Origin of the sequence: Nisaea acidiphila (genome assembly GCF_024662015.1) — a bacterium.
GTDB lineage: Bacteria > Pseudomonadota > Alphaproteobacteria > Thalassobaculales > Thalassobaculaceae > Nisaea > Nisaea acidiphila.
Window position 1 is genome coordinate 3,272,179 of sequence record NZ_CP102480.1, and the last position, 54,059, is coordinate 3,326,237.

Annotated in this window: 60 protein-coding genes (2 of these 60 only partly in view); 40 read left to right on the top strand and 20 right to left on the bottom strand. The window is 63.3% G+C overall.

The window, feature by feature from the left end:
* From NUH88_RS15220 to NUH88_RS15230, 3 genes are all read right to left on the bottom strand, one after another.
* Positions 1 to 265: the 5' portion of an AzlD family protein gene (locus tag NUH88_RS15220; RefSeq protein WP_257767254.1), read on the bottom strand. 65 nt of this gene lie to the left of the window's left edge; the window shows 265 of its 330 coding nt (coding positions 1–265); it begins with the start codon at positions 263 to 265; the stop codon falls past the left edge of the window.
* Positions 255 to 941 carry an AzlC family ABC transporter permease gene (locus tag NUH88_RS15225; protein ID WP_257767255.1) on the bottom strand — a complete coding sequence of 229 codons (687 nt, stop codon included), beginning with the start codon at positions 939 to 941 and terminating at the stop codon, positions 255 to 257. The genes NUH88_RS15220 and NUH88_RS15225 overlap by 11 nt, the downstream gene beginning before the upstream one ends.
* 102 nt (positions 942 to 1,043) lie before the next feature.
* Complete coding sequence (locus tag NUH88_RS15230; protein WP_257767256.1) at positions 1,044 to 2,045, bottom strand: GlxA family transcriptional regulator; 1,002 nt, start codon at positions 2,043 to 2,045, stop codon at positions 1,044 to 1,046.
* A gap of 309 nt (positions 2,046 to 2,354) precedes the next feature.
* Here NUH88_RS15230 and NUH88_RS15235 point away from each other — a divergent pair, with 309 nt between their 5' ends.
* Positions 2,355 to 2,939 carry a ferredoxin gene (locus NUH88_RS15235; protein WP_257767257.1) on the top strand — a complete coding sequence of 195 codons (585 nt, stop codon included), beginning with the start codon at positions 2,355 to 2,357 and terminating at the stop codon, positions 2,937 to 2,939.
* A 50-nt stretch (positions 2,940 to 2,989) separates the two neighbouring features.
* Here the strand turns inward: NUH88_RS15235 and NUH88_RS15240 are convergent, their stop codons facing one another.
* Positions 2,990 to 3,556 (bottom strand): DUF1013 domain-containing protein, encoded by a 567-nt coding sequence (locus NUH88_RS15240; protein ID WP_257767258.1) that lies wholly within the window; start codon positions 3,554 to 3,556, stop codon positions 2,990 to 2,992.
* 198 nt (positions 3,557 to 3,754) lie between these two features.
* Here NUH88_RS15240 and NUH88_RS15245 point away from each other — a divergent pair, with 198 nt between their 5' ends.
* The 3 genes from NUH88_RS15245 to NUH88_RS15255 all read left to right on the top strand — a co-directional run bounded on the left by NUH88_RS15245 (position 3,755) and on the right by NUH88_RS15255 (position 5,602).
* The gene (locus tag NUH88_RS15245) at positions 3,755 to 3,937 is read left to right on the top strand and encodes a DUF1192 domain-containing protein (protein ID WP_372743521.1); all 183 of its coding nucleotides are present in this window, start codon (positions 3,755 to 3,757) and stop codon (positions 3,935 to 3,937) included.
* Positions 3,938 to 4,021: 84 nt separating this feature from the next.
* Entirely contained in the window at positions 4,022 to 4,801 is a 780-nt protein-coding gene (locus NUH88_RS15250; protein WP_257767260.1) for a 3-hydroxybutyrate dehydrogenase, read from the top strand.
* A 21-nt stretch (positions 4,802 to 4,822) separates the two neighbouring features.
* Positions 4,823 to 5,602, top strand: a complete 780-nt coding sequence (locus NUH88_RS15255) for a 3-hydroxybutyrate dehydrogenase (protein WP_257767261.1) — start codon at positions 4,823 to 4,825, stop codon at positions 5,600 to 5,602.
* 87 nt (positions 5,603 to 5,689) lie between these two features.
* Here the strand turns inward: NUH88_RS15255 and NUH88_RS15260 are convergent, their stop codons facing one another.
* Entirely contained in the window at positions 5,690 to 5,854 is a 165-nt protein-coding gene (locus tag NUH88_RS15260) for a YdcH family protein (protein WP_257767262.1), read from the bottom strand.
* Positions 5,855 to 6,010: 156 nt separating this feature from the next.
* On the opposite strand from NUH88_RS15260, the gene NUH88_RS15265 reads away from it, so the two are divergent.
* The 5 genes from NUH88_RS15265 (at position 6,011) to NUH88_RS15285 (ending at position 10,001) form a co-directional block, all read left to right on the top strand.
* Positions 6,011 to 6,607: a UbiX family flavin prenyltransferase gene (locus tag NUH88_RS15265; protein WP_257767263.1), complete on the top strand. Its 597-nt coding sequence runs from the start codon at positions 6,011 to 6,013 to the stop codon at positions 6,605 to 6,607.
* Complete coding sequence (locus tag NUH88_RS15270; protein ID WP_257767264.1) at positions 6,604 to 7,122, top strand: GNAT family N-acetyltransferase; 519 nt, start codon at positions 6,604 to 6,606, stop codon at positions 7,120 to 7,122. The genes NUH88_RS15265 and NUH88_RS15270 overlap by 4 nt, the downstream gene beginning before the upstream one ends.
* A 329-nt stretch (positions 7,123 to 7,451) precedes the next feature.
* Complete coding sequence (locus NUH88_RS15275) at positions 7,452 to 8,759, top strand: O-acetylhomoserine aminocarboxypropyltransferase (protein ID WP_257767265.1); 1,308 nt, start codon at positions 7,452 to 7,454, stop codon at positions 8,757 to 8,759.
* A 4-nt stretch (positions 8,760 to 8,763) separates the two neighbouring features.
* Entirely contained in the window at positions 8,764 to 9,564 is an 801-nt protein-coding gene (locus NUH88_RS15280) for an alpha/beta fold hydrolase (protein ID WP_257767266.1), read from the top strand.
* Positions 9,561 to 10,001, top strand: coding sequence for an acyl-CoA thioesterase (locus tag NUH88_RS15285; RefSeq protein WP_257767267.1), 441 nt, complete (start codon positions 9,561 to 9,563; stop codon positions 9,999 to 10,001). The genes NUH88_RS15280 and NUH88_RS15285 overlap by 4 nt, the downstream gene beginning before the upstream one ends.
* Positions 10,002 to 10,011: 10 nt before the next feature.
* Here NUH88_RS15285 and NUH88_RS15290 read toward each other — a convergent pair whose 3' ends face one another.
* Both NUH88_RS15290 and NUH88_RS15295 read right to left on the bottom strand, forming a co-directional pair.
* On the bottom strand, positions 10,012 to 10,506 hold the full coding sequence (locus NUH88_RS15290; protein WP_257767268.1) for a hypothetical protein: 495 nt from the start codon (positions 10,504 to 10,506) through the stop codon (positions 10,012 to 10,014).
* Positions 10,507 to 10,516: 10 nt separating this feature from the next.
* A complete protein-coding gene (locus NUH88_RS15295) occupies positions 10,517 to 11,080 on the bottom strand; it encodes a response regulator (protein ID WP_257767269.1) in 564 nt (187 codons plus the stop codon).
* 422 nt (positions 11,081 to 11,502) lie between these two features.
* On the opposite strand from NUH88_RS15295, the gene NUH88_RS15300 reads away from it, so the two are divergent.
* The 17 genes from NUH88_RS15300 (at position 11,503) to NUH88_RS15380 (ending at position 28,205) form a co-directional block, all read left to right on the top strand.
* Positions 11,503 to 12,255: a YebC/PmpR family DNA-binding transcriptional regulator gene (locus NUH88_RS15300; protein WP_257767270.1), complete on the top strand. Its 753-nt coding sequence runs from the start codon at positions 11,503 to 11,505 to the stop codon at positions 12,253 to 12,255.
* Positions 12,256 to 12,290: 35 nt separating this feature from the next.
* Positions 12,291 to 12,869, top strand: a complete 579-nt coding sequence (gene ruvC, locus NUH88_RS15305; RefSeq protein WP_257767271.1) for a crossover junction endodeoxyribonuclease RuvC — start codon at positions 12,291 to 12,293, stop codon at positions 12,867 to 12,869.
* The gene (ruvA, locus tag NUH88_RS15310) at positions 12,866 to 13,489 is read left to right on the top strand and encodes a Holliday junction branch migration protein RuvA (RefSeq protein WP_257767272.1); all 624 of its coding nucleotides are present in this window, start codon (positions 12,866 to 12,868) and stop codon (positions 13,487 to 13,489) included. The genes ruvC and ruvA overlap by 4 nt, the downstream gene beginning before the upstream one ends.
* Positions 13,486 to 14,565 (top strand): Holliday junction branch migration DNA helicase RuvB, encoded by a 1,080-nt coding sequence (ruvB, locus tag NUH88_RS15315; RefSeq protein WP_257767273.1) that lies wholly within the window; start codon positions 13,486 to 13,488, stop codon positions 14,563 to 14,565. Before ruvA ends, ruvB begins: the two co-directional genes overlap by 4 nt.
* On the top strand, positions 14,558 to 15,028 hold the full coding sequence (gene ybgC / locus NUH88_RS15320; RefSeq protein ID WP_257767274.1) for a tol-pal system-associated acyl-CoA thioesterase: 471 nt from the start codon (positions 14,558 to 14,560) through the stop codon (positions 15,026 to 15,028). Before ruvB ends, ybgC begins: the two co-directional genes overlap by 8 nt.
* Positions 15,029 to 15,071: 43 nt before the next feature.
* Entirely contained in the window at positions 15,072 to 15,803 is a 732-nt protein-coding gene (tolQ, locus tag NUH88_RS15325; RefSeq protein WP_257767275.1) for a protein TolQ, read from the top strand.
* Between the two features lie 3 nt (positions 15,804 to 15,806).
* On the top strand, positions 15,807 to 16,259 hold the full coding sequence (gene tolR / locus NUH88_RS15330) for a protein TolR (protein WP_257767276.1): 453 nt from the start codon (positions 15,807 to 15,809) through the stop codon (positions 16,257 to 16,259).
* A gap of 5 nt (positions 16,260 to 16,264) precedes the next feature.
* Positions 16,265 to 17,227 (top strand): cell envelope integrity protein TolA, encoded by a 963-nt coding sequence (tolA, locus tag NUH88_RS15335; RefSeq protein ID WP_257767277.1) that lies wholly within the window; start codon positions 16,265 to 16,267, stop codon positions 17,225 to 17,227.
* 35 nt (positions 17,228 to 17,262) lie between these two features.
* Positions 17,263 to 18,633, top strand: coding sequence for a Tol-Pal system beta propeller repeat protein TolB (gene tolB, locus NUH88_RS15340; RefSeq protein WP_257767278.1), 1,371 nt, complete (start codon positions 17,263 to 17,265; stop codon positions 18,631 to 18,633).
* Between the two features lie 169 nt (positions 18,634 to 18,802).
* Positions 18,803 to 19,318: a peptidoglycan-associated lipoprotein Pal gene (gene pal / locus NUH88_RS15345; RefSeq protein ID WP_257767279.1), complete on the top strand. Its 516-nt coding sequence runs from the start codon at positions 18,803 to 18,805 to the stop codon at positions 19,316 to 19,318.
* 185 nt (positions 19,319 to 19,503) lie between these two features.
* A complete protein-coding gene (gene ybgF / locus NUH88_RS15350; RefSeq protein ID WP_257767280.1) occupies positions 19,504 to 20,559 on the top strand; it encodes a tol-pal system protein YbgF in 1,056 nt (351 codons plus the stop codon).
* The gene (gene tilS / locus NUH88_RS15355) at positions 20,531 to 21,952 is read left to right on the top strand and encodes a tRNA lysidine(34) synthetase TilS (RefSeq protein ID WP_257767281.1); all 1,422 of its coding nucleotides are present in this window, start codon (positions 20,531 to 20,533) and stop codon (positions 21,950 to 21,952) included. Before ybgF ends, tilS begins: the two co-directional genes overlap by 29 nt.
* Before the next feature lie 46 nt (positions 21,953 to 21,998).
* On the top strand, positions 21,999 to 23,933 hold the full coding sequence (ftsH, locus tag NUH88_RS15360) for an ATP-dependent zinc metalloprotease FtsH (protein WP_308220067.1): 1,935 nt from the start codon (positions 21,999 to 22,001) through the stop codon (positions 23,931 to 23,933).
* 4 nt (positions 23,934 to 23,937) lie between these two features.
* Positions 23,938 to 25,071, top strand: a complete 1,134-nt coding sequence (gene folP, locus NUH88_RS15365) for a dihydropteroate synthase (protein WP_257767282.1) — start codon at positions 23,938 to 23,940, stop codon at positions 25,069 to 25,071.
* Between the two features lie 42 nt (positions 25,072 to 25,113).
* Positions 25,114 to 26,478, top strand: a complete 1,365-nt coding sequence (glmM, locus tag NUH88_RS15370; protein ID WP_257767283.1) for a phosphoglucosamine mutase — start codon at positions 25,114 to 25,116, stop codon at positions 26,476 to 26,478.
* 28 nt (positions 26,479 to 26,506) lie between these two features.
* Positions 26,507 to 27,310 (top strand): bifunctional hydroxymethylpyrimidine kinase/phosphomethylpyrimidine kinase, encoded by an 804-nt coding sequence (gene thiD / locus NUH88_RS15375; RefSeq protein ID WP_257772231.1) that lies wholly within the window; start codon positions 26,507 to 26,509, stop codon positions 27,308 to 27,310.
* Positions 27,311 to 27,482: 172 nt separating this feature from the next.
* Positions 27,483 to 28,205 carry a DNA helicase gene (locus NUH88_RS15380; RefSeq protein WP_257767284.1) on the top strand — a complete coding sequence of 241 codons (723 nt, stop codon included), beginning with the start codon at positions 27,483 to 27,485 and terminating at the stop codon, positions 28,203 to 28,205.
* On the opposite strand, the gene NUH88_RS15385 is transcribed toward NUH88_RS15380, so the two are convergent.
* Complete coding sequence (locus NUH88_RS15385; RefSeq protein WP_257767285.1) at positions 28,202 to 29,368, bottom strand: hypothetical protein; 1,167 nt, start codon at positions 29,366 to 29,368, stop codon at positions 28,202 to 28,204. The two genes, NUH88_RS15380 and NUH88_RS15385, sit on opposite strands and share 4 nt — an antisense overlap.
* A gap of 201 nt (positions 29,369 to 29,569) precedes the next feature.
* On the opposite strand from NUH88_RS15385, the gene NUH88_RS15390 reads away from it, so the two are divergent.
* The 4 genes from NUH88_RS15390 (at position 29,570) to NUH88_RS15405 (ending at position 32,491) form a co-directional block, all read left to right on the top strand.
* A complete protein-coding gene (locus tag NUH88_RS15390; RefSeq protein ID WP_257767286.1) occupies positions 29,570 to 30,283 on the top strand; it encodes a cobalamin B12-binding domain-containing protein in 714 nt (237 codons plus the stop codon).
* A gap of 11 nt (positions 30,284 to 30,294) precedes the next feature.
* Entirely contained in the window at positions 30,295 to 30,909 is a 615-nt protein-coding gene (locus NUH88_RS15395) for a DUF1638 domain-containing protein (RefSeq protein WP_257767287.1), read from the top strand.
* A gap of 14 nt (positions 30,910 to 30,923) precedes the next feature.
* Positions 30,924 to 31,241, top strand: coding sequence for a virulence factor (locus NUH88_RS15400; protein ID WP_257767288.1), 318 nt, complete (start codon positions 30,924 to 30,926; stop codon positions 31,239 to 31,241).
* A 125-nt stretch (positions 31,242 to 31,366) separates the two neighbouring features.
* The gene (locus tag NUH88_RS15405; RefSeq protein ID WP_257767289.1) at positions 31,367 to 32,491 is read left to right on the top strand and encodes a S8 family serine peptidase; all 1,125 of its coding nucleotides are present in this window, start codon (positions 31,367 to 31,369) and stop codon (positions 32,489 to 32,491) included.
* Between the two features lie 4 nt (positions 32,492 to 32,495).
* Here NUH88_RS15405 and NUH88_RS15410 read toward each other — a convergent pair whose 3' ends face one another.
* The 5 genes from NUH88_RS15410 to NUH88_RS15430 all read right to left on the bottom strand — a co-directional run bounded on the left by NUH88_RS15410 (position 32,496) and on the right by NUH88_RS15430 (position 37,821).
* Positions 32,496 to 33,416, bottom strand: a complete 921-nt coding sequence (locus NUH88_RS15410) for an ABC transporter permease subunit (protein ID WP_257767290.1) — start codon at positions 33,414 to 33,416, stop codon at positions 32,496 to 32,498.
* Between the two features lie 4 nt (positions 33,417 to 33,420).
* Positions 33,421 to 34,308 carry a sn-glycerol-3-phosphate ABC transporter permease UgpA gene (ugpA, locus tag NUH88_RS15415; RefSeq protein ID WP_257767291.1) on the bottom strand — a complete coding sequence of 296 codons (888 nt, stop codon included), beginning with the start codon at positions 34,306 to 34,308 and terminating at the stop codon, positions 33,421 to 33,423.
* 75 nt (positions 34,309 to 34,383) lie between these two features.
* Positions 34,384 to 35,772 carry an extracellular solute-binding protein gene (locus NUH88_RS15420; protein WP_257767292.1) on the bottom strand — a complete coding sequence of 463 codons (1,389 nt, stop codon included), beginning with the start codon at positions 35,770 to 35,772 and terminating at the stop codon, positions 34,384 to 34,386.
* Positions 35,773 to 35,896: 124 nt separating this feature from the next.
* Positions 35,897 to 37,030: an ABC transporter ATP-binding protein gene (locus tag NUH88_RS15425; RefSeq protein WP_257767293.1), complete on the bottom strand. Its 1,134-nt coding sequence runs from the start codon at positions 37,028 to 37,030 to the stop codon at positions 35,897 to 35,899.
* A gap of 161 nt (positions 37,031 to 37,191) precedes the next feature.
* Positions 37,192 to 37,821 (bottom strand): DUF1684 domain-containing protein, encoded by a 630-nt coding sequence (locus NUH88_RS15430; protein ID WP_257767294.1) that lies wholly within the window; start codon positions 37,819 to 37,821, stop codon positions 37,192 to 37,194.
* A gap of 139 nt (positions 37,822 to 37,960) precedes the next feature.
* Between NUH88_RS15430 and NUH88_RS15435 the strand changes: the two genes are divergently transcribed.
* Both NUH88_RS15435 and NUH88_RS15440 read left to right on the top strand, forming a co-directional pair.
* Positions 37,961 to 38,566, top strand: coding sequence for a carboxymuconolactone decarboxylase family protein (locus NUH88_RS15435; protein ID WP_257767295.1), 606 nt, complete (start codon positions 37,961 to 37,963; stop codon positions 38,564 to 38,566).
* A 6-nt stretch (positions 38,567 to 38,572) separates the two neighbouring features.
* Positions 38,573 to 39,103: a GNAT family N-acetyltransferase gene (locus tag NUH88_RS15440; RefSeq protein WP_257767296.1), complete on the top strand. Its 531-nt coding sequence runs from the start codon at positions 38,573 to 38,575 to the stop codon at positions 39,101 to 39,103.
* On the opposite strand, the gene NUH88_RS15445 is transcribed toward NUH88_RS15440, so the two are convergent.
* A complete protein-coding gene (locus tag NUH88_RS15445; RefSeq protein ID WP_257767297.1) occupies positions 39,088 to 40,860 on the bottom strand; it encodes a cobalamin-dependent protein in 1,773 nt (590 codons plus the stop codon). The genes NUH88_RS15440 and NUH88_RS15445 overlap by 16 nt on opposite strands.
* 163 nt (positions 40,861 to 41,023) lie before the next feature.
* The gene (locus NUH88_RS15450; RefSeq protein WP_444329679.1) at positions 41,024 to 41,488 is read right to left on the bottom strand and encodes an Lrp/AsnC family transcriptional regulator; all 465 of its coding nucleotides are present in this window, start codon (positions 41,486 to 41,488) and stop codon (positions 41,024 to 41,026) included.
* 159 nt (positions 41,489 to 41,647) lie between these two features.
* On the opposite strand from NUH88_RS15450, the gene NUH88_RS15455 reads away from it, so the two are divergent.
* Positions 41,648 to 42,664: a 1-aminocyclopropane-1-carboxylate deaminase gene (locus NUH88_RS15455; RefSeq protein WP_257767298.1), complete on the top strand. Its 1,017-nt coding sequence runs from the start codon at positions 41,648 to 41,650 to the stop codon at positions 42,662 to 42,664.
* A 128-nt stretch (positions 42,665 to 42,792) separates the two neighbouring features.
* Here NUH88_RS15455 and NUH88_RS15460 read toward each other — a convergent pair whose 3' ends face one another.
* Complete coding sequence (locus NUH88_RS15460; RefSeq protein WP_257767299.1) at positions 42,793 to 44,310, bottom strand: beta-1,3-glucanase family protein; 1,518 nt, start codon at positions 44,308 to 44,310, stop codon at positions 42,793 to 42,795.
* A 500-nt stretch (positions 44,311 to 44,810) separates the two neighbouring features.
* The gene (locus tag NUH88_RS15465; protein WP_257767300.1) at positions 44,811 to 45,647 is read right to left on the bottom strand and encodes an AsmA family protein; all 837 of its coding nucleotides are present in this window, start codon (positions 45,645 to 45,647) and stop codon (positions 44,811 to 44,813) included.
* Between the two features lie 141 nt (positions 45,648 to 45,788).
* Between NUH88_RS15465 and NUH88_RS15470 the strand changes: the two genes are divergently transcribed.
* The 6 genes from NUH88_RS15470 (at position 45,789) to NUH88_RS15495 (ending at position 49,811) form a co-directional block, all read left to right on the top strand.
* A complete protein-coding gene (locus tag NUH88_RS15470; RefSeq protein ID WP_257767301.1) occupies positions 45,789 to 46,163 on the top strand; it encodes a hypothetical protein in 375 nt (124 codons plus the stop codon).
* Between the two features lie 286 nt (positions 46,164 to 46,449).
* Positions 46,450 to 47,679 (top strand): CobW family GTP-binding protein, encoded by a 1,230-nt coding sequence (locus NUH88_RS15475; RefSeq protein WP_257767302.1) that lies wholly within the window; start codon positions 46,450 to 46,452, stop codon positions 47,677 to 47,679.
* 124 nt (positions 47,680 to 47,803) lie between these two features.
* A complete protein-coding gene (locus NUH88_RS15480; RefSeq protein ID WP_257767303.1) occupies positions 47,804 to 48,598 on the top strand; it encodes a phytanoyl-CoA dioxygenase family protein in 795 nt (264 codons plus the stop codon).
* 192 nt (positions 48,599 to 48,790) lie between these two features.
* Complete coding sequence (locus NUH88_RS15485; protein ID WP_257767304.1) at positions 48,791 to 49,042, top strand: type II toxin-antitoxin system ParD family antitoxin; 252 nt, start codon at positions 48,791 to 48,793, stop codon at positions 49,040 to 49,042.
* Positions 49,029 to 49,316: a type II toxin-antitoxin system RelE/ParE family toxin gene (locus NUH88_RS15490; protein WP_257767305.1), complete on the top strand. Its 288-nt coding sequence runs from the start codon at positions 49,029 to 49,031 to the stop codon at positions 49,314 to 49,316. Before NUH88_RS15485 ends, NUH88_RS15490 begins: the two co-directional genes overlap by 14 nt.
* A 222-nt stretch (positions 49,317 to 49,538) precedes the next feature.
* Entirely contained in the window at positions 49,539 to 49,811 is a 273-nt protein-coding gene (locus NUH88_RS15495; RefSeq protein WP_257767306.1) for a hypothetical protein, read from the top strand.
* 212 nt (positions 49,812 to 50,023) lie between these two features.
* Here the strand turns inward: NUH88_RS15495 and NUH88_RS15500 are convergent, their stop codons facing one another.
* Entirely contained in the window at positions 50,024 to 51,157 is a 1,134-nt protein-coding gene (locus NUH88_RS15500) for a M20/M25/M40 family metallo-hydrolase (RefSeq protein ID WP_257767307.1), read from the bottom strand.
* 113 nt (positions 51,158 to 51,270) lie between these two features.
* On the bottom strand, positions 51,271 to 51,678 hold the full coding sequence (locus tag NUH88_RS15505; RefSeq protein WP_257767308.1) for a hypothetical protein: 408 nt from the start codon (positions 51,676 to 51,678) through the stop codon (positions 51,271 to 51,273).
* 422 nt (positions 51,679 to 52,100) lie between these two features.
* On the opposite strand from NUH88_RS15505, the gene NUH88_RS15510 reads away from it, so the two are divergent.
* Complete coding sequence (locus NUH88_RS15510; RefSeq protein WP_257767309.1) at positions 52,101 to 52,634, top strand: PH domain-containing protein; 534 nt, start codon at positions 52,101 to 52,103, stop codon at positions 52,632 to 52,634.
* Between the two features lie 398 nt (positions 52,635 to 53,032).
* Here NUH88_RS15510 and NUH88_RS15515 read toward each other — a convergent pair whose 3' ends face one another.
* Positions 53,033 to 54,059, bottom strand: partial view of a glucosamine inositolphosphorylceramide transferase family protein gene (locus NUH88_RS15515; RefSeq protein WP_257767310.1) — the 3' portion only. 677 nt of this gene lie beyond the right edge of the window; 1,027 of the gene's 1,704 nt are visible here — the last part of the coding sequence; its start codon lies off the right edge, out of view; it ends in the stop codon at positions 53,033 to 53,035.

Genomic DNA, 54,059 nt, shown 5'->3' on the forward strand with positions numbered 1-54,059 from the left:
AGCCGAGTGCTGAGAGTCCCAGTGTCACGACCAGACCGGCTCGTTCCAGCCAGCCGATATTCCAGACCGTAGGCGCGAGAATGGCAACCAGCACCGCCCCCGGAATGGCCTGCAGCCAGCGCGAAACGAAACCGCCTTCCGGGATCCAGCGCATCATCAGGAAGCCGCCGAGGCGGGTGAAATAGGTGACGGCGCCCATCAGCAGGATGGCGACCAGCGCGGTGGTGTCGAAGCTCATGTCGAGGGCGAACAGATCAGCGGTCACGGATCAGTCCTCCGACCAGGGATCCAGCGACCCCGCCAACGATGACATGGGCGTTCCCGGGAATGAAGGAGTCGGCGAGAATCGCGCCGATGGCCGCCGTCGCCCACGGCAGAAGCTGCTTTCGGCCGGTCCAGATCGGCTTGATCATGATGACGAAAAAGGCCGGCACGAGAACATCGAAGGCGAGCGCTTTGGGATCGAGCGCGGCGCCGCCGATGGCATGCCCGATGGCCGTGCCGGTCACCCAGGTGCACCAGAGCAGCATCCCGGAGCCCATCAGCAGCGCGGCGTCGGTCTCGCCCTTCCGGCGCTCGCCGATTGCCATCGCCCAGTTGATGTCGGTCAGGAAAAAGAAGCTCGCCCAGATGGTGCGCTGTTTCAGCGGGCGGAACCATTCCCGCATCGAGGCGCCCATCAACAGCATGCGCGAATTCACCCCGAGGGTGGTCAGCGCGATGACCAGGAGCGGAAGGGGGGACTGCCAGAGATCGATGATCGCGATCTGCGAGGCACCGGCGAAGACCACCCCGCTCATGACCACCGCTTCCAGCCAGCTCATCCCGGCATCGCGCGCGACCACGCCGACGGCGACCGCGAAGAAAAAGCCGCTGATGGCGACGTGCCAGATCAGCGCCATGCCGCGGCGCAGGCCCGCGGGGGTGAATGTCGTTTCCATGCTCGATCCAATCGTTCGAGCGCAAGGCATGCGCGCGGCAACGCTTCGGGGTCAAACGAGATTTTGTTGCGATGCAATTTAGGAAGGCTAAAGCCCGCTTGGTCAGCCGGCGAGTTTTTGCATCACCAGGGTCGGTGCGTCGTGCCGGACGGCCCGCTCTGCCCGCGGGGTGCGGCCGAAACATTCCCGGTAGCATTTAGAGAAATGACTGGCGGAGACGAAACCGCAGGCGAGCGCGACGGAGAGAATCGACATGCTGGTCTGGGCAAGCAGCTGGCGCGCCCGCTGAAGGCGCAGATTCAGGTAATAGCGGGTGGGCGTGCTGGAAAGATACTTGCGGAACAGCCGCTCAAGCTGACGGGTCGAGAGACCGGCCTTGTCGGCGAGAGCGGTCTGGCTCAGCGGCTCTTCCAGATTGGCTTCCATTTCCGCAATGACGGCGATCAGCTTCGGATGGCTGACCCCGAGACGGGCGCGCAGCTCCATGCGCTGATGGTCGTGCGGCTCGCGGATGCGGTCGTGGATGAACTGCTCCGAGACTTCGTTCGCCAGCTTGAAGCCGTGCTGACGGGCGATCAGGTGCAGCATCATGTCGAGCGCCGCGGTCCCGCCGGAACAGGTAAAGCGATCGCGGTCGATCTCGAACAGGTCGGAGGTCACGTCGATCTCGGGGAATTCCTCGGTGAAACCGCCAAGATTTTCCCAATGGATCGTGCAGCGGCGATCCTCCAGCAATCCGGCCCGGGCCAGCACGTGGGCGCCGGTGCACACAGAGCCGACCGCCGCGCCCTGTCGAGACAAGCGGCGCAGCGCGCCGAATACGCGGTCGTTCCTGTAGTGGTGTGCGTCGATCCCCGAGGCGACGATGATGACATCGGAATCCTTGAGGTCGAAGATCGAGCCGACGGTCATGACCTCGACGCCGTTGCTGGCTGCGACCGGACTGCCGTCCTCGCCGAAAACGCGCCAGTGATAGAGCGTCTTTCCGGCCATCCGGTTCGCCGAGCGCAGTGGCTCGACCGCCGCGGTAAAGGGAAGCAGCGAGAAGTTCGGCGTCAGAAAAAAGTCAACGGTTAGCGGAACGTCGTTAGGGTCGTCGAACATTCGTGGTCGTACTCTCCGCCGAGCGGGTTCTTGTTTTTGCTTCCCGTCCCATGCCGGCACGTCGCGAAAAGGATAAATCCAAGTTGGGGGTGCCGAGCAATGAAAATAAGGCGTTGAGCTTCGTTTTCGATAGCTAGGATCGCCTTGTGCGTCGTGTGCTGGATACTAGGTCGGGAATAGGCGATTTCTTCTATGGGTAAAGGCTCGGAAACAGGCGGGTACGATTCACTGTATGGCTTGATCGGTATGAGCCTCTCGGCGAGCGGAATGAGTCTTAGAGGGGGATTTCATCCGGATCGGGGGGAGGTCGTGCTCGAATCGGGCGAGCTTGTCGAAACCGTATTGCTCGTCGGGCATTCGGGTTCACGGATCTGGGCTAGTTTCACCGCTGCCGGAACGGCTGGGCCCGATCCGCTGGATGCATGGAGCCGAACCTCGATCCGGCGGGTTGCCGAGGAGTATGGCGGTCATGTCGTGATGCCTTCGGATGGGCCGCCCTATTGGCCGTTCCAGCGCTGGGCGATGCGCGCCGAACCGGTGTTTCCGTCGCCGCTTGGAATCCTCATTCATCCCGAGTTCGGTCTCTGGCACGGCTATCGCGGCGCGTTGTTATTCGAACGCCGTCTGGATCTTCCGGAGCCGGTCTCCGCGCGCAGTCCTTGCGAGACTTGCGTCGATCGTCCTTGTCTCCACACCTGTCCGGTCGGGGCGTTCGGCGATCGCGGTTACGATGTGATGTCCTGCCGTGCGCATCTGCGTTCCGGTGAGGGGGCGGAATGTCTCACCGGATCCTGTCTTGCGCGCCGCGCCTGTCCGGTCGGCGTCGAGTACCGCTATGAGAGCGACCACGCCGCGTTCCATATGGCGGCGTTTCTGGACGGCTTGCCCGGATAGCAAAACGGCCGGTCTGGGACCGGCCGTCTGCATATCCTCGTTCGCGCCGTTCAGGGCACTTCGGAAATCGATTCCAGCTGGGATTCCGGCGGCGCGGCGGTGCCGCCCGCTTTCGTCACCGCCTGATCGAGATCGAGCTGCGAGCAGAGACCGAGCAGCACCGGATGGCGGGCCGTAATGTTCTGGGAGTTCCAGTGAGTCCGGTCGCGGACTTTGTTGATCGTGTCCTTGGTCGTGCCGACCAGCTTGGCGATCTGCGCGTCTTTTAGTTCCGGATGGTGTTTGACCAGCCAGGCGATGGCGTCCGGCTTGTCGCCGCGCTTGGAAACCGGAACATATTTCGGCCCCTTGGAGCGCGCCTGCGGCTTCGGCAGGGTACTCACCTGCATCTTCATACGGTAGGACGTGTCTTCCTGCGCCTTGTCGATTTCGCCCCGGTCGAGCTGTCCGTTCTGTACCGGATCGATGCCCTGGATACCGTAGCTCACTTCGCCGTCGGCGATGGCCTGGACCTCAAGCGAATGCAGGCCGCAGAAGTCGGCGATCTGCTCGAAGGTCAGCGCGGTATTGTCGATCAGCCAGACGGCGGTGGCCTTCGGCATCAGCGGTTGCGCCATGATATCTCCTTTGACGGACTGCGCTGCCTACATCCAGCCAGCGGATCCGTTCTTGCTTGGTTTTCCGAATTGTTCTGAATGGTGGATATATAGACCAAGATGCGAGAGGGTCCAATCATTAGTCTCCGGAAATGGCCTCAAGACGGCGCGATTTCCGGGGCAGGGACCGCAACCGACCGGACGACGGGAGACATGACCGTGGATTTCGAAGATCTGGAGCCGAAAAACAAGCTGCGCAAGAAGGTCGATCTCTCGACCTGGAACATCGAGGATCTCGAAGAATATATCGAGAATATGAAAGCGGAGATTGTCCGAGCGGAAGCGGCGATCGCGGAAAAGCAGTCGGTAAGCTCCGCGGCGGAATCCCTCTTCAAACGCTAGAGGCGGCCCGACGGCGCTTGCGGCGCGGCCGCAATCGCTATATCGCAGGTGCGGTAATCTCACGATTTGTACGGGAACAGGCTCATGCAGGGAAAGACGGCGCTCGTCACCGGTTCGACCAGCGGGATCGGCGCGGCCATGGCCGCCGCGTTCGCGGCAGAGGGCGCGAATATCGTCATCAACGGACTTGGCGATGCGGCCGATATCGAGAAGGGCCGTGCCGCCCTGGAAGCCGATTATGGCGTCTCCGTGCTCTATCACGGCGCGGATATGACCAAGCCGGACGAGATCGCCGACATGGTCCGTGCTGCGGAGGACCGTTTCGGCTCCGTCGACGTGCTGGTGAACAATGCGGGTATCCAGCATACCGACCCGATCGAGGATTTTCCGGTCGACCGCTGGAACGCCGTCATTGCGATCAATCTCTCCTCCGCCTTCCACACGATGCGGGCCGCACTTCCGGGAATGCAGAAGCGGGGCTGGGGCCGGATCATCAATATCGCCTCGGCGCATGGGATCGTCGCGTCCGTCAACAAGTCGGCCTATGTTGCCGCCAAGCACGGAATCGTAGGCCTGACCAAGGTGGCTGCGTTGGAGAATGCCCAGTCGGGTGTGACGTGCAACGCGATTTGCCCCGGCTGGGTGAAGACGCCTCTGGTTGTCGCGCAGATCGAGGCGCGGGCGGAGAAGAACGGCACCAGCATCGAGCGGGAAACCCAGGCCCTGCTGCTCGAGAAGCAGCCGTCCGGACAGTTCACCACGGTCGAGCAACTCGCGGGAGCGGCTGTCTTCCTTTGTAGCGAGGCGGCCAGCAACATGACAGGGACCACGATGACTCTCGATGGCGGCTGGACCGCGCAATAAGACGCGAAGCGGAGGCGCCTCATGAGAGGGAAGACCGTTATCGTCACCGGTTCGACCAGCGGAATCGGCGCGGCGCTCGCAGGCGCCTTTGCCGGTACCGGCGCGACCGTCGTGCTGAACGGTCTTGGCGGAGCCGAAGAGATCGAGGCGGCGCGCCGCACCCTCGCTGAAAGACATGGTGTGGAGGTGCTCTATCACGGCGCGGACATGACCCGCCCGGAGGAGATCTCGGACCTTATCGCAAGCACCGAGCGGCGTTTTGGCGCGGTCGATATTCTGGTCAACAACGCCGGCGTCCAGCATACCGACCGCATCGAGGACTTCCCGCCGGAGAAGTGGGATGCGCTGATCGCGATCAATCTGACGGCAGTTTTCCATGCGACGGCTGCCGCGCTGCCGCTGATGAAGCGCAAGGGATGGGGGCGGGTCATCAATGTCGCCTCGAACCATGCCTTTGGCGGAGGTGTCACCAAATGCGCCTATGTCGCGACCAAACACGCGGTTCTGGGGCTAACGAAGGTGACGGCTCTTGAGACCGCCGGGAGCGGCATCACCTGCAACGCGATCTGTCCCGGTTGGGTGAAGACGCCTCTCGTGGATGCTCAGATCGAGGCACGGGCAGCGCGGGACGGTCTCGACATCGAGGAGGCAACTTGGCGGTTGCTGATCGAGCAACAGCCCTCTGGCCGGTTCACGATGTTCGAGCAGCTCGGCGCCGCCGCGCTCTTTCTGGCGAGCGATGCGGCGGCGAACATGACGGGGAGCAGCATCACCCAGGATGGGGGATGGACTGCGCTCTAAGCGCTCAGAAAGCAAACACCCGCCGAGTTTTTCGGCGGGTGATGATGGCTTTCGGGGGTGAAAGCTCTCTACAGGCACATTGGTGTTCTAGGGCCGGAGATTGCTCATTTCGTCCTTGATCGCGAGTTTCATCCGTTTGATTTCCGCGATTACCGAGCTGTCCGGCATGGGTCTGGTACGTTCGACTTCGAGATTGCGTTCCAGAGATGCGTGGCGTTCCTTAAGCGATTCGATACGCTCTGCTTCTGCCATGCCCAATACCCTCCTTTGTTTTGTCGTGAGAGTTTCCTCGAACAATTAGAGGATAGGTGTCTTTTGGGGCTTGCGCAATCATTCTGCCTCGGGCATGTTGCGCGGTTTTTTGGTTAAAGGGTGCAACGCACTGGATTCGCGAAGCAAATTCTTTTCATGAGAAAATCACAAAAAAAGAGGCTGATTGTCGGCATCAGCGGGGCGTCCGGAGTGATCTACGGCGTGCGCTTGCTGGAGTTGCTGAAGTCGCTCCCCGACGAAGAAAAGGTGGAAACCCACCTGATCATGAGCCGCGCCGCGGAGGTTACGCTGGCACATGAAACCAGCCTCAAGGTCCGAGATGTCGAGGCGCTTGCGGACGTCGTGCATGCCAACAAGGATATCGGGGCATCCGTGGCGTCCGGGTCGTTCCGCTCGCTCGGCATGATCATCGCGCCCTGTTCGATGAAGAGCCTCGCCGAGATCGCCACAGGTGTGACCGATACATTACTGTCACGTGCCGCCGATGTGGTGCTGAAGGAGCGCCGGCGCCTGGTCTGCATGGTGCGTGAAACGCCACTCCATTCCGGTCACCTGCGGAACATGCTCGCGCTCTCCGATATGGGGGCGGTGATCGCACCGCCCGTGCCCGCCTTCTATGCCAAGCCGGAGACGATCGAAGACATGGTCGACCATTCTCTCGGCCGTACCCTCGATCTGTTCGATCTCGACAGCGGTACGGTGCATCGCTGGAAGGATGGGGAGAGCCGGTGAGCGGCTTTGCAATCCGACGGCTGGAGGCGGGTGACGCCGGTGCGTTCCTCGCGCTGAGGCAGCTGGCGCTCGAATCTTGCCCGGCAGCTTTCGGCGCCGCTCCCGAGGATGATTTTCTGCAATCCGAAGCGGATGTGCGCACACTTTTCGCGCGCCGCGGGGATGGGGCGGTATTCGGAGGGTTCGCGGAGAGGCTCGTCGGATGTGCGGGTTTCTATCGCGACAAAAAGATCAAGGAGCGCCACAAGGCCCATCTCTGGACCATGTTCGTCGAACCGGAATTTCGCGGCCGGGGGGTGGCCCGGGCGTTGCTTGAAGCGGTCCTCGCTCATTGCGCCCGGACCGAGGGTGTTACCGACATACATCTTGGTGTTTCGGACCGGGCGTCCGCGGCACGGGCGCTCTACGAGGGATTCGGCTTCGTCGCCTGGGGCGTGGAGCCCAGAGCGCTTCAATTTCAGGATGTTACGGTTTCACTAAGGCACATGGTTCTCACGATACGCCACGCTGAATAAGGCGCTGCGCAACGTTCGATTGAACCGTTCGATGTCACATTTCTGTCGCCCCGCTGACTCTGACTTGACATTTCCTCTGGGGGCTTTACCGTCTGTCCCGGGCAAGTTGAACAGGGTGCTCAAAGTCTAAAAAAGAATACAAAAAGGGCCGCGCTTCGGCGCGGTCCTTTGATTCTGGAGCGGTGGTTCCGAGGCGGCGTTCGAACCCTCCGGGAATCACCCCGAGCACCCTCCGCCCGCCCCCTTATCTGTCTTTCCTTGCGTCCCGCTCGGCATCCGTTGAAGATCGCCGCAAAATACGACCGGCGCCCATCAGGGAGGGACAGAGGATGGCTTCCGACGGCAATCTTTTCGGGTTCGACACGCTCGCCTTGCATGCGGGCCAGCAACCGGACAGCGATACCGGCGCACGTGCGGTGCCGATCTATCAGACAACGTCTTACGTGTTCCGCGACGTCGAGCATGCGGCCTCCTTGTTCAACCTCGAGCGGGCCGGGCATATCTATTCCCGCATCTCCAATCCGACAGTCGCGGTGCTAGAGGAGCGGGTTGCCGCGCTCGAGGGCGGGGTCGGCGCGGTCGCGACGGCGAGCGGGCACGCGGCGCTGCATCTCGCGATCGCGACCCTGATGGGGGCCGGTTCCCATATCGTCGCGTCCAGCGCGCTTTATGGCGGTAGCCACAACCTTTTCAGCCACACGCTCCCGCGCTTCGGCATCGAGACCACAAAGGTGCATCCGCGCGACATAGAGGGCTTCCGGAAGGCGATCCGGCCGGAAACCCGGCTGGTCTTCGCCGAAACGATCGGGAATCCGGGCCTTGAGGTCCTGGACATCGAGGCGCTTGCCGAAGTGGCGCATGAAGCGGGCATTCCGCTGATGATCGATTCCACTTTCACAACGCCCTATCTTTGCCGTCCCTTCGACCATGGCGCCGATCTGATTATGCATTCGGCGACCAAATGGCTCGGCGGGCACGGTGTTGCGATCGGCGGCGTGCTGGTCGACGGCGGGCGTTTCGACTGGGAGGCGTCGGGTAAATTCCCGACCCTGACCGAGCCTTATGCCGGCTATCACGGGCTCGATTTCGCCGAGGAGTTCGGCCCGCAGGCCTTCTGCATGCGGGCGCGGGCCGAGGGGCTGCGCGATTTCGGTGCCTGTCTCTCGCCGCAGAACGCCTTTCATCTGATGCAGGGCATCGAAACCCTGCCGCTGCGGATGGACCGCCATGTTGCCAACGCGCGCAAGGTTGCGGCCTTCCTCGAAGATTCCGAAGCGGTCGAATGGGTGCTCTATCCGGAGCTGGACAGCCACCCCGACAAGGCGCTCGCGCAGCGCCTGATGCCGAAAGGCGCGGGCTCGATGATCGCTTTCGGCATCAAGGGCGGCCGGGATGCGGGCAAGACTTTTATCGAACGGCTCGGGGTCTGGTCGCATCTCGCCAATGTCGGCGACGCGAAGTCGCTGGTCATCCATCCGGCCAGCACCACGCATCAGCAGATGGATGCGGAGATGATGAAGGCTGCGGGTCTGTCGGAAGACCTCGTGCGGCTCTCGGTCGGTCTGGAAGATGCGGACGACCTGATCGCCGATCTGAAACAGGCGCTGCGCGCCGCAACCATGCGCAAGGCGGGATAAGAAGATGAAGTTCGACGTTACGGGCCGGGAGGCTTTCGCCGCGACCGGCGGCCGCCCCTTTGACGGAGGCAAACCGGCTCTGCTGATGCTGCACGGCGCGGGCATGGACCATACGGTCTGGTCGCTGCAGTCTCGCTATTTCGCGCATCACGGCTATACGGTGCTCGCCGTCGATCTGCCGGGGCATGGGCGCAGCGCCGGACCGGTCCCTGAGACCATTCCGGCCTTCGCCGAGTGGTGTCTCTCGGCTCTAGAAGCGGCGGGCGCGGGCGACGTCCTCGTGATGGGGCATTCTATGGGGGCCCTGATCGCGCTTGAGGTCGCGGCCCGGCTTGGGACCCGCGCGAAGGCGCTGGCGCTGCTCGGCTCCGTGCCGGAGATGAAGGTGCATCCGGACCTGCTCGGCGCTGCCCGGAGCGGCAATCACGCCGCGCTTGAGACCATGGTCGGCTGGGGTGTTGGACGCCGGGCGCAGATTGGCGGCCACCGTGCGCCCGGGAGCTGGGTCTCCGGCGCAAGTATGCGCCTGCTGGAAGCGGGCGACTATGCCACCCTCGCTGTAGATCTTGCCGCCTGCGATGCCTATGGCGGGGCTCTGGAAACGGCGGCAAAAGTCACTTGTCCCGCACTTCTGCTGTGCGGGGCCGATGACAAGATGACCCCGGCCAAACTCGCCCAGCCGCTCGGCAAGGCCCTGCCGGACTGCACTATGGCGGTGCTGAAGGGGGCGGGGCACATGATGATGATCGAGCAACCGGACGAGACGCTGGACGCGCTCGCGGAGTTCTTTGGAGACAAGGTGTGAGCGAGGAGACTGTTGTCGAGACCCGGGACCGTTTCCGCTGGTGGCTGGAGATTCCGACCCGCTGGATGGACAACGACGTCTACGGGCACGTCAACAACGTGCAGTACTATTCCTATTTCGATACCGCGGTGAACAGTCACCTCATCCGCGAGGCTGGCCTCGACATTCACAACAGCCCGGTGATCGGTCTCGTGGTCGAGACCCGCTGCCAATTCAAGAAGTCGATCGAGTTTCCGGAGACGGTCGACGCGGGCATCCGGGTCGAGAAGATCGGCCGTTCCAGCGTGGTCTATTCCGTCGGCCTGTTCCGTGCGGGCGACGACGAGATCGCCGCGCTCGGCCATTTCGTGCATGTCTATGTGGAGCGCGAGACCCAGACGCCGGTGCCGATTCCGGAGCGAATGCGCGCGGCGATGGTGCCTCTTCTGCTCGGCTGATCCGCCGGCGTTATCTGGTGCGGGAGATCTTGTAGAGCCCGTCGACGATCTGCTGGCCGATGGCGCCGACCTCGCCTTTCATCTTGGTCGCAACGACGGCTTTTAGCGCGTCGACATGGGCCTTGATGGCGTCGATATCGTTATGGCCGCGCGCGCCGGGGGCGCCGAGTTCCAGATAGCGGTTCATCGAGGTCGCAATCTTCTCGACCATAGGGTAGCCGAAGCTCGCGCCCTGGGACCGTAAATCGTGCATGACCGTATAGATCGTGCGCTCCGGCCCTTCCGGCTCCGCGCCATCCGCCGCGAGAAGCTCGACCGCCGCGTCCAGTTTCTCGATGCTGTCCTTCGCGGTTTCGGCGAGATCGATATTGGCGACTGCGTCCGCAAGCGCGGCTTCGGCCTTGGCGATCAGGCGCTCGTCCATACGCGCGGTACCGCCCACGAGGTCCTTCAGCTTGTTCGGCTGATGGATGACCTCGTAGGACCCTTTCGGTGACTGGGCCATCCTCTATCCCTCACGATCCTGCATGACTGGGCTCTCGCGCCGCGCTCTTCGCCCGCGCATCGCGGTTGCGAATCTCGGCTTCCCGGCGTTCCTCGCCGTCGAACGGCTCAACCTTGCGGCGCCGGTCCGGGCCGAAGTAATCGTCTGTCCGCACGAATGGGCGGGGATGCTCGATCACCGCGACCAAGCGCTGGATCAGGCCGACACCGGTAAAGGGCTTGGCCATGAATTCCGTCACGCCGGCATCGCGCGCCATTTCGATGCGATTGGATTCCGTATAGCCGCTCACCATGATGATAGGCAGGAACTCGTCCGGGCTGTGCTCCGAGGTGCGGATCCAGCGTGTCAGCTCGACCCCGTCCATTTCCTCCATCACCCAATCGGTGATGATGACGTCGACCTGGTACTCGCCGAGCTTGCGGATAGCGTGATTGCCGTCCCGGGCGTCGATGATGTTCTTGACGCCGATCGATTGTAGAATCGCCCGCAGGACCTCCCGCATCGGCTGGCTGTCCTCGACGATCATCACGCAGAGGCGCTGAAAGCGCGCTTCGTTGATCGGCCCTTGTGACATTACGAACCCTGTTTCCCGGCCCCATTGCCTTGAACTTTCCGGGGGCCTTCGAAAATCGCTTTGAGATCGAGGAGTTTAATCGACTTCCGATAGGTAAGGCTATAGTCAGATTATTTCTCTCTCAATCCAAAGTGGCGAATAAAATTAGCAAATGCCGCATATGGCGATTTGTAGAGTAAGTGCAAAAAGCCACCGACAAAGGTGCGCTAGGACACAATATCTGGTATAGAATTTATTTAAATCGACTAGACAGGGTCTGGCTGGTTTTGGCGGAAATCCGGGGCTGGTGGAGGAACTCTCTGTCCGGCGCTCTTGACTTGGCGACCGATTCGCAGATTGTTCCGGCCCGCCGGAACGGTCGGGCGCTTACGCCGCCGCGCCGGTGTTTCGCAGGAGCCGGACTCACTTGAGGACTGAAGGTAATGGCTGGGCATTCCCAATTTAAGAACATCATGTACCGGAAGGGCGCGCAGGATAAAAAGCGCGCCAAGCTTTTCACGCGACTGATCCGTGAAATCGCCGTTGCGGCGAAATCCGGTACCGACCCGAGCGCAAATCCGCGCCTGCGCTCCGCCATCCAGGCAGCCCGCGAGGCGAACATGCCGAAGGACAATATCGACCGTGTCCTGAAGAAGGCCGAGGGCGGCGGCGAGGACGATAACTACGAGGATATCCGCTACGAGGGCTATGCGCCGGGTGGTGTCGCGATGATCGTCGAGGCGCTGACCGACAACCGCAACCGGACCGCCTCCGAGGTGCGCGCGGCTTTTTCCAAGCACGGTGGCACGCTCGGCGAGACCAATTCGGTGAGTTTCATGTTCGACCGGATCGGGCAGATCAGCTATCCGGCGGACAAGGCCGACCCGGACGCGATGTTCGAGGCGGCGCTCGAAGCCGGCGCGGAGAATGTCGAATCCTCCGACGACGGCCACGTCATCACTTGCGCGCCGGACGACCTGAGCGCTGTCCGCGAGGCGCTGTCGGAGCAATTCGGTGCGCCGGAAAACGCGGAACTGACCTGGAAGCCGCAGAACACGGTGCCGGTCGACGAGGGGCAGGCCGAAACCATCATGAAGCTGCTCGCGGTTCTCGAGGACAATGACGACGTGCAGTCGGTCTCGGCCAATTTCGAGATTCCGGATGATGTCATGCGCAAGTTGACGGCGGCGGCCTGACGGCGGTCGGGACGAAACGGGGAGATGCAGCTGACATGAGGCTTCTCGGTCTCGATCCGGGACTCCGCTTCACCGGTTGGGGCGTGATTGACGTGGACGGCAACCGCCTGCGTCACGTCGCTAACGGGACGCTGCGGTCGACGGCGTCCCGGAGCATCGCCGAGAGGCTTCTGGAGCTGCATGACGGCGTGCTGGAAATCATCGAGACCCATCGCCCGGACGAGGCGGCGGTCGAGGAGACCTTCGTCAACAAGAACCCGGAATCGACTTTGAAACTCGGTCTTGCCCGTGGCGCGGTTCTGCTCGCCCCAGCGAAGAAAGGCATGCGGGTGACCGAGTACGCGCCGAACCGGGTGAAGAAGACGGTTGTCGGTGCGGGGCACGCCAACAAGGACCAGATTCAGGTCATGGTGAACAAGCTGTTGCCGGATGCAGCCTTCGAGTCGCCGGACGCGGCGGATGCGCTGGCCGTCGCGGTCTGCCACGCGCATTTCGCCCAGAGCCGGCATGCCTTCGGAGACAAGGTCGGGGTCTCCCGTATCCGCAAACAATCCGCGACCGGCGGTTACGAGAAGGCCGTACAGGCGGCGCTCAGAAAGGAGATGGGGCTGTGATCGCGAAACTGCGCGGAATCCTGGACTCCTTCGGTGACGGCTCGGCGGTGATCGACGTTGCCGGCGTCGGATATCTGATTTTTGCCTCCAGCCGTACGCTCGCGAAGCTTGGCGACCGGGGCGGCGAGGTTTCGGTCCATGTCGAGACCCATGTCCGCGAGGATCATATCCACCTCTACGGCTTTGCCGACAAGGGCGAGCAGGACTGCTTCAAACTGTTGCAGACGGTGCAGGGTGTCGGCGCCAAGGCGGCGCTTTCGATCCTTTCCGCGCTCTCGCCCGACGAGATCATCCGTGCGGTCGCGGCGGGCGACGCCAAGATGCTGACCCGCGCCGACGGGGTGGGCCCGAAACTCGCAGGCCGGATCGTCAACGAGCTGAAGGACAAGGCGGTCAATGTCTCGCTCGGCGCCGATATCGCGGCCACGGCTCCGGCCGGAAAGGGCGCGGCGCCCGCGAACGAGTCCGCTGCCGTGGCCGATGCGATTTCCGCCCTGGTCAATCTCGGCTATGACCGCAGCGTCGCCTATGGCGCCGTCCATGCGGCCGCCAAATCCGCCGGCGCCGATGCCGGGCTCGACCAGCTCATCACCGGCGGCCTGAAGGAACTCGCCTCGTGAGCGCCTGGGAAGACGAGGAAGGCGGCCGGCTCGTCGATGGCGAGCGCTCGACCGAGGACACGCCGGAGCGGGCACTCCGGCCGCTCAGCCTTGACGATTTCGTCGGCCAGAAGCAAAGCCGGGAAAACCTCAAGGTCTTCATCGAAGCCGCCAAGGCGCGCGAAGAGGCGATGGACCACACGCTGTTCTTCGGCCCGCCCGGTCTCGGCAAAACCACGCTGGCGCAGATCGTCGCCCGCGAGCTCGGGGTGAACTTCCGGGCGACCTCCGGCCCGGTGATCGCCAAGGCGGGCGATCTCGCCGCGCTGCTCACCAATCTCCAGGCGCGCGACGTTCTCTTCATCGATGAGATACACCGCCTTAATCCTGCCGTAGAGGAAGTGCTCTATCCGGCCATGGAGGATTTTCAGCTCGACCTCATCATCGGCGAGGGACCGGCCGCGCGCTCGATCCGCATCGATTTGCCGCCGTTTACGCTGGTGGCGGCGACGACGCGCTCCGGCCTGATCACGACGCCGCTCCGGGAGCGCTTCGGCATTCCGCTGCGCCTCCAGTTCTACAATCCGGAGGAACTGCAGAGCATCGTCATGCGCGGGGCTTCCCTGCTGGGCATGAACCTGCTGCCGGACGGCGCGGCGGAAATCGCCAACCGGTCCCGTGGCACGCCCCGGGTTGCCGGCCGCCTGTTGCGGCGGGTGCGGGACTTCGCCGCCGTCGCCGGGGTCGAGGAAATCGGCCAGAAGGCGGCCGACGGAGCGCTCAACCGGCTCGATATCGACGATCGCGGCCTGGATGCGATGGACCGGAAATATCTGCGCTGCATCGCGGAGAATTACGGCGGCGGTCCGGTCGGGGCGGAAACCCTGGCGGCCGCGCTCTCCGAACAGCGCGACGTGATCGAGGAAGTGATCGAGCCCTATCTGTTGCAGCAGGGGCTTCTGCAGCGTACGCCGCGCGGTCGGGTGCTCTCCGAGGCGGCGTACCGCTATCTCGGGCTCGCCGCGCCGAACCGAACGCCGGCCGAAGTCGCGCAGATGACCCTTCTCGAGGACGATCCCGAGGGGTGCGATGTCTGAGCGGAAGCTGGCGCCGGCGGTGACTTCGTTCACGGCGGACGGAGCGCATGTGCTCCGCACACGGGTCTATTACGAGGATACCGATGCCGGCGGTGTGGTCTATCACGCCAACTACCTGCGCTTCGCCGAGCGCGGGCGCACGGAATATCTGCGCGATGCCGGCGTCTCCCAGTCGGAACTTTCCGACGAAGAGGGAGTGTTTTTCGTGGTCCGGCGCAGCGTCATCGATTTCCGCCTTCCGGCGCGTCTCGACGATGCTTTGGATATCGTGACGAGGATCGCGGAGACCAAGGGCGCCTCATTCGAGGTGGCACAGGAAATCAGGAAAGCGGGAACCGCTGACTATCTGGTCAGGGTCGACAGCACCATCGCGTGCCTCGACCGCAAGGGCCGGCCGGTCCGGGTTCCGAAATCGGTCCGGGCGAAACTGGACCGGCAGACCATGGCTGGGACGAACGAGTGACCGCGCGAGACGCAAGTTCAGGAATCCGGGGATAAGCATCTAGATGGAAACAACAGTCGTCGACACCGTAGCGCTTGGGGGTACGGCCGCCACCGACATGAGCATCTGGGGCCTGTTCCTGGCCGCGGACTGGATCGTGAAGACCGTGATGATCGTGCTGATCGGCGCTTCGATCTGGAGCTGGGCGATCATCGTCGACAAGTCGATGAAGCTGCGGCGCCTCTCGAAAGCCGCGGAACAGTTCGAGGAAAGCTTCTGGTCGGGCGGGTCTCTGGAAGACCTCTACGACCGGATCGGCTCGCAGCCGGGCGATCCGATGACGGCGGTTTTCTCGGCCGCGATGCGGGAATGGCGCCGCTCTGCCGCCAAAGGGCTCGCCGCCAAGGGCTCGGAGATCCGCGCCAGCCTGCGCCAGCGCATCGAGCAGGTGATGCATCTCTCGATCGGCCGCGAGATGGACCGGCTGGAAAAGCACATGACCTTCCTTGCCTCGGTCGGATCCGTCGCGCCGTTCGTCGGGCTCTTCGGCACGGTCTGGGGGATCATGAACAGCTTCCAGTCGATCGCCGCGACCAAGAACACCTCTCTTGCGGTGGTGGCTCCCGGCATCGCCGAGGCGCTCTTTGCCACTGCGCTCGGCCTGATCGCCGCAATCCCGGCGGTCATTGCCTATAACAAGATCTCGACGGATCTCGGCCGTTTCGCCGGCAGGCTGGAAAACTTCTCCGCCGAGTTCGCGTCCATCCTCTCGCGTCAGCTCGACGAAGGGGGCTGATCCATGGCCGCTTTCATGGTCGGAAACGGACGCGGTAACGGCGGCGGGCGCAAGCGCTACCGGCCGCTGAGCGAGATCAACGTGACGCCGCTGGTCGACGTCATGCTGGTGCTGCTCATTGTCTTCATGGTCACGGCGCCGCTGCTGACCGTGGGCGTTCCGGTCGACCTGCCGAAGACCGAAGCGGCGCAGCTCACCGACGAGGTCGAGCCGCTCGTGGTTTCGGTGAACGCCGAGGGCGTGATCTTTCTGCAGGAGACCGAGGTCCCGCGCGAAAACCTGATCCCGCGGCTCAATGCCGTGACCGGGCAGCGTCCGGACGTGCGCATCTTCGTGCGCGGCGACAAGTCGATCCAGTACGGCACGGTGATGGAAGTCATGGGGCTGATCAGCGCCGCCGGCTTTACCAAGGTCGCCCTGCTGGCCGAGATTCCGGACGTGAAGGGGGCGAACTAGACGAGATGCGGACGGGCCTTTCCATATCGGTCGGCTTGCATGCGGCGGTCTTCGCGTTCGCGTGGTTCGGGCTGCCCCAGCTCCGGAACGACGATATCCTTCCGGAACAGCTGGTGATCGTCGATATGGTCCCGATCACGGAGATCACGAACACCCCGACGGCGCAGGCCGAACCGGAGGAGGCGAAGGAGCCGGAACCGGACGCGCCGGCGCCGGAACCGCAGGAGGCGCCGCCTCCGCCGCCGCAGGCCGAAGCGCCTCCACCGCCTCCGCCGCCTGCCCCGACGCCGGAGCCAGCACCGAAACCGGTCGCGGAAGCGCCGGAGCCGGAACCCGCGCCAATTCCGAAACCGGTGCCCGAGAAGGAGCCGGAACCGGAAAAGGTCGCCCAGGCGCCGCAGCCGGCACCGAAGCCGCGTCCAAAGCCCAAGGCGCCCGCGCCGACGCCGAAGGACACGGCGGAAAAGCCGAAGAAGGAAGACAAGAAGCAGGATTTCTCGCGCCTCCTGAAGACGCTTGAGAAGACCGAACCTGAAGTCGCCTCAAAGCCGAAGAAAGAGGAGCCGGAGAAAAAGGACAAGCCGGATCCACTGAAGGACGTGCTCGCGAAGCTGAATGCGCCGGCGCGGAGCCGCTCCGACAAGGCTTTCGACCCGGAGAGCCAGGTTTCGATCAGCGAGATCGACGCTGTGCGCCGTCAGATCGCTCAGTGCTGGAACGTACCGGCTGGCGCGAAGGATGCTGAGGACCTCTATATCGAGATCGCGCTGCAGATGCGTGCCGACGGCACCGTGCGCGATGCCCGCATCGTCGATCAGGGACGGCTGTCGCGCGACACCTTCTTCCGCACCGCCGCCGAGAGTGCGCGGCGCGCCGTTCTGAGCTGCGGCAAGCTTCCGCTGCCGCCGGAGAAATACGAGTCATGGAAGAACATCACCATGACCTTCAACCCGAGGGATCTGCTGTGAAGATCCGCGATCACGACCGACTTGAGAGGCCGATCATGAGGTTCGCTGGACCGTCCCGCGTCATCGAGTTCACCCGTACTGCCCTGTTCTGGCATCTGTTGCTCCCCGCTCTGTTGGCCGCGCTCTTCTTCGCCGGCACGGCGCGCGCGGAGCTCAGGATCGACATCACGCAGGGTAAGGTGGATCCGCTGCCCGTCGCGATCGCCGATTTCGGCGGCAATAACGGAGAGAGCGCGCAGATCGGCCGTGATATCGCCGCAGTGATCGCCGCCAATCTCGAACGCTCCGGGCTGTTTGCGCCGATCAGCAAATCCGCCTTCATCCAGCAGAACGTCTCGCTGAGCGCCCTGCCGCGCTTCGGCGACTGGCGGATCATCAACGCGCAGGCGCTGGTGCATGGCGCGGTCAGTTTCGAGTCCAGCGGGGCGATCAAGGTTGAATTCCGCCTCTGGGACGTCTTCGCAGAGCAGCAGATGGTCGCAAACGCCTATACGACGGTGCCCGCGAACTGGCGCCGCGTCGCCCATATCATTTCCGACGCGATCTATCAGCGGATGACCGGGGAGAGCGGATATTTCGACACCCGCATCGTCTATATCGCGGAAAGCGGCCCGCCGGACCGGCGAAACAAGCGGCTGGCAATCATGGATCAGGACGGCGCCAACCACCGGTTCCTGACCGACGGCAGCGATTTGGTGCTGACCCCGCGCTTCTCGCCGACCCTGCAGGAGATCACTTATCTCGCCTATTACAACGATCAGCCGCGGGTCTATATCTTCAATATCGAGACCGGCCAGCAGGAAGTGCTGGGCGATTTCCCGGGCATGACCTTCGCGCCGCGTTTCTCGCCGGACGGGAATCGGGTGATTATGAGCCTTGCCCGTGACGGCATCACCGATATCTACACGATGGATCTCGCGACCCGGCGGGTCCGGCGGCTGACCAACAGCCCGTCGATCGATACCTCGCCGACCTACTCTCCCGACGGCGCGCAGATCACCTTCAACTCGGACCGGGGCGGCAGCCAGCAGATCTATGTCATGGATGCGAACGGCGAGAACGTCCGGCGGATCAGCTTCGGCAAGGGGCGCTACGCGACGCCGGTCTGGTCTCCCCGCGGAGATTTGATCGCCTTCACGAAGATCACTGGCGGACAATTTTATATCGGGGTCATGCGGCCAGACGGAACCGGCGAGCGTCTGCTCTCCCAAGGCTATCTTGTGGAGGCGCCAACCTGGGCTCCAAACGGCCGAGTATTGATATATTTCAAGCAGTTCCCGTCCGATTCATCCGGGAGAGGTGGCAAGACCAAGCTCTATTCCATTGACCTTACTGGGTATAACGAGCGTGAAATCGTCACACCCGTGGATGCCTCCGATCCGGCGTGGTCTCCCTTGATTCCCTAATCGCGTGCAAATATATTTCGCGCGATCGAGCAAATCCGGAAACGAGCGGGTATCCCAATCCACTGAAATCTGTTAGAGAACACAAAGGATTGGCGCGTCCGGCTATCGAGTCTAAGGGGCACGACCGTTAACTTGGATTGAAGGCTCACTTCCGTGGGGGTGTATCAGAATGGCTAAGAAGTTTCTTTCAATCGTAGCTGCGGCTCTGCTCGTTGCTGCGTGTTCGACCGACCAGGAGACTGCTTCCCAGTCGGGCGGCGCAGGATCGACAGTTCCGGCTGCGAACCAGCCCACCTCTTCGGCGTCCGGCGGCGCGGTTACGGCCGCTCCGGGTTCGCGTGAAGAGTTCGTCGCGGAAGTTGGCGACCGGGTCTTCTTCGGTTTCGACAAGTACGACCTCACCGCTGAGGCGCGTACAACGCTTGAGCGTCAGGCTTTCTGGCTGCGCAAGTATCCGAGCACGACGGTCACCGTCGAGGGTCACTGCGACGAGCGCGGAACCCGTGAATACAACCTCGCCCTTGGCGAGCGGCGCGCGTCAGCCGTGAAGGATTATCTGGTGGCGCTCGGCATCGACGCTGGCCGGATCGCGACCATCAGCTACGGCAAGGAGCGCCCGGTCGCGTTCGGCAGCAACGAGGAGGCTTGGGCCCAGAACCGCCGTGGTGTGAGCACCATCAACTAAGGTTCTGACCAGAATCTAATAAGACCGCGCCGGTCTGGGCATCCAGGCCGGCGCGTTGTCGTTGTGGAGTCGGGTTTCTCGGGATGAGGAATTTCTGTGGGTATTGCCGGGGCGGTGCCATATTCCTGCTCGAATGGTCGGTGACGATAGGCTTTCGCGGTGAAGAAAGGCCGGGAGTTCGGAAGATGATCAGGCGTTTTGGAATGCGCGGCGTGTGCCTGGCCGGAGCGGTTTTCGTGCTGGCCGCATCCGTGGCAGCGCCCGTGGCGGCGCAGGACGTACAGAACCTGCTGAACCGCCTCGACCGGATGGAGCGCGACATGCAGGACCTGCAGCGCCAGCTCTATCGCGGCGGCGGGAGCGGTATCACAGCGACGCCGGTTACTCCTGCGCCGATCACCGGCGGCAATTCCGGTTCGTCCGTCTCCGCCGGCCTGCAGCAGGGCGGTACCCTGGACTCCAGCTATGCGGCCAGAGTTGAGGTCCGCCTTCAGCAGCTTGAGACCCTTATCCGGACCCTTACCGGCAAGATCGAGGAGGTCGAGTTCCAGGTCGAGCAGAACTCCGGTCGTCTGGATCGTCTGGTGCGCGACATCGATTTCCGGCTGCAGACCTTGGAACAGGGCGGCTTGCCCGCCGGTGCCGAGGCAGCAGGAGGCACGGCGGCACAAGGCGCGCCGGCGCCAGCAGAAACCCCGGTTCCAGGTCAGGGACAGGGTGTTTTCGGCTATCTGAAGGAATCGGAAATCAAGTCTCTAGAGGATGAGCCGACTCCGGCGGCCGGCGTTGCACCGGAGCCCGCCGAGGCACCGGAGACGGTCGCAAGTGCGCCCGCGAACGGCGGAATTCTGCCGGATGGCACGCCCGAAGAGCAGTACAAGCATGCTTTCGCGTATTTGCAGAAACAGGATTTCAACGCTGCCGAACAGGCGCTCAGCCTGTTCCTGGAACGGCATCCGAAGAATCCGCTCGCCGGCAACGCAATCTACTGGCTGGGCGAGACATATTATGTCCGGAAAGATTTTGCGCGGGCGGCCAAGACCTTCGCGACCGGATATACCGAGTATCCGGGGAGTTCCAAGACCGCGGACAACCTTTTGAAACTGGGATTTTCGCTTGCCCGGATGGATCGCAAGGACGATGCCTGCGTGACTTTCGACAAGCTGCTGACCGACTTCCCAAATGCGTCGAGCAACATCAAGCGCCGGGTGGATGCGGAACGCCAGCGCATCGGCTGCTAATCCGGCCCCCGGGGAACGGGAGGCCGTACTGAGCGCATTCGGGCCGATCTCCGATACCGAATTCAGCGATCTCCTCGCTGAGGCCGACCCCGACCTCGCCGGTATGCCGCCGTCACTTTTCCTTGCCGGCGTCTCCGGCGGTGCGGACAGCACGGCGCTCAGTTTTCTGCTGTCCCGGTGGTGCCGGGCAAGAGGGCACGCGTTCCGCGCGATCATTGTCGATCATGGACTGAGGTCGGAGGCGGCCGAGGAGGCTGGACGCGTTGCGGCGCGTCTCGGTGTCGTCGGCATCTGTGCCGAAATTCTCCGCTGGACGGGGCCTAAACCGGGGAGCGGTATTCAGGCAGCGGCGAGAGCGGCGCGGTTCGGCCTCATGATCGAACGGGCGGTCGAACTCGGCGCGTCGGCCTTGTTCCTCGCCCATCACCTTCAGGATCAGGCAGAGACCATGGTCATGCGTCTCGGTCGGGAGAGCGGTGCCGATGGTCTCGCGGGAATCCGGCCGCGTCAAATGCGCGCGGGAGTTCGGGTCATGCGTCCGTTGCTGCCCGTGTCGCCGGAAAGGCTGCGGCTCACATGCCTCGCCGGCGGTTTGTCGTGGGTGGAGGATCCGAGCAACCGGGACCGGCGCTTCGAGCGGATCCGCATTCGCGAAGAGCAGGACGGATTGGAAGCGGTGGGCCTCGGCGCCGGGAGGCTTTCTCGCATGGCGCAAATCTTTTCCCGGCTTCGGGACTGGAGCGACGACAGGCTCGCCGGCTTCCTGACGGACCACGCGGTGCTGGATCGGCGCGGATTTGCAAGGCTCAATGCGGAGGCGGTCGCCGGATTGCCGCGTCCGCTTCGCCTGAAACTGGCGAGCGGCCTGCTGCAATCCATCGGCGGCGGCGCCTACCCGCCGCGCCGGGAGAGTCTGGAACGGCTCGATGTTTGGGTGACGGAGGGGCGCCGCCGCCGGGTGACGTTGGGCGGCTGTCTCATTTGGCGGTCCGGTGCCGGCGAGATCTGGATCGCGCGTGAGGTGCCGCGGAAGCCGCGTCCGGAAGTGCTGAGGGCGCGCGGCGGATTGCGCTGGGACGGCCGTTTCGACGTAACCTGGCAAGGCGATCGACCTGCCTGGGTACATATGCTGACCCGGGACGGGGAACGCCGTCTGCGCCGTTTGATCACTCCGGCTGGGCTGGAAATAGGGCTGCCGCAGAGCGTCCGCTGTTCCCTCCCGGTGGTGACCGACCTTGACGGACGCCTCTTTGCCCCCCACTTTTGCGAAACATGGACAGGGGCGCCGCGCTCGAACGACGGCAGCCTCCAAGTAGAATTTCGTCCCGCCGTGCCCTGGGTCGCTCAGGCGTACCGGTCCGGCAGGGATGACAGGGTCGGGGTGAGAGACTAAGAATGGGCCTCCGGCTAAATATGAACCCTACCGAGGCACGATCAGCGTGAACAATTTCGGCAAGAATCTCGCACTCTGGATGATCGTCGGCGTCCTGCTCGTGGCGCTGTTCAATCTGTTTAACAGCTCGAACAAGACCGGCAATTACCCGAACTTCGCGTTCTCCGATTTCCTCGGTGCCGTCGAACAGGGCCGCGTCACCGACGTGATGATCCAGGGCAATACGATCAAGGGCCACTTCAACGACGGCCGGAACTTTGCCACTTATGCGCCGAGCGATCCGGGCCTTGTGGACCGGCTGCGCGAAGGCGGTGTCCGGATTTCCGCCGCGCCGCCGGAAGAGGGTATGTCCGGCCTGCTCGGCATCCTCATCTCCTGGTTCCCGATGCTGCTTTTCATCGGCGTCTGGATCTTTTTCATGCGCCAGATGCAGGGCGGCGGCGGCAAGGCCATGGGCTTCGGCAAGAGCCGGGCCCGTCTGCTGACCGAGAAGGTCGGCCGCGTGACCTTCGACGATGTCGCCGGCATCGACGAGGCGAAGACCGAGCTCGAGGAGATCGTCGAGTTCCTGAAGGATCCGCAGCGCTTCCAGCGCCTCGGCGGCAAGATCCCGAAGGGCTGTCTTCTCGTCGGCCCTCCGGGCACCGGTAAGACGCTGCTCGCCCGCGCCATCGCCGGCGAGGCAAACGTGCCTTTCTTCACGATTTCCGGTTCCGACTTCGTCGAGATGTTCGTCGGCGTCGGCGCGAGCCGTGTGCGCGACATGTTCGAGCAGGGTAAGAAGAACGCGCCCTGCATCATCTTCATCGACGAAATCGACGCGGTCGGCCGTCATCGCGGTGCCGGTCTCGGCGGCGGTAACGACGAGCGCGAGCAGACCCTGAACCAGCTGCTGGTCGAAATGGACGGCTTCGAGGCGAACGAGGGCGTGATCCTGATCGCCGCGACCAACCGACCGGACGTGCTCGACCCGGCGCTGCTGCGTCCCGGCCGCTTCGACCGTCAGGTCGTGGTGCCGAACCCGGATATTCTCGGCCGTGAGCGCATCCTGAAGGTGCATATGCGGAAGGTTCCGCTGGGGCCGGACGTCGATGCCAAGGTCATCGCGCGCGGCACCCCGGGCTTCTCCGGTGCCGATCTCGCCAACCTCGTGAACGAGGCTGCCCTGCTCGCCGCCCGCAAAGGCAAGCGTGTGGTCGGCATGGCCGAGTTCGAGGAAGCCAAGGACAAGGTCATGATGGGCTCGGAGCGCCGCTCCATGGTCATGACCGACGAGGAAAAGGCGCTGACCGCCTATCACGAGGCCGGTCACGCCGTGGTCGCGCTGCACTGCCCGGACAGCGACCCGATCCACAAGGCCACCATTATCCCGCGCGGCCGTGCGCTTGGCATGGTCATGCGCCTGCCGGAAGGTGACCGGATCTCTCTCTCCCGCGCCAAGCTCTATGCCGACCTGCGCGTCGCCTGCGGCGGCCGTCTGGCGGAAGAGATTATTTTCGGCGAGGACCGGGTTACCACCGGTGCTTCTTCGGACATCCGCATGGTCTCCGACATGGCGCGACGCATGGTCACCGAATGGGGGCTCAGCGACAAACTCGGGTTCCTTGCCTATTCGCAGGATCAGCAGGAGGTCTTCCTGGGGCATTCCGTGACCCAGCAGAAGAATGTTTCCGACGCGACCGCCAAGGTGATCGACGAGGAAATCCGCCGGATCGTCGACGAGGCATATTCCGACGCGCGCCGGATCCTGACCGAGAACCACGACGAGCTGGAAACTCTCGCCAAGGGCTTGCTTGAGTACGAGACCCTTTCCGGCGACGAGATCCGTGCGCTTCTGGCGGGCGAGAGCCTGCACAAGGAGAACAAGGAAGACGGGCCGAAGCCTGGCGCCGGACGCCGCTCGTCCGTGCCGACCGGCGGCGCCGAGGGTACCGGCAAGACCGGTGGTGGCATGGAGCCCGATCCCCAGCCCGGCGAATAAGTCCATGGTCCAGATCATTCGAGAGGCCGCGCTTCGGCGCGGCCTTTTGCCGTCCGGCGCCCGCATTCGTCTTCGCCCTGAAGGGATCCTCTGGGGCGAGAGCGCGGCGCGCCTTATCGGGGCCGGAGCAGCACGACCACTGGCCGGGGGGCCCGGCGCATTCACATCGGTTGAACTGATTGCCCGTTCCGATGAGGCCATTCATCTGATAGGGCCTGTGCCTGTGGCGGATGCGGAAGACTGGGCAGAGGAAGAAGGTTTCGGGGACGTTGTTGTTCAGGAACTTGCGGCCCTGATCGCCTTTCGTCCGGCACTTTGCGGTCTGCCGCAGGACCGTCCGCTGGTCATGGGGATCGTGAACGTCACGCCGGACAGCTTTTCCGACGGCGGCGATTTCGCGGACCGGGACGTGGCCGTGGATCATGCCTTCGAGCTGCTGATGCAGGGGGCCGACATCCTGGATATCGGTGGAGAGTCCACCCGACCCGGCGCCGACCCGGTGCCGGTCGCCGAGGAGCTTCGCCGCGTCGTGCCGGTGATCGAGGGCATCCGCAGCCGGGCCGGGGCCAAGCGTCCGGTGATCAGCGTCGATACCCGCCGCCCGGCGGTCATGCGCGCCGCACTCGATGCCGGCGCGGATATCGTCAACGATGTCACCGGTCTGAAGGATCCCGAGAGCCGCCGCATCGTCGCCGAGGCCGGCGTGCCGGCGATGCTGATGCATATGCGCGGCGAACCGCAATCGATGCAGACCGAGGCGGTCTACGACTTCTCGCCGCTGGAGATGGTGGAAGAACTTGAGCGGCGGGTCCTCGATGCAGAGCGGGACGGCATCGCGCGGGGGCGGATCATCGCCGATCCGGGCGTCGGATTCGCCAAGAACGTGACCCACAATCTCGAGGTGCTGGCCCGGCTCGGCCTGCTGCATTCCCTCGGCTGTCCGATTCTGCTCGGGGTCTCTCGCAAGCGCTTCATCGGCGCGCTCAGCCGCGATGAGCCCGCGAAACAGCGGGTTCCGGGCTCTCTCGCCGCGGCGCTCGCCGGTGTCGAGAAGGGCGTCCAGATGGTTCGCGTGCATGACGTCGCCGAGACCGTGCAGGCACTAAAAATATGGGCGGGTATCGCCGGAGAGCGGTAGACTGCGCCCGGTTACGCAATCGTTACGTAAGTTCGGCATTTCATGACCAGAGACCTTTTCGGAACCGACGGCATCAGGGGCACGGCCAACAGCGAGCCGATGACCGCCGAGACAGCGCTCCGCGTCGCGATGGCCGCGGGCCGCCACTTCGTGCACAGCAACGGCGCGCCGAAGACCGGGCACCGGCCGCTGGCGGTGATCGGCAAGGACACGCGGCTCTCCGGCTACATGCTGGAGCCGGCGATGGTGGCCGGGTTCACCTCGATCGGGATGGATGTGGTGCTGCTCGGCCCGCTGCCGACCCCGGCGGTGGCGAGCCTGACCCGCTCGCTTCGCGCCGATCTCGGCGTCATGCTCTCGGCTTCGCACAATCCCTACCAGGATAACGGCATCAAGCTCTTCGGACCTGACGGCTTCAAGCTATCCGACGAGGTCGAGCAGGAGATCGAGGACCGGATCGACCGTCTCGATGCCGGCGACCGGGCGCCGGCCGACCGGCTGGGGCGCGCCCGCCGGCTGGACGACGCGCAGGGCCGCTATATCGAGATCGCCAAGAACACATTTCCAAAAGGATTGCGCCTCGACGGGTTGAAGCTCGTGGTCGACTGCGCCAACGGGGCGGCCTACCGGGTCGCGCCGCGGGTGCTTTTCGAGCTTGGGGCCGAGGTGGTCGAGATCGGCGTGCAGCCGAACGGGACCAACATCAATGCGGGCTGCGGTGCGACCGCTCCGCAGGCCATGTGCAATGCCGTGGTCGAAAGCGGCGCTCATCTCGGGATTGCGCTGGATGGCGACGCCGACCGGCTGATCATGGCGGACGAGCGCGGAAGGATCATCGACGGCGACCAGATCATGGGGCTGATCGCCACATCCTGGGCCGAGGCGGGCCTGCTGAAAGGCGGGGCGCTGGTCACCACGGTGATGAGCAATCTCGGTCTGGAAAAATATCTTGCCGGGATCGGGGTCGGGATGCACCGGACCAAGGTGGGCGACCGCTACGTGCTGGAGCAGATGCGCGCCGAGGGCTTCAATCTCGGCGGCGAGCAATCCGGCCACATGATCATGAGCGACCATGCGACGACCGGCGACGGGCTGATCGCGGCGCTGCAGGTGCTGGCGGTGCTGATCTCCTCCGGCAAGCCGATGAGCGAGGTCGCCTCGATCTTCACGCCTCTGCCGCAATTGCTGAAGAACGTGCGCTACAAGGGCGAACCGCCGCTCGGTGCGGAGGCCGTGAAAGCGGCGATCGCCGACGGCGAGGCGCGGCTTGCCGAGAGCGGACGGGTGCTGATCCGGAAGTCCGGCACCGAGCCGCTGATCAGGGTGATGGCCGAAGGCGAGGACAAGAAGCTCGTCGAGGCCGTGGTGAACGATATCGCACGGGAGATCGAACGTGCCGCAGGATGATGCGACGGCGACGGAGGGCCTGCACGGGATGCGCGGCCGGGTGCTGATCTGCGCCGGCTCGGATTCCGGCGGCGGCGCCGGCATTCAGGCGGACATCAAGGCGGTGACGTGCCTCGGCGGCTTCGCCATGACCGCGATCACCGCACTGACCGCGCAGAATACCGAGGGCGTGCACGACGTGCATGAGATCCACGAGGAGTTCATCGCCAAGCAGATGGAAGTCGTGCTGAAGGATCTCGGCGCGGACTGCATCAAGACTGGCATGCTGCACTCGATTCCGGTGATCGAGACCGTGCGCAAGGCGCTGGAGGATTTCGCTCCGCATGTGCCTCTGGTGGTCGACCCGGTCATGGTCGCCAAGGGCGGCCATCCGCTGCTCGAATCCCAGGCGCTGGAGGCGATGAAGCGCAAGATGGTGGCACGCGCGACCATCTTGACACCGAACATCCCGGAAGCCGCCCTCCTGACCGCGAGCGAAATCAAGTCCCGCGACGACATGCTGCGCGCCGGCGAGACCCTGCTGAGGCTCGGCCCGAAGCATGTGCTGATGAAGGGCGGGCACATGGAAGGCGACGAGCTGATCGATATCCTGATCTCGGCCGACAGCGAGCCGGTGGAGTTCCGCGGCGAACGGATCGACACCGCCCACACCCACGGCACCGGCTGTACCACGGCCTCCGCCGTCGCCGCCGGTCTGGCACAGGGACTCGGCGTCGAGGAGGCCGTCGCGCGGGCGCGCGACTATGTCCGCAAGGCGATTCTGACCGCGCCGGGCTTCGGCCACGGGCACGGCCCGCTCAATCATGCGCACACCCTGAAGGCGGACGTCTGACCGCTTGAGTTCCGACCGGGCCGCGCTTAGATTCACCGCACAGGCACGGCCCGCGCCTCCCCCCTCCGACGGGAAAGCATCCGACATGTTGGGCGCGTTCTTCATCGGACCCACTGTTCGGGCATGCGCATAAGGAGGGATTGCGATTTCGTCCGCATCAGGAGGTTCCGCAATGAAACTCTCAGCACCCTTGTTCCGTCTGAAACGTCAGGCTCGCCTGCTCTCCCGCGAAGAAGGCATCCCGCTCAACAAGGCGCTCGACCGCATTGCCGCTGGCGAAGGCTTCCGGAGCTGGAGCCAGCTCGCGGCCAAGGTCGCGCGCGACCATCGGCCGGGCGCCGGCCTGTTCGCGCAACTCGAGCCGGGGGATCTGGTCCTGCTCGGCGCGCGGCCGGGGCAGGGCAAGACCCTGCTCGGCCTCGAACTGCTGCTCGAAGCCGCCAAAGCCGGGAGGAAGGGCACGTTCTTCACCCTCGACTATCACGCGGAGGATGTGGCGCAGAGGCTCCGTTCCATGGGGGGCGAACCGGAGGCGGCAGGGCGGGATTTCGCGCTCGATACGTCTGACGGGATCTGCGCCGATCATATCGTCGGCCGGATGCGCGGCGCGCCGCGCGGGACGCTGTCCGTGATCGACTATCTGCAGCTTCTGGACCAACGCCGCGACAGGCCCGCGCTTGCGGAGCAGCTCCGCGCTCTGAAGGCCTTCACGGTCGCGTCGGGCCAGATCGCCGTGCTGATCTCGCAGATCGACCGGACGTTCGATGCGCGCGGCAGCGGTCTGCCCGGGCTTGCCGATGTCCGGCTGCCGAATCCGGTGGACCTCACGCTTTTCACCAAATGCTGCTTCCTGCATGAGGGCGAGATCAGCCTTGAGGAGGTTCGGGCCGCCTAGTCGAGCACGAAGTCCCGGTTCACGAGGCTGTAGCTGTGATGGCCGAGGATGCCTTCCTCGGTCATCCGCTCGATCTCGCTACGGAGAGTCTTGATTCGCTCCGGATATTTGTCCGCGCCGATCTCCAGGAGAGCGTTCAGCGGATCGTCCGCGCGGACCGCCGGCTGGATGACCGTGTTCTTGGCGCGGCCCTGATGACGGATATCGGCGATTACGATGCAGACACTGTCCTCCGCCCCGTCGAGATCGTACTCCCCGGCATAGCTGAAAAATTTCTGCCGCTGCTGCTCGACCGCGAAGGCGACCTGGTTCGCCCGGTTGTCCTCGCTGTTCTCCGCCCAGTGCACGAACTTCGCTGCGACCTTGGCCTCCTGCTCACCGACGGCGTCCGGGTCCGGATTGAGATAGTCCATAAGGCCCTGGCTGCTGTTTGAATCTTCCAGAATGGTGATACCGTCCGCCGTCTTCTGCGCAACGTGTCCACCAGACAGCGTCAGGTCCGGGAAATAGAACCGTGCTTCGGGCAGGAGCAGGAAACGACGTAGCTGGAGGATGAAGTTCTCGCCGGCCACATGTGCCGCCTCCTGGTAGAAGCCGAAGGTGAAGGCCGCGCGATCATAGGTGTTGAGGCAGTGGAAGCTGCCTTTGCTTTCGCACATCGCCGTCGGCGTTATCACGTCGGCCCAGAAGCCGAACTGCTCGTGATAGTTCTCCGGCGCATAGAGGTCCGTTCCCGGCGTGGTGTTCATCAGGCCGCGCCGTTGCCCATAGCTGACGTCGCTGCCGACATAGAACTCGGCTCCGTCGTTCAGCCGAGCGTAGTGGCGCTGCCCGTCGATGCGCAGCGCAACCTCGGCCGGAGCGTCAATCCGTTGCTGCTCGCCGGCGACGCGCGTGGTCTTCGAGACCCGTTCGGTCGGGCTGTTCGCGAAAGGCATGACCAGCAGGTCGCGGCCGGCATATTCGGCCTTTACCGGTACCTCGAGCAGCGGACCCTTTTCGATGGCCCGCATCACCCGGACGCCGTCGACCCGAACCTCCCAGTTGATTTTCGCGAGATCGGCCGGCGTGGGGTTCGGCTGGTTGAAGGCAGTGGCCTCGTAACGTGCAACAGAGCCGGTATCAGCGGTGGCGGGGCCGTCGACGGCTGTGACGAGCAGCATGGCGGTCTCCACTGGATGAATTTTCGGGGGAATAGATGGCTGTATAATGCTACTTTATGACGAAAAAATCCAGTCCCCGATTGTCCTGATTTGGTCGTCAAACCGATACTTGGTGTCGCACGCGGGCATGGAAAGATGACGCTTGGCACGTAAATGATGTGACGAGAACCGGATCTCGGGCGTTATTCGCAGGGAGGCGATATGGCCGAAGAAGACGATATCGTTCTGTCGGAACTGGACGATGAAGAGCTCGTGCAGCAGATGCATGACGATCTCTATGACGGCCTGAAGGATGAGGTCGAGGAGGGGGTCAACATCCTGCTCGAGCGCGGCTGGACGCCCTACAAGGTCCTGACCGAGGCGCTGGTCGAAGGTATGCGGATCGTGGGCATCGACTTCCGCGACGGTATTCTCTTCGTGCCCGAAGTTCTGATGGCCGCCAACTCGATGAAGGCCGGCATGACGATCCTCCGCCCGCTGCTTGCCGAGACCGGCGCGCCGCGCATGGGCAAGATGGTGATCGGCACGGTGAAGGGCGATATCCACGATATCGGCAAGAACCTCGTCTCCATGATGATGGAAGGCGCCGGCTTCGAGGTGATCGATATCGGGATCAACAACCCGGTGGAGAACTATCTGGCCGCGATCGAGGAGCACAAGCCGGACATCCTCGGCATGTCGGCGTTGCTCACCACCACGATGCCCTACATGAAGGTCGTGATCGACACCATGAAGGAAAAGGGTATTCGCGACGATTACATCGTGCTCGTCGGCGGAGCGCCGCTGAACGAGGCCTTCGCGGAGAGCGTTGGTGCCGATGCCTATTGCCGCGACGCTGCCGTCGCCGTGGAGACCGCGAAGAACCTGATCGCCGAGCGCGAGAGGTCCAACTCGGCCGCCATGGGCGTCAGCTGAGCGGGGCGGCGATGGCCGCCCCTGCATCGGAACGCACGCCGCGGGCCCTCGTCGTGGCCTGCGGTGCTCTCGGACGCGAGCTGGTCGCCCTGAAAGAATCGACCGGCTGGGACACGCTCGACATCACCTGCCTGCCCGCCATCTGGCACAATCACCCGGAAAAGATCGCGCCCGGCCTCCGGCGGAAACTGAGGGCGGCGTCCGGCTATGACCGGGTGTTCGTCGCCTATGGCGATTGCGGGACCGGCGGCGAGGTGGATGCGGTGATCGAGGAGTTCGGCGTCGAACGGATCGCCGGCCCGCACTGCTACCAGTTTTTCATGGGGACCGAGGCTTTCACAGAGATGACGGATGCCGACCCGGCCCGGTTCTTCCTGACCGACTATCTCGTCCGCCATTTCGACCGCCTGATCGTGAAGGGGCTCGGCCTCGACCGATTCCCGGAATTGCGCGAGATGTATTTCGGCAATTACTCGGCGCTGGTCTACATTGCCCAGACGGAGGACGCCCGCCTGAAAGCGAAAGCGGAACAGGCGGCGGAACGGCTCGGGCTCGCCTTCGAGTACCGCTATTGCGGCTATGGCGAGCTGCAGGATTTTATCGAAGATGCCCGGAACGGGTACTGAGAGGAGCGGAAGCCATGGCGCATCTCATCACCGTTTACTGGCGGGACATCCCAGCCCAGGTGATCGCCGAGGAGGGGCGCGGCCGGCGCCGGAAACAGGCCAAGGTCGAATTGCCGGTCCGCTTCATCCATGCCATCGACATGGCGGCGATGCGCGACGGCTCCGAGGACGAGGACGCCTATCTCGAAGGCTGGCGCCGCGCCGATCCGGTCGAATGCGGCGACGATCTCGAAGCGGCAGCCGAAGCGGCCGCGGAAGCGCTGCAGGCCGAGTATGACGGCGAGAAGCTGAAAGCGCTGATCAAGAATGGCGGCAACGATGCCGATGAGTAACAATTCAACCAACTATTTCACGAAAATCTAACCGCGTATTCATTTTCTATTTTTGCTATCATGAGGAGAAGTTGGTTTCGCCTTCCACTCGTTGTTGGCGGAATTCGCCGTAGCGGGAGGAAGCAATGGTCACGCATGTCCGCGGTCGCAAGGACTGGAATACGAAATTCGTACGCTCGGCGGCGGCATGGGCGCCGTTGCTTGAAGACACGGCTGGAGACGATTTCGACTACGGCGATGTGCGCATCGGCCATGTGGATACGGGCTATGTCGAGCACTCGGTTTTTGGTTCGTGGAACAATCAGGGAGCGAGCGAGCATATTCTGGTCGATCAGGGCCTGAACGCGGTCGATCCGGACCGGGAGGTCCGGCCGACGGACCCGGTCGATGGCGGCCTCAATCCCGGCCACGGCACGAGGATTGGAAGTGTCATGTACGGTTTCGATCCGGATGTGCTGGTCGGCATAGCTCCGAGAGTTCCTGTCGTTCCTTACCGGGCGGTGACTTCGGTTGCGCTGATCACGGCGGAAACGATCGGTCAGGTCGCGGACTCGATTAACCATGCCGTGGAGCAGAGCTTTTGTTCCGTCATCAACATGAGCCTCGGCGCCAGACCGGTATTCAATCCGTTCGGAGCATTTCGCCGGGCAATGCGCAAGCTCGGAAAGGCTTGTGACAATGCGTACGAGAACGGTGTCATCGTTGTCGGCGCATTGGGAAACAATGTGCACAGCAAGGCGACCTATCCCGGCAAGTACTGGCGGTCGATCTGCGCTGCCGGCCTTGAGCCGGAGTTCGAAGGCGATCGGCTTACCGCTGTCGAGATGTGGAAGCCACAGCCGGAGCCGCTCGATGCGGTCGATTATCAGCATATTGACGTCTGGGCGCCCGCCGAATCGATCTTCAGAGCCCATCCGAAACGGCGCAGCGGCGATGTGCAGGATGACTATTATCCGCTGCCAGACGGAAATGGCTCCTCCTACGCTGCCGCGACCGTTTCAGGTGCGGCAGCGGTCTGGCTTGCGCGCCGGGCGCGGGACATCGAAGCGGCATATCCGCCGGACGATGCATGGATGGTCGTTGAGGCCTTCCGCTCCTTGTTGAAAACCACGCACCAGGGTTTGCCATCGGATTCGCATGCGAACAACGAGGCGGGGATGCTCGATATGAAGGCTCTCGTCGAAGCCGATTTGCCTGATGCCGGCACGCTGGACTTTGAGACCCGGCTTTGCCGGGACATGTTCGGCTGAACCGCTACTTCTCACTCTCCACCAGCCCCCTGACGAAGAGCCGCTGCAGGAACACGACCACCAGCACCGGCGGCGCCATGGCGATCAGCGCGGCGGTCATGGCGAGATTCCATTCCGGTACTGCCTCCGGCGAGGGCATCAGCTTGGCGATGCCGATCACGACCGTCGAATAGGACGGGTCCGTCGTCACCAGCAGCGGCCAGAGATACTGGTTCCAGCCATAGATGAAGAGGATGACGCAGAGCGCTGCGATGTTGGTGCGCGAGAGCGGCAGAAGGATGTCGGCGAGGAAGCGCATCGGGCCGGCGCCGTCCACCTTGGCCGCCTCGCACATCTCGTTCGGCACGGTCAGGAAGAACTGGCGGAAGAGGAAGGTCGCGGTCGCCGAGGCGATCAGCGGGAAGATCAGCCCCGCATAGGAGTTGAGCAGGCTGACCTTCACGTCGAAGCTGACGCGCTCGCCCGCGATCCAGGAGGCGAGATCGTCAAGCCCCAGGACCTCTCCGAGCCAGATAAACGGCGTCAAAGCGTTCGCCGCCACCTCGTAGGTCGGCACGATGCGGACCTCGATGGGCAGCATCAGCGACATGAAGATGATCCAGAAGGCGGTCATCTTGAAGCGGAAGTCGAAATAGACGATGGCGAAGGCGGAGAGGATGGAGATCGCCACCTTTCCGATCGTGATGCCGATCGCCTGGACCGCCGAATTGAAGAGCTGCAGGCCGAGATCGGCCCGGCTCCAGGTCTCCTGCAGGTTCACCAGCAGCTGATCGCCGAAGAACATCGGCATTGGCAACCCGTTCACTTCCTGCGGCGTTAGCGTGGCGGCGACCAGCGCGACATAGATCGGAAAACCCGTCACCAGGATCCCGAGGATCAGGAAGACATGGGTCAGGATGTCGAGGATCGGTGTGCGTTCGGTCATCTGTTCAGCCCGCGTAATGGACACGCCGCTCGAGGAAGCGGAACTGGAAGACGGTAAGGGCGATGACCACCACCATGAGAATGATCGACTGCGCCGCCGAGGCGCTTAGGTCGAGCCCGATGAAGCCGTCGCGGAAGACCTTGTAGACCAGGATCGTGGTGGCATCGCCGGGGCCGCCCTCGGTGGTCACGTGGATGATCCCGAAAGTGTCGAAGAAGGCGTAGACGACGTTCAGCACGATAAGGAAAAAGGTGGTCGGCGAGAGCAGCGGCAGGATGATGTCGCGGATCCGCCGGAGCGGCCCGGCGCCGTCCATCGCCGCGGACTCGATGACCGAGCGCGGGATCGATTGCAGCCCGGCAAGGAAGAAGACGAAATTATAGGCGACCTGTTTCCATGCGGCGGCGAAGACCACGAGCACCATGGCGTCGAAACTCGACAGCTCCGGGTTCCAGCCCCAGTCGAGCACGGTCTTCAGCGCGAAGGCGACGACGCCGGAATGCGGGTCGAGGGTGAAGGTCCAGAGCGCGCCGGCGATGGCGGGAGCCACGGCATAGGGCCAGATCAGCAGGATCCGGTAGGCATCCGTCGCCCGGAGCACCCGGTCGGCGAACAGCGCGAAAAGCAGGCCGAGCCCGAGCGAAAGCGCGGTAGTGAAGGCGCTGAAGACAATCGTGACCCAGATCGCCTTGTGGTATTCGGGTTGGCTCACCATGTCGGTGAAATTCTCGAAGCCGACCCATTCCGCGTAGCCGCCGAAGGGCGAGGCGAGGGTGAAGGCCTGGTAGAGCGCCTGAGCCGCGGGCCAGAAGAAGAACCAGAGCAGGATCAGAAGCTGCGGGAAGAGCAGCAGGTAAGGCAGCCAGCGGCCGTCGAAGGTCACCCGTCTCATGCGAACCGTCCGAAAAACCTGGAAGGAGAGCCGGGGCGGCGGAATGCCGCCCCGGTCGTTGATTGAGGTCGGCCGTTACTCGACCAGCATCGGGTAGAGTTCCTCGGCCTGACGCGAGTTCTGTTTCTCGAAGCGGCGGAGGATCTCGTCGCCGCGGCGCACGGCATTGGCGAAGGCCTGCTCGACGGTCTGCTCGTTCGCCCAGACCTTGCGCAGCTCGCCTTCGAGCGCGATGCGGACATTCTCGAAGTTGCCGAGCCGCGGGACCCGGGCCGCCGGATGCGGATTGTCACCGCCGCGCAGGAGCTGGATCACCGCCAGTTCCTTGGTCGGGAACTCCTCGTAGTAGCCTTCGGCCTTCAGCTCGTTATAGGCCTGCTTGGTGATCGGCACGTAGCCGGTTTTCTTGTGCCAGTATTTCTGGATCTCGACCGAGGTCAGCGATTTGAAGAACTCGACCACGCCCGCATATTCCTCGTCGGAGAAGCCTTTGAGGACATAGAGCGCGGCGCCGCCGATGGTGGTGTTCACCGGGGTGGTGCCGGCCTCGTAAGGCAGGTGCGCGGCGGTCCAGTTGAACGGGTTGTCCTCCATCGTCGCATGGCTCGCGGTGGAGCGGATATGGAACAGGCAGTTGCCGGCCTTGAAGTTCTTCAGCGCGCCGCTGCTCCAGTCGGTCTGGGACTCGGCGCCGAACTCGGCAAGACCCTCGTCCAGCCAGCGCTTGATGCGCTTCATGTGCATGATAGCCCAGCCGTCCGGCTTGTCATAGACGAGCCGGGCGGAGAGGCCGTCGAGGCCGTTGTTCTTGGAGGCGTAGAACTGCTTCTGCTGGGCCATCGGGTTTTCGAGATCGCCCCACATGCCGGCATAGAAGCCGTAGCCGCAGGGTTTGCCGCCGCGCGGTACCTCGGCGCCTGAGGCCTGAAGCTGGCGGATCTGCGCTTCCATGTCCTGATAGGTCTTCGGCATTTCGGTCAGGCCGGCCGCGTCAAACAGATCCTTGTTCACGTAGAGGATCGGGGTCGAGCTGTTGAACGGCATCCCGAGCAGCTTGCCGTTCGGGTCGGTATAGGTGCCGGTGACCGGCGAGAGATAATCGCTCTTGTTCAGGGTCACGCCGTGCTTGGCCAGCATGTCCTCGGCCGGAACGATCGCGCCGGAGAGCATCAGGGTGATGACGCCGGTCTCGTTGTTCTGGAAGAAGTGCGGCTGCTCGCCTGCGCGGATCGCGGCGATGGTCTGGGTCAGCAGGTGCCGGTAGCGGCCCTTCCAGGTGGCGACCACCTCGTATTTGTCCTGGCTCTCGTTGAAGCGGCGGACGATCTCGTCCACACCCTCGCCGAGGCCGCCGCTCATCGCGTGCCACCACTGGATCTTGATACGCTCGGCGGACGCATCCGCAGCGCCGAACGTCACGGCCGCGGCGAGCATGCCGGCAAGCCAGAACTTATTCCGTTTCATGTCAAATTCTCCCTGGATTTCAGGGGCGCACAGACTGCCCCAGCGTAAGTGTCGCAAAGCTCCGTGTGGATCTTTTGGACGAAGATTGAATGTGTTGAGTCGTTCCTGTTGCGGTTCCGGGACACTAGGCCGCGGCCTCGTTCGCGACCTGATTTCCGCCCGCATGTTCCGGATGATCTAGGCGGAGGCCGCTTTCCCGGTCGAAGAGATGCGTATGTTTCGGCGCGACCGAGAGGCCGATATCCTCGCCGATCTGCCAGTCGCCGGACTCTTCGACCGCGATGTTGCTGACCATCCGGCCGTTCGCGGTTTCGAGATGAACCAGACGGCTGGACCCGAGTTCCTCGATGAGGGAGATGCGGCCGCTCAGGCTGGCCCCCGCCTCGGCCGAGGCAGGGCGGAGATGTTCCGGGCGGATCCCGAGGCTCACCTCTTCGCCGCTCCGCGCGCCCTCGACGGCGCCCGCATCGACCGGCGTGCCGTCCTTCAGGCGGACCGTATAACCGTCGGTCCGGGCGTCCAGCGTGCCTTTCAGGAAGTTCATCGCGGGCGAGCCGATAAAGCTCGCGACGAACCGCGTCGCCGGCCGGTTATAGACATCGACGGGACGGCCGACCTGTTCCACCAGACCTGCATTCATCACCACCAGCCGGTCCGCCATGGTCATGGCTTCGACCTGGTCGTGGGTGACGAAGACGCTGGTGGCGCCGAGTTCGCGGTGCAGCTGCTTGATCTCGACCCGCATCTGCACCCTGAGCGTTGCATCGAGGTTCGAGAGCGGTTCGTCGAACAGAAATACCTTGGGTTCGCGGACGATGGCCCGGCCCATGGCGACGCGCTGGCGCTGACCGCCCGACAGCTGGTTCGGGCGCCGGTGCAGGAGCTCGCCGAGGCCGAGGATGCCGGCGGTATTGGCGACCCGTTCCTGGATCTCGGGCTTCGGCACTTTCGCCAGTTTGAGCGAGTAGGCCATGTTGTCGAAGACCGACATATGCGGATAGAGCGCGTAATTCTGGAACACCATGGCGACGTCGCGCTCTTTCGGCGCGAGCGCGTTCACCACCTTGTCGCCGATGGCGATCTCCCCGCCGCTAATCGCCTCGAGCCCGGCGATCATGCGCAGCAGGGTGGACTTGCCGCAGCCGGAGGGTCCGACGATGACGACGAACTCCCCCGGCTCGAAACGCGCATCCAGCCCGTGAACCACCTGGGTCTCACCGTAGGATTTCCGGACCTCTCTCAGTTCGATGGTCGCCATGCTCCGCCCCAAACAAAATGCATGTCAGGGGCAGAGCCTACGAAGCGGATTGGATCGGAACGGCGACTCCCTCATATCCGTTCGGTGAACATAAGGTTTCGGTTCTGATATCGCCGTGCGCGCAAGCACTTAACCGAATGCTGGCACGGAACGTCGGGGTGTTAGGAGTTGCTGTTTCCGGAATGCGCCATCCGCTCGCCGGCCCGCACCGGTTCCGGCAGGCGGTTTTCCGGCGGCGCCAGCGGATAGACCCAGTCTTCGGAATGGTAGCAGGACGGGTGGTAGGCGAAGTTGAAGTCGACGATCAACCGCCCGTCGTCCGTCTGCCCGAGATCGGCGCTCTTGATGCTGTCCAGCACATAACGCCCGCCGCCATAGGTCTCGTTGCCGCTGGTGGCGTCTGTGAAAGGCAGGAAGAGGCCGCCGCCATAGCCTTCGATCCAGTAGAGCGTCAGTTCACCGCCGAGCTTCCCGGCAAGGCCTCTGGTGCGCGCCAGAGGCCGCAGCGCGATCTGCCCGTCGGCACCGATCTCCCCGGCGAGTACTTCGCCGGTCGCCGGTGCGGCGAGATCCACCTCGAAACGCAATTCGGGATCGTAATCGAAGAGCGGAATGCCGCCATATTGTGCCCGGCGTTCCGCCGGGATGGGCGATTGCTCGTGCCCGCGGAACAGCTCGTCCCGCGTCTCCCGCCAGAGCTGCCACGCGGTCTCCGGATCCGCGGCCCGTCTTATGTCGGTATAGAGTTCGGCCACCCGGCGGCGCCAGTCGGCCAGCGAAACGATATTCATCCCGGTCCCCCAACGTTCATTCGGTCAGAGATGGGGGAAGACGTGCGCCAGTGCATCTCACGGCCGCGTGAGGGGCGTCTTGACCAGACCGGCGCGGGCATCGAAGCTTTGCCCGAAAAATGGAGACCGGAGGAAACCCATGACCTGGATCGCAACCGTGCCCTATTCCGAGGCAACCGGCCGTCTGAAGACGCTCTACGACCGGGTCAAGGGACCTGACGACAATGTCGACAACATCATGATGGCCCACAGCCTGCGCCCGCATTCGATGGAAGGGCACATGCATCTCTACAAGTATGTCCTGCACCATACCGGCAACAAGGTGCCGAAATGGATGCTGGAGAGCCTCGGGGTCTATGTCAGCCTGATCAACAGATGCGCCTATTGCGTCGAGCATCATTTCCAGGGGCTGTGCCGCCTGCTCGCCGACGACATGCGCGGGGACGCCATCCGTACCGCTTTCGAAGCGGGCCGGCCGGAACAGGCTTTCGACGGCGCCGAGCTGGAAATGTGCCGCTATGCCGCCAAGCTCACCACCGACCCGGCATCCGTCGCCGAGGCGGATGTCGCGGCGTTGCGCGCCGCTGGGCTCGATGACGGGCGCATTCTCGAGGTGAACCAGGTTGTCAGTTACTTTTGTTACGCGAACAGAACGGTTCTCGGGTTGGGCGTGAACACGGACGGGGACGTTCTGGGCCTGTCGCCGAATCAGTCGGAAGATCCCGATAATTGGTCGCACAGCTGAGGCGTCATGTCGGAGCTGAAGATCGGCATCCGCGAGAGTGGGCCGGAAGATTTGGCGGCGATCGAGGCGCTCTACCCGCTGGTCTTTCCGGAGGAGGACTTGCTTCCGTTGGTCCGGACGTTGATCCGGGAGCCGGCCGGCGTTCTCTCGCTGGTTGCGATGGATGGCGCTGTTCTAGCCGGACATGTCGCCTTCACGACCTGTGCGGTCGCCGGGTACCCGCAGCAGGTGGCTCTGCTGGGACCGCTCGCGGTCATTCCCGCGATGCAGCGACAGGGGATCGGCAGCGCGCTCGTGCAAGAGGGTCTGGAGCGGCTGCATCGGGCGAGGGTGGTGAGGGTCATGGTACTCGGCGATCCGACCTACTATACCCGCTTCGGCTTTGCCCCGGACACGGACATTGCGCCGCCCTACCCCTTGCCGGAAAGCTGGTGGAACGCTTGGCGATCACTCGGTCTCGGCGAAGCTTTGCCACCATGCTCGGGAGATCTGGTCGTTCCGCCGCCATGGCGTGTGGCAACTTACTGGGGCGCTTGACCCCGCGTTAGCAGGAGCGCCGCGAGGGCGGGCCCCATCTCCGCCGCCGAGCGGCAAAGCAGGGCGCCTTCCTCCGCGAGCTCCGCGCCGACATCGACCGGAAGGCTGGAATTCGAGGTTTCCGGGATCTGGTTCAGCCGCCCACCCATCAGCACGGGGATATCGAGCCCCTGTTCCGCGAGGGCGGCCTTCAGGCTGCGGTAGTAACCGAGCGCGACGCCGTTATAGGTACTGATGGCGATGGCATCCGGCCGGTTCTCCCCGGCGCGCGCGGCCAGTATCTCCGGGTCGGTCGAGACGCCGCCGTCGAGCGCGTCCAGGCCGAGCCTGCGAACCAGCTCCTCGACCACCATCTTGCCGTGCTCGTGCACGTCTCCCGCCGCGACCAGTACCTTGAGGCCGCTTCCCTTGAGCCGGTCGCGGACCTCTCCGGACATTTCCGAAAGCGCTTCCCCGGCGGTCCCGGCGATCTCCGAGACGATGGTCGCCGGAACCAGCGGCACGCGTCCGCCGAACGCCGCGGCATCCTCCGCGCCCGGACCGTAGGCGGCTTCCAGCTTCCGCGCGCCGATCCGGCGAAGTGCCAGCAGCATCTCGAAGACGTCCGATGTGTCGATCCCGGCTTCCGCCAGCCCCTTCATCACCCCGCGCTCGAAGCGGCGGGCGCCGTCGAGGAGCGTTGCCGCCATGGCGTCGGCCCCTTCACCCGCGATCAGTGGTTCCCAGTCGAGTGCGTGCTCTTTCAGGCGGCCGGCGTGGAGTTGGGCCTCGATCACCTCGTCGATCTCCGGGATGCGTTCGTTCTCGGTCACCGGCACCGGATTGATCGCATGCCCGGTCGGACGTGTCGCCTGGCCGAGCGCGTCGACCATCAGGTAGCTGGAGAGGCTCGCCGCGTTCTCCGCCGGTGTGCCGCGATAGCTCGTGGTGTTGCCGTAGACCATCGAGCCGGGAACCATTTCCGCCAGCGCCATGGCGCGCTGGAAGGCGAGGCGGGCGAGCGGGTCGGAGAAATGGTGGCCGTAGCAATGCGCGACCGGCACGCCGGCGAGGCGGCCGATCTCTTGCTCGATCAGCATCATGCCGAGACAGGATGCGAGATCGGTTAGATGCGCGCCGAACCCGTCGTCGATATTGGAATGGACCAGCACGGGCACCGGCTGCGCCGCGATCAGGCCGAGGGCGCGAACAGTCTCCCGTGTCGCCGCGATATCGTCGTCATGGCCCGGGATGCGGAAGGTGAAATACTGCCCGAGATTGCCGATCGCCGTGCTGCCTGCGGCGAGCGCCGCCTGCGTGTTTTCGACGGCGGCCGGGAAGCCGAGAACGAAATCGCCGAAATGGGCCGCGACCGGCGCGGCATTGGCGAGCGCGGCGAAATCCTCGACACTCTCGAGGATCATGCCGGTGCCGCGCGTCGCCTTTTCCCGGATGGCTTTCGGCAGGGCCATCGACCAGTCGAGACAGAGCCCGTAGCGGTCGATTGTGATCCCGCGTCTTTGGCAGGCCTCCCAGATTTCCCGATAGGCCCGGATACTCTTGCCCGGGTCCCGGTAACCGATCTGGGCATGCTGCATCACCGCGCCTTCGGCCATGCGCCGGAGCTTGTAGGCGTGCTCCGAGGCGGCGCCGGTTTCCTTCAGGAAGGCGGAAGGCCCGACGGTCCAGTGCCGCGCCAAGGTCGCGCCCTCGGCGAGCAGACCGGCGCCGTTCGGCAGGTCGGGTTCGGGGAAGATCGTTGCGCGGTCGGGAAGCATGGCTGCCGGGGGAAGAGAGGCGGGAGCGGTTATTATGCACCTCGTCTCCATCAACCCCAAACGTCGTCATTCCCGCGAAAGCGGGGACCCAGGGAGGGCGGGCGGCATTCTTAGATCATCTGGGTCCCGGCTCTCCGGCCGGGATGACGACGATAGGGTGCGATCAAAACAGCAGCGGCGCGTTGTCGGTCACTTCCTTCATCACGAAGAAGGTCCGGGTCTGCCGCACTCCGGGGAGCGCGATCAGTTTTTCTCCGTGCAGGGCGTTGAAGTCGGACATGTCGCGGACCCTGATCTTCAGGAAATAGTCGAAATCGCCGGCCACGAGGTGGCAGTCGAGTATGAAGGGCAGTTCGCTGACCGCCGTCTCGAAGGCGCCGAAACTTTCCGGGGTGGAGCGATCGAGAACCACACCGACCATCACCAGCGCCCCCCGCTCCACCTTTTCCGGCGCGATATGAGCGCGGACGGAGGTGATGTAACCCTCCTCGAACAGCCGCTGGGTACGGCGGTGGCAGGTCGCGGGACTGGTATTGCTGAGGGAGGCGAGCTCGGCATTGCTGAGCCGCCCGTTCCGTTGCAGGTGGCGCAGGATATTGCGGTCCGTACGATCAAGTTCATGCGACATGGAGGAAAATTTCATCATAAGGCGTGATGTTGAGAGAATTTTGATATCAGATCGCGTTGATGGGGTGTGAGGGGAAAATATTTCGAATATTACGGAAGCACCTGCCGCTTACCTCCTGCTAGCGTTCCCGCACTATTCCACGCGACGGAGCTTTCCCCCATGAATCTCGAGAAATTCGAACGTTATCCGCTCACTTTCGGCCCGACCCCGATCGAGCATCTGCCACGCATGACCGAGGCGCTCGGCGGCAAGGTGCAGATCTACGCCAAGCGGGACGATTGCAATTCCGGTCTCGCCATGGGCGGCAACAAGTTGCGGAAGCTCGAATATATCGTCCCGGACGCCATCGCCTCGAACGCGGACACGCTGGTTTCGATCGGTGGGGTGCAGTCCAATCATACCCGCATGGTCGCTGCCGTCGCCGCCAAGCTGGGCATGAAGTGCCGCCTGGTGCAGGAGGCCTGGGTGCCGCACGAGGATGCGGTCTATGACAGGGTCGGCAATATCCTGATGACCCGCCTGATGGGGGCCGACAGCCGGCTTGTCGACGAGGGTTTCGATATCGGCATCAGGCAGAGCTGGGAAGACGCGATGCAGGAGGTGCGGGACGCGGGCGGCAAGCCCTACGGCATCCCGGCCGGCGCCTCGGTGCACAAGTATGGCGGGCTCGGCTATGTTGGCTTTGCCGAGGAAGTGCGTGCCCAGGAAGCAGCGATGGGGATCAAGTTCGATTACATCGTGGTCTGCGTCGTCACCGGCTCGACCCAGGCCGGCATGATCGTCGGCTTCGCGGCTGACGACCGCGCGGACAAGGTGATCGGCATCGACGCATCCGCGACGCCGGAGCAGACCCGAGAACAGGTGCGCGAGATCGTCGACAATACGGCGGAGCTGGTCGAGCTCGGCCGCAAAGTCCGCGACGACGAGATCGTCATCCTCGAGGACTACGCCTACCCGGCCTACGGCGTGCCGAGCCAGGAGACCAACGAGGCGATCCGCTTTGCCGCCCGGACCGAGGCGATGATCACTGACCCGGTCTATGAGGGTAAATCCATGCAGGGGATGATGGACCTGGTCAAGAAGGGCTATTTCCCGGAAGGCTCGAAGGTGCTCTACGCCCATCTCGGCGGCGCCCCGGCGCTCAACGGCTACAGCTATACCTACCGCAACGGGTAGTCTGAACCTGGCTAGGCCGCCGTTTATGGCGGCCCGGAGACCGGCAGTCTTGCAGCCGGTCTCCGGGTCCTGGTCCAAGGACGATCGAGACGCCTTGATCTTTTAGAGGCGAAGCAGGCGTCGGGCTGTTACTGGCTTTCGTCGAGGATCGTGATCTCGACCGTGTCTCCTGCATTCACCTGCATCAGCGGATTTCCGAGCGGTCCCGAGAAATAGTCGGAATACTGGAAGCCGTAGACTTCGCTGTTGAAGGTTCCGTAGATGGCTGCGCCCCACGGATTGTAGTAGCTGTGGTGGGGCTGCAACCCGCCGAACAACTCCGTCGAGAGGCTGGACCACTCGCCGCTGGTCATCGTGCCGTAAGTCGCCGCGCCGGTTGGATTTTGCGGGGCGGCGGTCGGGCTTCCGACGAAACCTCCGGCGAAACCGACCAGAAAATCGCGCACGACAGTGGAGAAGACGTCGTTCGCACCGTTGCTTTCGACGGTGTCGACGATCTTCGGGGCGTGGATCGGCAGCATCTGCGAGAAAGCCGGGCAGGATTCGTTGTCCACCGTGTAGGACATTACCGCGGTATAGAAGGCCTGGTTCAGGTCCTCCGGTCGCACTTGGGTGGTGTAGCAATAGCTCGGGCCGGTGCTGCCGCCGCAGGCCGCTACTCCGGACATGTCCTCACGCAGCCGGACCCCCGTTATCGCGAAATCGCCCACCTTGTCCGCGCTGCCGAAGATCCAGAGCAGGGACAGGTATTTCCGCTCGCCGCCAAGGGAAATGTAGTAGGCGGTTGCGGAGTAGTCCTGGGTCTGGAACGCCTTGTCGTTGACCGTGCAGACGGAGTTTGCGTTGGTCACGCCCGGCCCGCTGTATGTGTTGTCGATCTTGATCGCGGAGAAATGACCGCCGGATTCGGGCAGTGTGAACCTGTTCGCCAGATAGGAGGCGAAGGACGGATATTCCTTGAGCAGCTTGCTGTCGGGGCTGCCTGCATTCGCGGGGCTGACGGCGCGTATGAAATTGCCGTTCGAATCCTTGTGAATAGCTGCGCCGGCCGGTTCGGTGAGGTTTCCGAGGGCCGTTTTCAGCGCGCTGATCTCGGCCGCGGTGGCGTTGCCGTATTGCGTGCCCCCGACCGTGAGGGCCAGCGGCACCGAGAACAGATTGATATAGGTGAGGTCGTAATCGCCGCCGACTTCGACGAATTGCCATCGCGTGTCGATGTTGCAATCGGTCGGACTGACCGGCGACGGCGCGACGGGATGACCCGAGGAGAGGTCGGCACAGTCCCCGCTGCTGTTACGGTACTGAAGCTTCTTGTCCGAGATGTAGAAGTCGCCGCCGATGGCCGTGCTGGAGACGGTGATCTCCGCATTCTGAATGTCGCTCAACGGAACCGATGTGTAGGCGGAGATCTGCTTCGTGGCCCCCTGGCTGTCGGTATAGCTCATTCCGGTCGAGGTGAAGGTGACGTAGGGAGACGGAATGAGGGTGGCGTTGTTGTTGGTGATTTTCAGCGTATAGGAAACCGCCGGCGTCGTGCTCGCGAGTTGGCGTCCGGCCCGCCCGGATCCGTCATTCGCCGGCTGCAAGAGGCGGGGGGAAGCCATGGCGAGCCGTTGCGTTTCCTCGGATGCGGCGTGCGGTGCCATTTGCGTGACTGCCGTGCGCTCAGGCATTCGTGGTTCGGCGAGTGCAATTTTTGGATGAAGTGAGGAAATGCCTAAGGCGGCGATCAGTAAGGCGGTGCGTGTCGGTACTTTTCTGTGCCATCTCATGATTGGTCCCCTTTCAAGGGAGTTATGAGAGATTGTCGATGCCTTTCGATTCAAAAGGCATTTTTTAGTATGAAATTCGAATCAACTTTTGAAGGAATAAATAGAGGAAAATTTCTGAAAATCAGAAAGAGGCACGGCCGCAGGAACTGGGAAAGCCCGCATCCGGGGCCGATCCGGAACGGCTGGTCGCTTGAGGCGATCCGTCAGGCCCGGCACGACGCGACATTTTCGGGGCGCCCTTGATCGGCTACATGCGGGAGCGGCGGCGGGGTATGCCGCCGCCGAGGATTCTTCAGTTTCCTTGAGGCAAGGGCGCGGGGGACACCGGTCGTCAGGATTCCGGATCGGAGCTGGGACGGCGCCGCCCGGTGCGGTCAGTTCCCGAACAGCTTCTTCAGTCCTTCGCCGACGGTACCGTCGAGTTTCTTGCCGGCATCCTCGAGCGCCTTCTTCGCGCCTTCGGCGTCGGCCGGCATGTTGCCCTGGGTCAGGGCGTCGAGGTTTTGTTTCAGGCCTTCCAGGGTCTTGCCGACACCGAGGTCTCCGGCCGTCTGGCTGGCCGCGGCGGTGAGCGCCGCCATGACTTTTTCGGCGATCTGCTCCGGCGTTGCGCCGCCGCTGTCCTTGCCGATATCGCGGAGCGTGATGTCCGGCAAGGTGCCTTCGATCTCCTGGTCGCCGAGCAGTCCGGTGGAGGCCGCCACGCGTACAATGCCGCCGCGGATCGTCAGCAGCTCGATGACGAGCTTCTGGCCCGCCGCCTCGCTCTCGCCCGGTTCGACCGTTCCGCCGGAACCGTCGCCAGCGCTCTTCTCCACGTTGCTCCGGATGGCGTCGATATTGTTGCCGCCGGGCGCCAGCTCATAGGTTACTTTCGGCCGGTCGACCGAGATTTCCCTGATCACGATCACCGGCTCGGTGACGCTCGCGGTGTCGATCGCGACGCTGATCCCGCCGAGCTCGACCGCGCTGTCGCTCTTGAAGCCGTCCGGATTGCCGACCTTGAGCCCGCTGATCGCGCCGCGCCCGTCGAACGGTTTGATCTCGACCCCGCTGACGCTCACCGGCACCCCGGCGACTTCCGTGCCCTGGCTCTCGATCACGCCCTTAACGATGCCGTCGAGGTTGGAGAGGGCGTAGAAGAAGAACCCGGCGACGGCCAGGACAAGGACGGCGAGACCGCCGCCGAGAATTACCATGAGACGCTTCATCGCTGTGCTCCATCCTTAAAAATAAATTCTAAAATCCAACCTTTTACATCGCCTTAACAAGTCTACCCTATGGTTGGCCGCTGACCCGTCACAATACACTGAATCAGTGCTGAAATGCCGAGAGAAATCCGTACCATAATCATGACCGACGCCGAACTCGCCAGTGCGGTCGATTCCTTCCGCCGCGTCCGCAAGGACCTGCTGCCGCCCGGCACCATTCACGGCATCGAGGCGCAGAAGGATGGCAATGTCCTGATCGCGATCGAGATGAAGTTCGGTCCGAACGTCCGTAATGACAGTTTCATCCTGGAGCATGAATTCGTGGTCGAGGCGCTGGCGCGGTTCTGCATCGAAACAAACATCGTCATCCCGCGCGGCGGGGCCAAGAAGGTGCTGAAGAGCGACAAGGAATGGATCCTTGAGATCCGCCTGAAAGCGAGCGAGATGGCGCAGCACGCGGCCTTTACGGATGCCGAACTGGCGGCCAGCGTGCAGACCGGTATCGCCGCGCACTAGGTGCGGCCGGCCTTGCCCCGTCACGTCAGCTTCATCCGATCCGCCCGGGTTCTGCCTTTCGTCTCTTGCCGCGCGGGTGACGGCGGCGCGACTTCGTCCTCCCAGCCGGGTCCTCCCAGCCGGCGCACCAACTCACAAAATGTTATAGTATTACATTTTCGACGCGGTAAGCTGCGCGCCGGGCCGGGACGAGGTTCCGCCATTCGGCAGACGAGGTGCGCATGTTCAGAGAGAGTGACGGGATCGGCGGTCACGCGGGTGAGTTCGGGGCAAAGGAGACGGCGCGATGACGGAGACCCCGATCCCGGTGACCCTGCTGACGGGGTTTCTCGGCAGCGGCAAATCCACCCTGCTGACCCGGATCCTGCGCGACCCGCGCTTCAGCGACACCGCCGTGGTCGTGAACGAGTTCGGCGAGGTCGGCCTCGACGGCTTTCTGGTCGAGCATTCCGTCGAGCAGACCGTGGAAATGACTTCGGGCTGCCTCTGCTGCACGATCCGGGGCGATGTCCGGGAAACCCTGATGAGCCTGCACCGGCGCCGGCAGGAGGGCCGGATCCCGGCCTTCGAGCGCCTGATCATCGAGACCACGGGGCTCGCCGACCCGGCGCCGGTGATTCACACCCTGATCAGCGAGCCGCGGCTGGCCCGGCGTTACATGCTCGGCGGCATCGTCACCACGGTCGACATCACGACGGCGGAGATGACGCTGGAGAACTTCGAGGAAGGCGTGAAACAGATCGCCGTCGCGGACCGGATCGTGCTGACCAAGACCGACATGGCGAAGGATCCGGCCTCCCGATCGGACCTCGCCGCGCTGCAGGACTGGATCGCGCGGCTCAATCCGGGCGCTCCGGTTCTCGACCGGCACGCGCCGGGTTTCGACCTCCGCCGGCTCTTCGACACCTCGCTCTACGACCCCCGGACCAAGAGCATGGACGTGCAGAAATGGCTGAACGAGGAGGCCTATGCCGCCGGGGAAGGGGCGCCGGGCGCTGCGCACGACCACGAACACCATCACCACGATCATGGGCATCACCACCATGGTCACGACCATCACCACGATCATGGGCATCACCACCATGGCCACGACCATCACCACGATCATGACCATCAGCACGACATCAACCGGCACGGCGCCGATATCGAGGCCTTCAGCCTCGTGCTCGACGAGCCGATCAGCAGTGCCGCCTTCACGCTCGGGCTCGATCTTCTGCTCTCCCGCAAGGGCGCGGATATCCTCCGGGTGAAAGGCATCCTCAATATCCGCGAGCGTCCGGGCACGCCGGTCGTCATCCACGGCGTCCAGCACATCTTCCACGACGCGGTCCAGCTCGACGCCTGGCCCGGCGACGACCGTCGCAGCCGGATCGTCTTCATCACCCGCGGCCTTTCGCGGGACACGGTCGCGACCTTCTTCGACGCGCTGCAGAGCCTGACCCCCGGGACGGACCGGGCGGAGGCGGGACAGGCGGAGGCCGGACAGGCGGAGGCGGGCCGGGCGGGAACGGAGTAGCGCCGCCGTTCCTGCGATTTTATGCGGGACAGGCCCGGCCCGTTTCTGCTGGAATGAGGATCCTTCCTTGCTCGGCCGGTCCCGTGACGCCCGGCCCGGCGCCTTCCAGAGACCGAGCGGCCCCATGACCAAGCATCTCTCCGACGACACCATCCAGGAATACCGGACCAAGGGCGCGACCGTGCTCCGCGGCGTCTTTTCCGACTGGATCGGCACCCTCGCCGACGGCATCGCCTACAACATGGAGCATCCGGCGCCGAACGTGCGGAACTACCAGTCCGAGGACGGCGGGCGTTTCTTCGTCGATTACTGCAACTGGGACCGGGTGAAGGAGTACAAGGACTTCATCTTCAACTCGGACGCCGCCGAGATCGGCGCCGAGCTGATGGGCAGCACATCGGTCCGGCTCTTCCACGAGCATGTGCTGGTGAAGACCCCGAAGACCGGCATCCCGACGCCCTGGCACCAGGACCTGCCCTATTACTGCCTCGACGCCACCCAGACCGTCAGCATCTGGATCCCGCTCGACGAGGTGCCGCGCGACCGCACGCTGGAATTCATCGCCGGCTCCCATCTCTGGGGCAAGCATTACCGCCCGCAGCGCTTCGACGGCACCGCGCTCAACGAGAATGACGGGCTGGAGGAGCTGCCGGATATCGACGGCCACCGCGAGGACTACGACATCGTCGCCTGGGAGCTCTCCCCCGGCGACGCGCTCGCCTTCGACTACCGCACCGTGCACGGCGCCCCGGCGAACCTCAGCGCGACGGCCCAGCGCCGCGCCTTCTCGCTCCGCCTCGTCGGCGAGGACGCGACCTTCGCCCGGCGCGAGGGCATCGTCACCTCGCCGCCCTTCCCGGAGGTGACCCTGAAGCACGGCGAACCGCTCAGCGGGCCGGAATTTCCGGTGTTGATTTAGGGGGGGCGGGCCTAGCTCTACCAAATTGTCGTCATCCCGGACCCCGATCCGGGACCGAGGGGATGGCGGTCTTCGTTCTATGGTCCTCTGGGTCCCGGCTCTCCGGCCAGGATGACGGATAAGGGGAGGCGTTTGTGCCTCTCCTTCATCGAGGGTAGGATAAAGTAAGATCATTTCCGGGAGGCACATCCCATGATCAAGAAAAGCATCACCGTCACGGAAGCGCAGGAGGCCTGGATCCAGTCCCAGCTCGCGACCGGCCAGTACGCCTCCGACAGCGAGGTGGTGCGCGAGGCGCTGCGCGAGAAACAGGCGCGGGCCGCCGAGATCGAGCGTATCCGCGCCGCCCTTATCGCCGGCGAGGAAAGCGGCGAGTCTCCGCGAGGCATGGCGGAGATCCGCGCCTCGGTGCAGGCCGACCTGAAACGGGATGGCCGGCTTTAGTCTCAGCCGCCGCGCCGACGAGGATGTCGCGCGGCTCTATCGCTACGGCATCGAGACATTCGGGCTCACCCAGGCGGATCGCTATTTCGATGGGCTTTGGGACCATTTCCGCCGGATCGCCGCAGCGCCCGAGCTGTATCAGGCGGTGGACCATGTCAGGCCCGGATACCGGCGCAGCGTCTATGGTGCGCACGCGATCTACTATCGGGTGGTGGAAGGCGGAGTCCGGGTTGAGCGTGTGCTCGGGCGCGAGGATCCGTCCGTACTGGTCTGAGGGGAGAGGGTGAGTGAAGTCGCAAGTCCCCTTATTCGTGACGGCTCCTTATGAATTGAGCCGGGGGTCCTCTTGGTCCCTCGACCGTGAACCCCGCCGGGTTTTTACCGAGTCATGCCTTCGGGCGATGAATTTTAGAAAATTTATACAACCATAAAGCGTTGACGTGCCTGTTTGAGCCGATCACCATGGAACTCCATACTGCAAACAGGAGACAAGAAAATGTCTGTGAATATTGATCTTCAAAGAAGCGGAAATAATCTGAATATCATGGTCGGTGCGAAATCCGAAACCGCACCGGCAATATTACTGTGGATTCTGGTAAAGCAGGACGACTCGGAACGTTTCTTCTATCCGCAGAATTTCTCTGTCGGAGGGGCCTATGTCTATCCGGGGCTCATGCAAAGCAAGCTGAATATCGGAATCGGCGACGGTAAGGTCGAAGTTATCGTATATGCCGTCAGCACGAACGATATCGTTTCGGCCTCGGCCTGAGAGGCACAAGAACTCAATCAAAAAATGAGGTGGACGCAGCGGGATCTTTGCTGCGTTCACTTCGATCCGTTTGGACGGTGTTACCTGCGTCGGGCTGCGCGTGCACCATCCCGGCAGGCCCGGTCTCGAAGACCGGGAGCACGGCACATAGGGTTCGCTCCCGATCGCTCCGGATCAAGCCCCGCGTTTTCTGATTTCCGCCCGCGTCGCGCTCAGCTCAGTGTCGCCAGCAGCCCCGCCATCAGCTTGCCGCGCTCGGCGAGGCTCTCGATCTCGATATGCTCGTTCAGCGTATGCAGGCCGGCGCCGCGCGGGCCGAGGCTATCGAGGGTCGGGATGCCCATCGCCCCGGTGAAATTGCCGTCCGAGCCGCCGCCCGCCATATGGGCCGTGATCTCGAAGCCCAGATCCGTAGCGAGGCTTTTCGCATGCTCGAACAAAGCCTTGTCGGCCGCGCTCGGCTCCCAGACCGGCCGCGTGACGCCGCGCGCGACATGGAAGCCGACATCACCGTCCGGATTGTTCAGCGCCAGCATCTTCTCGACGCCCGCATCCAGATCCGCCTGCCGTTTCGCCATGGAGAGCGCCTCGGCCGAGCAGCCGGAGGGCACGCAATTGACGTGACGCTGGTCGGACACCACGCAGCCGACCGAGAAGGTGCAGCTGTCGGTACTCATCTCCTCGATCTCGAGGATGCGCCGGGCCATTTCCCGGACCGCCGAGCGCCCGAGCCGCGGGTCGACGCCCGCATGGATCGGGGTGCCGATGGTCCGGAGGTTGAAGCGCGCGATGGCATAGCGGCCCCAGACCACGCCGCCGTCGGGGCGGGCCGGCTCGGGGACGAGGACGTATTTCTGGCCCCGCGCCGTCGCCTCGATCAGCTCCCGTGTCGCGGGCGTGCCGATCTCCTCGTCCGGCGTGAAGAGCACGGTGACGGGCAGCTTCGTTGCGATGCTCGCCGCGGCCAGTCGGCGGATCGCCTCGAGCGCGAGGTAGTTGCCGCCCTTCATGTCCTGGATGCCGGGCCCCCAGCATGTCCCGCCCTCGCGCCGGAAGGGGAGCTTCGCGAGCGTGCCGACGGGATGCACCGTGTCCATGTGCCCCGCGATCAGGATGCCCGGCTCGCCCGCTTTTCCATGCGGGAAGGTCGCGCGCACCGAGCCGCCGAGGCCCATGCGCCCCGGAATCCGCTCGATCGCCGCGCCCATCGCCGCGAGGTCGTAGCTTGCAAGGTCGATCATCCGGTCGACCGCGGCGGCATCATGGGTCGGGCTCTCGCATTCGATCCACGGGCGGAGACCGGCGCACATGGCGTCGGAATCGAAGGGCAGGGCGTTGAAGTCCATGGGGGCTCCGTGGGTTGGGAAAGGAGGGATGGGGTATTGACGTGCAGGTTACAGAGGCGCGAGACACACTTCGGAGAGGTCTCGGGACCAATTGATATCGTAATCCTGAAAAGTCACCGTTCGCAGGTGTTCTTTACAGATGCGTACGCCCGGGACTCGATTTTGACCGCGAAATCGACTCCGAAATACAGGATTCCCACGAGAAACAGCGGGAGGAGGGTGAGCCCCATTGAGCGGCTCCAGCTCGTTCCGCCGATGAAATACAGGGGGAGTAGCAAGACCGCAGTAACGACGGCCCATAGCGGCGCTACCGCAAATGCGTAGATGCTGACGACCTCGCTCAGGAAGAGGAAATGCTGCCCGACAGGGATCCAGCAGGTGGTCATCGGATCGATCAGCGCGCGCACCGTGGAGGACCATTGCAGAAGGATCAGCGAAATGGGGATGCCGATCCCGATTATGATCGCGGCGACCGTGAGCACGCGGCGCGCGATGATCCGTCCACGAGTCGAACCAGCCAATCTCTGCTCCCTTGTGCGTCCGGATGGCTTCAGAATGTGGATTGTTAAGCGGGCACAGTCCTTATGTCTCGATTCTGATGTGGATTCTCGGATCGTGCAGCACGCATGGGAGCTGAGATCAGTCGTGTTTCCCTTTAATCGCAATGATGCGGGGTGCTTTCTCAGTCAATCAAGTCTCATGTCCCCGAGATAGCAATCAAGTCTCATGTCCCCGAGATAGCCATGTCCCCGCGATAGCCGCCGTCATCCCGGACGTGATCCGGGATCCACTGCCGCCGCCGCTGTCTTGCTGAAATCTTCATCGGAAATATTCGGTCAGAGCACGGCCGGGATAAGTCCGGCCTCGCCGTTTCTCGGAGAGTGCGCTTCCAAAATCTCGTGTCTAGACTGCAGACACATGATCCATGGGGATTGGGGCATCTATGGCCATTACGAAATACGCGAAGGCGCAGTTGGTGAGCGGTGAAAACATCATGGCGGCGGCGAGAATTCACTGGATTGTTTTCTTGAGGCCGTTGCCGTTCCTCGCCTTCGGGAGTCTGTTTGTCTTGGCCTCGATCGGCATCAAAGCTGCTCCTGATCCCGACAAGGTAGACCCCGGCGCCATACTCGGCTTCGCGGGTGGTGCCATGATCCTGGTCGCCCTGTTCGTCGGCATATCCTCCTTCATTGCCTGGGCCTGTACGGAACTTGTTTTGACCAACCGCCGCGTGATCGCGAAATTCGGATTCATTCGGCGCAAGGCAGTCGAGATGGATATGCGGCGGGTCGAGGGCATCAATCTCGACCAAAGCATCCTCGGGCGTATCCTCGACTATGGATCCATCGAGGTTCGCGGGACCGGAGGCGGCATCTCGCCGATCCCGGGCATTGCATCGCCGGGAAGGTTCAAGAAAGTCCTGGATCAAAGAGTTTCCGAGGTCGTCGACGGGGCGGTAATGTCCACGAGCGACTGAGGAGAGGAAAAAAGGAGGGCACGTTACCCAATTTTAGGATCGCAACTCGTCTCCCTGGGGCGGATTAGGAATTAAGTCGTGTGTCCTCTTAATTCAAGAGAAAGAAGAGAGCGGGATACTCAGGTCGCGGACCGCAATCCGCCCTCCCGGACGTGATCCGGGATCCATATCACCACTGTCACCGCTCTATGAAAAGTCGGATCCCGGTGCTTCGGCGGGGATGACGGTCGAGGAGGGGAATGAGGAGATCGAGCTATGCGCGTCCCAATTTAGTCAGGACCATGTGGGTACGGAGTTAACAGGCGAATTGAGTCGCGTGTCCCCGCCTTACCCGGATTAGGTCGTGTTTCCCTTTGTTTTTGTCCTCCTGATTCCGCGCCGCTCCGGCCACGGCGGTCTTAAGATTTTTTGCTTTCGAACTTGGCAAAGTCGAAAGCGGTCACGCCGCCCGCAGCGGTCATATGGTGTGTGCCGCTCAAGCCCGGGAGATACTTGGGCTCAATGCGGCAGATTACCGTTTCTTCGAATTCATCTTCGTTGAGCACGTCTATGCGTGCGACTCCCATGCTTTCGCCATAGGTATCGAAACCCTGCACCTGAAAAACGCGATAAAGGGTATCGTCCTGCATGATGAGACCGCCATTTCGAGCGCGACGGCTATCGAAAATAACGGGGTTTTGGGAGTGTGGGATCCACGATTCACTCTCGGGCGAGTCGGCATGGAAAATGTGCAACTCGGAATCATGGTCGCCTATTTCCGCGCTGTCGATGTTGGTAAGCATCCACCATTTGCCATTATTCTCAAACAGCAGAGTATCGGCAGCGCTTACGCCTGACATTAGTGTCTTGTGGAACTGCCACCCGGTGGGAAAATCGGTCGCGCGGTAAAGCCGGATTTCGTTTTTCTCGTGGGTTTCAGGGCACATCAACAGATCCAAGCCGTAACTGAAAATATACGGGTACGAGAGGTGGAAATCCTCTTCCAAGGCAACTCCCAATGAAGAGTGTGCCTTCGGTTCCAATTGGTAGGCGGAAATTACCCCCTTGCCTTTTCGGAAGTCAAAATCCTCGACAAAACAGAAATGCCTTCCACCCCGTTCGACGACAAATGGGTCAGCGAGGAAATGCCCGGCAGGATTATCGATAACGGTGGCCTTTCGCATCACGGTAGCATTCCAGCTTCCCGAAAACTGAAAGGCTACGCTCCATCTCTGGGAGTATCCGCGAGCTTTTCTCAGAGCTTTCGCGGCTATGTGCCCGAGAGTTTTGAATGTATACTGGAAAGAACTGAGGGTATCGGGCGTCTTGTAAAGTGGGTAACAAAACGGAGTTTTCTCCTCCGAGCCCGAAAGGCGTCCGCTTTTTGCAGTTTTCTCGAGTATGTTATTTAAGAATATGTTCGATTTTTTAAAAATTCGCGCCTTA

What these genes read in the sequence shown, in the direction of transcription:
- NUH88_RS15225 (WP_257767255.1), bottom strand. Translation starts at nt 941, where the DNA reads ATGGAAACGACATTCACCCCCGCGGGCCTGCGCCGCGGCATGGCGCTG.
- NUH88_RS15230 (WP_257767256.1), bottom strand. Translation starts at nt 2,045, where the DNA reads ATGTTCGACGACCCTAACGACGTTCCGCTAACCGTTGACTTTTTTCTG.
- NUH88_RS15240 (WP_257767258.1), bottom strand. Translation starts at nt 3,556, where the DNA reads ATGGCGCAACCGCTGATGCCGAAGGCCACCGCCGTCTGGCTGATCGAC.
- NUH88_RS15250 (WP_257767260.1), top strand. Translation starts at nt 4,022, where the DNA reads ATGCAGGGAAAGACGGCGCTCGTCACCGGTTCGACCAGCGGGATCGGC.
- NUH88_RS15255 (WP_257767261.1), top strand. Translation starts at nt 4,823, where the DNA reads ATGAGAGGGAAGACCGTTATCGTCACCGGTTCGACCAGCGGAATCGGC.
- NUH88_RS15260 (WP_257767262.1), bottom strand. Translation starts at nt 5,854, where the DNA reads ATGGCAGAAGCAGAGCGTATCGAATCGCTTAAGGAACGCCACGCATCT.
- NUH88_RS15265 (WP_257767263.1), top strand. Translation starts at nt 6,011, where the DNA reads ATGAGAAAATCACAAAAAAAGAGGCTGATTGTCGGCATCAGCGGGGCG.
- NUH88_RS15275 (WP_257767265.1), top strand. Translation starts at nt 7,452, where the DNA reads ATGGCTTCCGACGGCAATCTTTTCGGGTTCGACACGCTCGCCTTGCAT.
- NUH88_RS15280 (WP_257767266.1), top strand. Translation starts at nt 8,764, where the DNA reads ATGAAGTTCGACGTTACGGGCCGGGAGGCTTTCGCCGCGACCGGCGGC.
- NUH88_RS15290 (WP_257767268.1), bottom strand. Translation starts at nt 10,506, where the DNA reads ATGGCCCAGTCACCGAAAGGGTCCTACGAGGTCATCCATCAGCCGAAC.
- NUH88_RS15295 (WP_257767269.1), bottom strand. Translation starts at nt 11,080, where the DNA reads ATGTCACAAGGGCCGATCAACGAAGCGCGCTTTCAGCGCCTCTGCGTG.
- NUH88_RS15300 (WP_257767270.1), top strand. Translation starts at nt 11,503, where the DNA reads ATGGCTGGGCATTCCCAATTTAAGAACATCATGTACCGGAAGGGCGCG.
- ruvC (WP_257767271.1), top strand. Translation starts at nt 12,291, where the DNA reads ATGAGGCTTCTCGGTCTCGATCCGGGACTCCGCTTCACCGGTTGGGGC.
- ybgC (WP_257767274.1), top strand. Translation starts at nt 14,558, where the DNA reads ATGTCTGAGCGGAAGCTGGCGCCGGCGGTGACTTCGTTCACGGCGGAC.
- tolQ (WP_257767275.1), top strand. Translation starts at nt 15,072, where the DNA reads ATGGAAACAACAGTCGTCGACACCGTAGCGCTTGGGGGTACGGCCGCC.
- tolR (WP_257767276.1), top strand. Translation starts at nt 15,807, where the DNA reads ATGGCCGCTTTCATGGTCGGAAACGGACGCGGTAACGGCGGCGGGCGC.
- tolA (WP_257767277.1), top strand. Translation starts at nt 16,265, where the DNA reads ATGCGGACGGGCCTTTCCATATCGGTCGGCTTGCATGCGGCGGTCTTC.
- tolB (WP_257767278.1), top strand. Translation starts at nt 17,263, where the DNA reads ATGAGGTTCGCTGGACCGTCCCGCGTCATCGAGTTCACCCGTACTGCC.
- pal (WP_257767279.1), top strand. Translation starts at nt 18,803, where the DNA reads ATGGCTAAGAAGTTTCTTTCAATCGTAGCTGCGGCTCTGCTCGTTGCT.
- ybgF (WP_257767280.1), top strand. Translation starts at nt 19,504, where the DNA reads ATGATCAGGCGTTTTGGAATGCGCGGCGTGTGCCTGGCCGGAGCGGTT.
- tilS (WP_257767281.1), top strand. Translation starts at nt 20,531, where the DNA reads ATGCGGAACGCCAGCGCATCGGCTGCTAATCCGGCCCCCGGGGAACGG.
- folP (WP_257767282.1), top strand. Translation starts at nt 23,938, where the DNA reads ATGGTCCAGATCATTCGAGAGGCCGCGCTTCGGCGCGGCCTTTTGCCG.
- glmM (WP_257767283.1), top strand. Translation starts at nt 25,114, where the DNA reads ATGACCAGAGACCTTTTCGGAACCGACGGCATCAGGGGCACGGCCAAC.
- thiD (WP_257772231.1), top strand. Translation starts at nt 26,507, where the DNA reads ATGCGCGGCCGGGTGCTGATCTGCGCCGGCTCGGATTCCGGCGGCGGC.
- NUH88_RS15380 (WP_257767284.1), top strand. Translation starts at nt 27,483, where the DNA reads ATGAAACTCTCAGCACCCTTGTTCCGTCTGAAACGTCAGGCTCGCCTG.
- NUH88_RS15385 (WP_257767285.1), bottom strand. Translation starts at nt 29,368, where the DNA reads ATGCTGCTCGTCACAGCCGTCGACGGCCCCGCCACCGCTGATACCGGC.
- NUH88_RS15390 (WP_257767286.1), top strand. Translation starts at nt 29,570, where the DNA reads ATGGCCGAAGAAGACGATATCGTTCTGTCGGAACTGGACGATGAAGAG.
- NUH88_RS15395 (WP_257767287.1), top strand. Translation starts at nt 30,295, where the DNA reads ATGGCCGCCCCTGCATCGGAACGCACGCCGCGGGCCCTCGTCGTGGCC.
- NUH88_RS15400 (WP_257767288.1), top strand. Translation starts at nt 30,924, where the DNA reads ATGGCGCATCTCATCACCGTTTACTGGCGGGACATCCCAGCCCAGGTG.
- NUH88_RS15405 (WP_257767289.1), top strand. Translation starts at nt 31,367, where the DNA reads ATGGTCACGCATGTCCGCGGTCGCAAGGACTGGAATACGAAATTCGTA.
- NUH88_RS15410 (WP_257767290.1), bottom strand. Translation starts at nt 33,416, where the DNA reads ATGACCGAACGCACACCGATCCTCGACATCCTGACCCATGTCTTCCTG.
- ugpA (WP_257767291.1), bottom strand. Translation starts at nt 34,308, where the DNA reads ATGAGACGGGTGACCTTCGACGGCCGCTGGCTGCCTTACCTGCTGCTC.
- NUH88_RS15420 (WP_257767292.1), bottom strand. Translation starts at nt 35,772, where the DNA reads ATGAAACGGAATAAGTTCTGGCTTGCCGGCATGCTCGCCGCGGCCGTG.
- NUH88_RS15425 (WP_257767293.1), bottom strand. Translation starts at nt 37,030, where the DNA reads ATGGCGACCATCGAACTGAGAGAGGTCCGGAAATCCTACGGTGAGACC.
- NUH88_RS15430 (WP_257767294.1), bottom strand. Translation starts at nt 37,821, where the DNA reads ATGAATATCGTTTCGCTGGCCGACTGGCGCCGCCGGGTGGCCGAACTC.
- NUH88_RS15435 (WP_257767295.1), top strand. Translation starts at nt 37,961, where the DNA reads ATGACCTGGATCGCAACCGTGCCCTATTCCGAGGCAACCGGCCGTCTG.
- NUH88_RS15440 (WP_257767296.1), top strand. Translation starts at nt 38,573, where the DNA reads ATGTCGGAGCTGAAGATCGGCATCCGCGAGAGTGGGCCGGAAGATTTG.
- NUH88_RS15445 (WP_257767297.1), bottom strand. Translation starts at nt 40,860, where the DNA reads ATGCTTCCCGACCGCGCAACGATCTTCCCCGAACCCGACCTGCCGAAC.
- NUH88_RS15450 (WP_444329679.1), bottom strand. Translation starts at nt 41,488, where the DNA reads ATGTCGCATGAACTTGATCGTACGGACCGCAATATCCTGCGCCACCTG.
- NUH88_RS15455 (WP_257767298.1), top strand. Translation starts at nt 41,648, where the DNA reads ATGAATCTCGAGAAATTCGAACGTTATCCGCTCACTTTCGGCCCGACC.
- NUH88_RS15460 (WP_257767299.1), bottom strand. Translation starts at nt 44,310, where the DNA reads ATGGCACCGCACGCCGCATCCGAGGAAACGCAACGGCTCGCCATGGCT.
- NUH88_RS15465 (WP_257767300.1), bottom strand. Translation starts at nt 45,647, where the DNA reads ATGAAGCGTCTCATGGTAATTCTCGGCGGCGGTCTCGCCGTCCTTGTC.
- NUH88_RS15470 (WP_257767301.1), top strand. Translation starts at nt 45,789, where the DNA reads ATGACCGACGCCGAACTCGCCAGTGCGGTCGATTCCTTCCGCCGCGTC.
- NUH88_RS15475 (WP_257767302.1), top strand. Translation starts at nt 46,450, where the DNA reads ATGACGGAGACCCCGATCCCGGTGACCCTGCTGACGGGGTTTCTCGGC.
- NUH88_RS15480 (WP_257767303.1), top strand. Translation starts at nt 47,804, where the DNA reads ATGACCAAGCATCTCTCCGACGACACCATCCAGGAATACCGGACCAAG.
- NUH88_RS15485 (WP_257767304.1), top strand. Translation starts at nt 48,791, where the DNA reads ATGATCAAGAAAAGCATCACCGTCACGGAAGCGCAGGAGGCCTGGATC.
- NUH88_RS15490 (WP_257767305.1), top strand. Translation starts at nt 49,029, where the DNA reads ATGGCCGGCTTTAGTCTCAGCCGCCGCGCCGACGAGGATGTCGCGCGG.
- NUH88_RS15495 (WP_257767306.1), top strand. Translation starts at nt 49,539, where the DNA reads ATGTCTGTGAATATTGATCTTCAAAGAAGCGGAAATAATCTGAATATC.
- NUH88_RS15500 (WP_257767307.1), bottom strand. Translation starts at nt 51,157, where the DNA reads ATGGACTTCAACGCCCTGCCCTTCGATTCCGACGCCATGTGCGCCGGT.
- NUH88_RS15510 (WP_257767309.1), top strand. Translation starts at nt 52,101, where the DNA reads ATGGCCATTACGAAATACGCGAAGGCGCAGTTGGTGAGCGGTGAAAAC.